The organism is Blautia intestinalis, assembly GCF_014297355.1.
GTDB classification, from domain to species: Bacteria; Bacillota; Clostridia; order Lachnospirales; family Lachnospiraceae; genus Blautia_A; species Blautia_A intestinalis.
In genome coordinates this window covers 1-57671 of the sequence record NZ_JACOQE010000012.1, presented here as the reverse complement: position 1 = coordinate 57671, position 57671 = coordinate 1, and the positions used below count along the sequence as shown (strand labels likewise).

At 41.3% G+C, this 57671-nt stretch carries 53 protein-coding genes, 1 tRNA gene and 1 pseudogene (1 of these 55 running past the window's edge); 10 read left to right on the top strand and 45 right to left on the bottom strand.

All coding sequences use genetic code 11. From position 1 onward, the window contains the following. On the bottom strand, positions 1–510 hold the 5' portion of the coding sequence (gene pduB / locus H8Z79_RS14330) for a microcompartment protein PduB (RefSeq protein WP_015540801.1). The gene continues 207 nt to the left of window position 1, outside the view; the window shows 510 of its 717 coding nt (coding positions 1–510); its start codon is at positions 508–510; its stop codon lies off the left edge, out of view. A 224-nt stretch (positions 511–734) separates the two neighbouring features. On the opposite strand from pduB, the gene H8Z79_RS14325 reads away from it, so the two are divergent. Continuing rightward, a tRNA-Pro gene (locus H8Z79_RS14325) sits at positions 735–808 on the top strand. A 238-nt stretch (positions 809–1046) separates the two neighbouring features. Here the strand turns inward: H8Z79_RS14325 and spoVG are convergent. From spoVG to H8Z79_RS14310, 3 genes are read right to left on the bottom strand one after another with little or no spacing between them, the layout of a single operon-like run. Then, positions 1047–1337: a septation regulator SpoVG gene (gene spoVG, locus H8Z79_RS14320; RefSeq protein ID WP_118041105.1), complete on the bottom strand. Its 291-nt coding sequence runs from the start codon at positions 1335–1337 to the stop codon at positions 1047–1049. 43 nt (positions 1338–1380) lie between these two features. Next, positions 1381–2499, bottom strand: coding sequence for a glucose-1-phosphate adenylyltransferase subunit GlgD (gene glgD, locus H8Z79_RS14315; protein ID WP_118041093.1), 1119 nt, complete (start codon positions 2497–2499; stop codon positions 1381–1383). Further along, positions 2496–3773: a glucose-1-phosphate adenylyltransferase gene (locus H8Z79_RS14310; RefSeq protein ID WP_015540798.1), complete on the bottom strand. Its 1278-nt coding sequence runs from the start codon at positions 3771–3773 to the stop codon at positions 2496–2498. The genes glgD and H8Z79_RS14310 overlap by 4 nt, the downstream gene beginning before the upstream one ends. A gap of 281 nt (positions 3774–4054) precedes the next feature. Between H8Z79_RS14310 and murC the strand changes: the two genes are divergently transcribed. The 4 genes from murC (at position 4055) to H8Z79_RS14290 (ending at position 9038) form a co-directional block, all read left to right on the top strand. After that, complete coding sequence (murC, locus tag H8Z79_RS14305; RefSeq protein ID WP_015540797.1) at positions 4055–5434, top strand: UDP-N-acetylmuramate--L-alanine ligase; 1380 nt, start codon at positions 4055–4057, stop codon at positions 5432–5434. Positions 5435–5783: 349 nt separating this feature from the next. Continuing rightward, complete coding sequence (locus H8Z79_RS14300) at positions 5784–6848, top strand: DnaD domain protein (protein WP_118041095.1); 1065 nt, start codon at positions 5784–5786, stop codon at positions 6846–6848. Positions 6849–6860: 12 nt separating this feature from the next. Next, positions 6861–7850 carry an ATP-binding protein gene (locus H8Z79_RS14295; protein WP_118041097.1) on the top strand — a complete coding sequence of 330 codons (990 nt, stop codon included), beginning with the start codon at positions 6861–6863 and terminating at the stop codon, positions 7848–7850. A gap of 3 nt (positions 7851–7853) precedes the next feature. Then, positions 7854–9038, top strand: coding sequence for a ribose-phosphate pyrophosphokinase (locus tag H8Z79_RS14290; protein WP_015540795.1), 1185 nt, complete (start codon positions 7854–7856; stop codon positions 9036–9038). Positions 9039–9093: 55 nt separating this feature from the next. Here the strand turns inward: H8Z79_RS14290 and H8Z79_RS14285 are convergent, their stop codons facing one another. The 17 genes from H8Z79_RS14285 to H8Z79_RS14205 all read right to left on the bottom strand — a co-directional run bounded on the left by H8Z79_RS14285 (position 9094) and on the right by H8Z79_RS14205 (position 32477). Next, the gene (locus tag H8Z79_RS14285) at positions 9094–10578 is read right to left on the bottom strand and encodes an AAA family ATPase (protein ID WP_015540794.1); all 1485 of its coding nucleotides are present in this window, start codon (positions 10576–10578) and stop codon (positions 9094–9096) included. Continuing rightward, positions 10575–11654, bottom strand: a complete 1080-nt coding sequence (locus H8Z79_RS14280; protein ID WP_015540793.1) for a metallophosphoesterase family protein — start codon at positions 11652–11654, stop codon at positions 10575–10577. The genes H8Z79_RS14285 and H8Z79_RS14280 overlap by 4 nt, the downstream gene beginning before the upstream one ends. A gap of 13 nt (positions 11655–11667) precedes the next feature. Beyond that, positions 11668–13059: an asparagine--tRNA ligase gene (gene asnS / locus H8Z79_RS14275; RefSeq protein ID WP_015540792.1), complete on the bottom strand. Its 1392-nt coding sequence runs from the start codon at positions 13057–13059 to the stop codon at positions 11668–11670. A gap of 101 nt (positions 13060–13160) precedes the next feature. Further along, positions 13161–15404 (bottom strand): beta-propeller domain-containing protein, encoded by a 2244-nt coding sequence (locus tag H8Z79_RS14270; protein WP_118041099.1) that lies wholly within the window; start codon positions 15402–15404, stop codon positions 13161–13163. A 15-nt stretch (positions 15405–15419) separates the two neighbouring features. After that, entirely contained in the window at positions 15420–15890 is a 471-nt protein-coding gene (locus H8Z79_RS14265; RefSeq protein WP_015540790.1) for an RNA polymerase sigma factor, read from the bottom strand. Positions 15891–16039: 149 nt separating this feature from the next. After that, a complete protein-coding gene (locus H8Z79_RS14260) occupies positions 16040–16879 on the bottom strand; it encodes a site-specific integrase (RefSeq protein ID WP_330607601.1) in 840 nt (279 codons plus the stop codon). 169 nt (positions 16880–17048) lie between these two features. Continuing rightward, complete coding sequence (locus tag H8Z79_RS14255) at positions 17049–20183, bottom strand: type I restriction endonuclease subunit R, EcoR124 family (protein WP_118041101.1); 3135 nt, start codon at positions 20181–20183, stop codon at positions 17049–17051. Positions 20184–20205: 22 nt separating this feature from the next. After that, positions 20206–20652 (bottom strand): hypothetical protein, encoded by a 447-nt coding sequence (locus tag H8Z79_RS14250; protein WP_015540787.1) that lies wholly within the window; start codon positions 20650–20652, stop codon positions 20206–20208. Beyond that, the gene (locus tag H8Z79_RS14245) at positions 20636–21118 is read right to left on the bottom strand and encodes a DUF3990 domain-containing protein (RefSeq protein WP_015540786.1); all 483 of its coding nucleotides are present in this window, start codon (positions 21116–21118) and stop codon (positions 20636–20638) included. The genes H8Z79_RS14250 and H8Z79_RS14245 overlap by 17 nt, the downstream gene beginning before the upstream one ends. A 67-nt stretch (positions 21119–21185) precedes the next feature. After that, positions 21186–21812, bottom strand: coding sequence for a restriction endonuclease subunit S (locus H8Z79_RS14240; protein ID WP_270497685.1), 627 nt, complete (start codon positions 21810–21812; stop codon positions 21186–21188). A gap of 254 nt (positions 21813–22066) precedes the next feature. Beyond that, positions 22067–23341 carry a restriction endonuclease subunit S gene (locus H8Z79_RS14235; protein WP_187002910.1) on the bottom strand — a complete coding sequence of 425 codons (1275 nt, stop codon included), beginning with the start codon at positions 23339–23341 and terminating at the stop codon, positions 22067–22069. 2 nt (positions 23342–23343) lie between these two features. Then, entirely contained in the window at positions 23344–25902 is a 2559-nt protein-coding gene (locus H8Z79_RS14230; RefSeq protein ID WP_118041058.1) for a type I restriction-modification system subunit M, read from the bottom strand. Between the two features lie 239 nt (positions 25903–26141). Further along, the gene (gene galT, locus H8Z79_RS14225) at positions 26142–27632 is read right to left on the bottom strand and encodes a UDP-glucose--hexose-1-phosphate uridylyltransferase (RefSeq protein ID WP_015540784.1); all 1491 of its coding nucleotides are present in this window, start codon (positions 27630–27632) and stop codon (positions 26142–26144) included. Positions 27633–27652: 20 nt separating this feature from the next. Continuing rightward, the gene (locus H8Z79_RS14220; RefSeq protein WP_015540783.1) at positions 27653–30106 is read right to left on the bottom strand and encodes a hypothetical protein; all 2454 of its coding nucleotides are present in this window, start codon (positions 30104–30106) and stop codon (positions 27653–27655) included. A gap of 4 nt (positions 30107–30110) precedes the next feature. Next, on the bottom strand, positions 30111–31286 hold the full coding sequence (locus H8Z79_RS14215) for a class I SAM-dependent methyltransferase (RefSeq protein WP_118041056.1): 1176 nt from the start codon (positions 31284–31286) through the stop codon (positions 30111–30113). Between the two features lie 55 nt (positions 31287–31341). Further along, the gene (locus H8Z79_RS14210) at positions 31342–31707 is read right to left on the bottom strand and encodes a hypothetical protein (protein ID WP_118041054.1); all 366 of its coding nucleotides are present in this window, start codon (positions 31705–31707) and stop codon (positions 31342–31344) included. Positions 31708–31772: 65 nt separating this feature from the next. Beyond that, on the bottom strand, positions 31773–32477 hold the full coding sequence (locus H8Z79_RS14205; RefSeq protein ID WP_118041052.1) for a 5'-methylthioadenosine/adenosylhomocysteine nucleosidase: 705 nt from the start codon (positions 32475–32477) through the stop codon (positions 31773–31775). Positions 32478–32617: 140 nt separating this feature from the next. Here H8Z79_RS14205 and H8Z79_RS14200 point away from each other — a divergent pair, with 140 nt between their 5' ends. Next, the gene (locus H8Z79_RS14200; RefSeq protein ID WP_118041050.1) at positions 32618–32860 is read left to right on the top strand and encodes a TIGR03905 family TSCPD domain-containing protein; all 243 of its coding nucleotides are present in this window, start codon (positions 32618–32620) and stop codon (positions 32858–32860) included. A 115-nt stretch (positions 32861–32975) separates the two neighbouring features. On the opposite strand, the gene H8Z79_RS14195 is transcribed toward H8Z79_RS14200, so the two are convergent. Further along, positions 32976–34595: an MBL fold metallo-hydrolase RNA specificity domain-containing protein gene (locus H8Z79_RS14195; RefSeq protein ID WP_118041048.1), complete on the bottom strand. Its 1620-nt coding sequence runs from the start codon at positions 34593–34595 to the stop codon at positions 32976–32978. A 220-nt stretch (positions 34596–34815) separates the two neighbouring features. Between H8Z79_RS14195 and H8Z79_RS14190 the strand changes: the two genes are divergently transcribed. Next, the gene (locus H8Z79_RS14190) at positions 34816–34983 is read left to right on the top strand and encodes a hypothetical protein (protein ID WP_182279263.1); all 168 of its coding nucleotides are present in this window, start codon (positions 34816–34818) and stop codon (positions 34981–34983) included. A 566-nt stretch (positions 34984–35549) separates the two neighbouring features. On the opposite strand, the gene H8Z79_RS14185 is transcribed toward H8Z79_RS14190, so the two are convergent. Together H8Z79_RS14185 and H8Z79_RS14180 are read right to left on the bottom strand one after the other, a co-directional pair. Then, positions 35550–36047 (bottom strand): DUF6147 family protein, encoded by a 498-nt coding sequence (locus H8Z79_RS14185; protein ID WP_118041046.1) that lies wholly within the window; start codon positions 36045–36047, stop codon positions 35550–35552. Between the two features lie 69 nt (positions 36048–36116). After that, a complete protein-coding gene (locus H8Z79_RS14180; protein WP_147349003.1) occupies positions 36117–37295 on the bottom strand; it encodes a DUF4367 domain-containing protein in 1179 nt (392 codons plus the stop codon). Between the two features lie 180 nt (positions 37296–37475). Here H8Z79_RS14180 and H8Z79_RS14175 point away from each other — a divergent pair, with 180 nt between their 5' ends. After that, the gene (locus tag H8Z79_RS14175) at positions 37476–38546 is read left to right on the top strand and encodes an undecaprenyldiphospho-muramoylpentapeptide beta-N-acetylglucosaminyltransferase (protein ID WP_118041042.1); all 1071 of its coding nucleotides are present in this window, start codon (positions 37476–37478) and stop codon (positions 38544–38546) included. Between the two features lie 14 nt (positions 38547–38560). Here the strand turns inward: H8Z79_RS14175 and H8Z79_RS14170 are convergent, their stop codons facing one another. Then, positions 38561–39100 (bottom strand): RNA polymerase sigma factor, encoded by a 540-nt coding sequence (locus H8Z79_RS14170; protein WP_118041040.1) that lies wholly within the window; start codon positions 39098–39100, stop codon positions 38561–38563. Positions 39101–39155: 55 nt separating this feature from the next. Continuing rightward, a complete protein-coding gene (locus H8Z79_RS14165; RefSeq protein WP_118041038.1) occupies positions 39156–39560 on the bottom strand; it encodes an HIT family protein in 405 nt (134 codons plus the stop codon). A gap of 137 nt (positions 39561–39697) precedes the next feature. Between H8Z79_RS14165 and H8Z79_RS14160 the strand changes: the two genes are divergently transcribed. Beyond that, positions 39698–40378, top strand: a complete 681-nt coding sequence (locus tag H8Z79_RS14160) for a two-component system sensor histidine kinase NtrB (protein WP_118041036.1) — start codon at positions 39698–39700, stop codon at positions 40376–40378. Here H8Z79_RS14160 and H8Z79_RS14155 read toward each other — a convergent pair. The 17 genes and pseudogenes from H8Z79_RS14155 to H8Z79_RS14075 all read right to left on the bottom strand — a co-directional run bounded on the left by H8Z79_RS14155 (position 40354) and on the right by H8Z79_RS14075 (position 55452). Beyond that, a complete protein-coding gene (locus tag H8Z79_RS14155) occupies positions 40354–40956 on the bottom strand; it encodes a rhomboid family intramembrane serine protease (protein ID WP_182279262.1) in 603 nt (200 codons plus the stop codon). The two genes, H8Z79_RS14160 and H8Z79_RS14155, sit on opposite strands and share 25 nt — an antisense overlap. Next, complete coding sequence (locus H8Z79_RS14150) at positions 40956–42437, bottom strand: DUF6056 family protein (protein ID WP_118041034.1); 1482 nt, start codon at positions 42435–42437, stop codon at positions 40956–40958. The genes H8Z79_RS14155 and H8Z79_RS14150 overlap by 1 nt, the downstream gene beginning before the upstream one ends. Positions 42438–42542: 105 nt before the next feature. Further along, positions 42543–44003, bottom strand: a complete 1461-nt coding sequence (locus H8Z79_RS14145; protein ID WP_118041032.1) for a DUF6382 domain-containing protein — start codon at positions 44001–44003, stop codon at positions 42543–42545. A gap of 3 nt (positions 44004–44006) precedes the next feature. Next, complete coding sequence (locus H8Z79_RS14140; protein WP_118041030.1) at positions 44007–44504, bottom strand: TadE family protein; 498 nt, start codon at positions 44502–44504, stop codon at positions 44007–44009. Next, positions 44501–44911, bottom strand: a complete 411-nt coding sequence (locus tag H8Z79_RS14135) for a prepilin peptidase (RefSeq protein ID WP_015540765.1) — start codon at positions 44909–44911, stop codon at positions 44501–44503. The genes H8Z79_RS14140 and H8Z79_RS14135 overlap by 4 nt, the downstream gene beginning before the upstream one ends. 81 nt (positions 44912–44992) lie before the next feature. Further along, positions 44993–45796, bottom strand: coding sequence for a hypothetical protein (locus H8Z79_RS14130; protein WP_118041028.1), 804 nt, complete (start codon positions 45794–45796; stop codon positions 44993–44995). A gap of 49 nt (positions 45797–45845) precedes the next feature. After that, a complete protein-coding gene (locus tag H8Z79_RS14125) occupies positions 45846–47363 on the bottom strand; it encodes a DUF5702 domain-containing protein (RefSeq protein ID WP_118041026.1) in 1518 nt (505 codons plus the stop codon). Between the two features lie 19 nt (positions 47364–47382). Further along, complete coding sequence (locus H8Z79_RS14120) at positions 47383–47562, bottom strand: Flp1 family type IVb pilin (RefSeq protein ID WP_015540762.1); 180 nt, start codon at positions 47560–47562, stop codon at positions 47383–47385. A gap of 41 nt (positions 47563–47603) precedes the next feature. Then, complete coding sequence (locus tag H8Z79_RS14115; RefSeq protein WP_118041024.1) at positions 47604–48629, bottom strand: type II secretion system F family protein; 1026 nt, start codon at positions 48627–48629, stop codon at positions 47604–47606. Positions 48630–48663: 34 nt separating this feature from the next. Then, positions 48664–49407 carry a type II secretion system F family protein gene (locus tag H8Z79_RS14110; protein ID WP_118041022.1) on the bottom strand — a complete coding sequence of 248 codons (744 nt, stop codon included), beginning with the start codon at positions 49405–49407 and terminating at the stop codon, positions 48664–48666. Beyond that, positions 49404–49745, bottom strand: a pseudogene (locus H8Z79_RS14105) (ATPase, T2SS/T4P/T4SS family); the annotation flags it as partial. The pseudogene H8Z79_RS14105 and the gene H8Z79_RS14110, both read right to left, overlap by 4 nt. A 139-nt stretch (positions 49746–49884) precedes the next feature. Further along, a complete protein-coding gene (locus H8Z79_RS14100; RefSeq protein ID WP_117698104.1) occupies positions 49885–50181 on the bottom strand; it encodes a hypothetical protein in 297 nt (98 codons plus the stop codon). 131 nt (positions 50182–50312) lie between these two features. Then, positions 50313–50693, bottom strand: coding sequence for a TnpV protein (locus H8Z79_RS14095; RefSeq protein WP_117592879.1), 381 nt, complete (start codon positions 50691–50693; stop codon positions 50313–50315). Positions 50694–50713: 20 nt separating this feature from the next. Continuing rightward, complete coding sequence (locus H8Z79_RS14090) at positions 50714–51121, bottom strand: DUF6262 family protein (protein ID WP_117592877.1); 408 nt, start codon at positions 51119–51121, stop codon at positions 50714–50716. Continuing rightward, the gene (locus tag H8Z79_RS14085; protein WP_225877012.1) at positions 51105–52613 is read right to left on the bottom strand and encodes a tyrosine-type recombinase/integrase; all 1509 of its coding nucleotides are present in this window, start codon (positions 52611–52613) and stop codon (positions 51105–51107) included. The genes H8Z79_RS14090 and H8Z79_RS14085 overlap by 17 nt, the downstream gene beginning before the upstream one ends. Further along, positions 52600–54330: a tyrosine-type recombinase/integrase gene (locus H8Z79_RS14080; protein ID WP_118213164.1), complete on the bottom strand. Its 1731-nt coding sequence runs from the start codon at positions 54328–54330 to the stop codon at positions 52600–52602. Before H8Z79_RS14080 ends, H8Z79_RS14085 begins: the two co-directional genes overlap by 14 nt. Positions 54331–54348: 18 nt before the next feature. Continuing rightward, positions 54349–55452: a tyrosine-type recombinase/integrase gene (locus H8Z79_RS14075; RefSeq protein WP_117699384.1), complete on the bottom strand. Its 1104-nt coding sequence runs from the start codon at positions 55450–55452 to the stop codon at positions 54349–54351. A 240-nt stretch (positions 55453–55692) separates the two neighbouring features. Here H8Z79_RS14075 and H8Z79_RS14070 point away from each other — a divergent pair, with 240 nt between their 5' ends. Next, complete coding sequence (locus H8Z79_RS14070) at positions 55693–56490, top strand: helix-turn-helix domain-containing protein (RefSeq protein WP_055219104.1); 798 nt, start codon at positions 55693–55695, stop codon at positions 56488–56490. A 424-nt stretch (positions 56491–56914) separates the two neighbouring features. Here the strand turns inward: H8Z79_RS14070 and H8Z79_RS14065 are convergent, their stop codons facing one another. Both H8Z79_RS14065 and H8Z79_RS14060 read right to left on the bottom strand, forming a co-directional pair. Further along, entirely contained in the window at positions 56915–57433 is a 519-nt protein-coding gene (locus H8Z79_RS14065) for a ClbS/DfsB family four-helix bundle protein (RefSeq protein WP_033126079.1), read from the bottom strand. Between the two features lie 55 nt (positions 57434–57488). Then, on the bottom strand, positions 57489–57671 hold a 183-nt coding region (locus tag H8Z79_RS14060; RefSeq protein ID WP_187002909.1), incomplete at its 5' end, for a Type 1 glutamine amidotransferase-like domain-containing protein.

The window sequence follows — 57671 nt, the reverse complement described above, 5'->3', positions numbered from 1 at the left end:
CGCCATCACAAGACCGATTGCAGCCGGGGAGCCTGCCATGAATCCGAATGCTTCGCCGGGTACTGCATGAAATGCTTCCTGTAATGCAGCGCCTGCACTTGCGGAGTAAGTAAATTCCAGATGCCCTGATTCGCTGATATAAAGTTCGCCTGCATTTTTCTTTGTAAGTTCCAACGCAAGTTCAATCGCATGGCGCACATCTGAAACATCATTTCCGCCAATCACAATATAGTTTCCGTGACCGCCCCAGCCTTTGGTATCACGCGGGAATTCAATGGAAAGCACATCTGTGTTGGTTGCTTTTACTGCATCATCGATCGCTGTGATCTGTCCTGCAGCTCCCGTCCTTGAGCTAAACAGTCCGAGCGCATGATATTTGGTACCCACATTCATTTCTTTTAATAATGTATCATCAATTCCGGAAATCACCAGTCCAATCGTATCAAGGACGGTGGTTCCCACAAATTCTGTCCGTGTACAATGTGTACTGATACTTTTTACATCAATCATGAAAAAACTCCTTTCTGTTCTGATATTCATATTGAATCATCAGGAACAGATCTTTGATATAAATATAACGTATTATGTACTCGTTTGCAAGAAAGAACACCATTAAAACCTGCATTGAATATACTTTTAAATTTTTTTAAAAAAATTCAAAAAAAGTTGTTGACATTTGTATTTCACTATAATATAATATGTCTTGCGTCAAGCGACAAAGCAAAATCAAATAACGAAGTGTGGCTCAGTTTGGTAGAGCGCTGCGTTCGGGACGCAGAGGCCGCAGGTTCAAATCCTGTCACTTCGACTACTTGGCAGGGGCGCCGAAATTCTTGAGAAATCAAGGGTTTCGGTGTTTTTTATGCTCAAAAAAGAGATTCCAAAAAACGGGTGAAAATCATCGGTCACGAATTTAGTCACGAATAAAACGCCCGGGTATGAACCATCTCTTACTTCAAACATAAGCGATCTTCTTCACCCGGGCATACCTTCTCTTTATTTTGTTATTATTTCTTTATTTAACCCTTATCGCAAAACCTTCCGGTTTACTCTGCAGCTTCCACTGCTTCAGCAGGCTCTGCATCCAGCATCTCCTGGTATTTGCCGAGGATCAGTTTCTGGATCATGTCTCTCGTACCGGAATTGATCGGATGTGCAATGTCTCTGTACTCTCCGTCTGTAGCCTTGCGGCTCGGCATAGCGATAAACAGTCCTTTTTCGCCTTCGATCACTTTGATGTCATGAACTACAAATTCCTCATCAATCGTGATAGAAACAACTGCTTTCATCTTTCCCTCTTTTGCTACTTTTCTTACACGTACGTCTGTAATATTCATCGTGTCTGCCCCTTTCATTTTCATACGCATTTATGAGTTCGCATTATAATGCGTATCTCTCATTTTTCTCAACGACGATTTTAATCCCATCTTCGCCGCAGTAGCAGGAATTTGCACGAATGGTATCCCTGCTCTCAACAATACAATTCTCGATACGTGTATTGTCCCCAATATAAACATTATTCAGAATCACAGAATTCCTGATCACACAGTTGTTGCCTACATAGACTTCCTTAAACAAAACAGAATTCTCGACGGTTCCGTTGATGATCGAGCCACTTGAAACAAGACTGTTTTTAACAACTGCCTCCGGATTGTATTTAGCCGGTGGAAGATCGTCGATCTTGGTCTTGATCGACGGCTCCTGTCTGAAGAAATAGTTGCGGATATCCGGACGCAGGAAATCCATGTTGGTACGATAATATGCTTCCACGGTAGAAATATTGCTCCAGTAAGCATCTGTCCTGTATCCATAGATTCTCTTGAGATTTTTGTAACGGATCAGAATATCGTTTACAAAATCATGTCTGCCCTCAAGTGCCGCACGCTCCAGAAGCTCGATCAGCTGTCTTCTTCTTACTACGTAGATACCTGTAGAGATTGTATTATAAGAAGAAACAATCGGTTTTTCTTCAAATTCTACGATCCTGCCGTCATCATTCATACGTACCACGCCAAAACGCTCGACTTCTGTCTGATCTTCACAGGTAGTGCAGACTACCGTGATATCCGCACGCTTTGCGATATGATACTCAAGCACTTTATTATAATCCATCCGGTATATACAGTCACCGGATGCGATAACTACATATGGTTCATGACTTTGTTTCAGGAAATCAATGTTCTGATAGATGGCATCTGCCGTTCCCTGATACCACAGGCTGTTGTCCTTCGTAATCGTAGGTGTAAATACAAACATACCTCCCTGTTTACGTCCGAAATCCCACCATTTCGAGGAACTTAAATGTTCATTCAAAGAACGGGCATTGTACTGTGTCAGTACAGCGACCTTCTGAATATGAGAATTCGCCATATTACTCAGTGCAAAATCAATGCTGCGGTAGCTTCCCGCTACAGGCATTGCCGCGATAGCTCTCTTGTCCGACAGTTCTCTCATGCGGCTGTTGTTTCCGCCAGCCAGAATAATACCTATTGCTCTCATGCCTGCTCACCATCCTTTGCTTTGATCACCTGTCCGCTCTCCAGGATTCCTCCCGGATAATCTTCTGCTGTAGTCACTCCGGATATGGCAGTGTTTCTGCCTATTTGTACATTATCAGGAATTACACTCCGTTCTCCGACTGTCGCCAGACCAAATGCATAAACTGCCGGTTTCAGTACGTTTGCAGCTTCTTCTCCGAAGCCCAGTGTAACTTTATTTCCGATTACAACATCCTCTGCTACGATTGCCTTATCAAGGACGGTATCTTCTCCGATCTGTGAATTACGCATGATGATCGAATCCCTCACGACGGTGCCCCTGCCGATCACTACGTTCGGTCCGATCACGGAATGGTGTACTTCACCATAGATCTCGGCGCCTTCTCCGATCAGGCACTGGTCCGTCACTGCATCCCCTGCAATATACTGCGGCGGAATGATGTCTCCCTTTGTATAGATTTTCCAGAATTCTTCGTACAGATTGAATTCCGGAATGATATCGATCAGTTCCATATTTGCTTCCCAGTAAGATCCCAGTGTACCGACATCTTTCCAGTAGCCATTATATTCGTAGGCAAACAGCCTCTGTCCTTTATCTTTACAATAAGGAAGGATATGCTTGCCAAAATCGCAATTACTCTGGTCTTTCAGTGCGATCAGTGCTTCTTTGAGCACCGGCCAGCTGAATATGTAGATACCCATGGAAGCAAGGTTGCTGCTTGGTTTCTCCGGTTTCTCCTCGAACTCCGCCACACGCCCTGTCTCATCTGTAACCATAATCCCGAAGCGGCTTGCTTCTTCTATCGGAACCGGCATACAGGCGATCGTTACATCTGCCTTATTTGCCTTGTGATAATTCAGCATGACTTCGTAATCCATTTTATAAATATGATCTCCCGAGAGAATCAGTACATAATCCGGATTGTACTGCTGCATATAATCCAGATTCTGAAAAATCGCATTGGCTGTTCCGGTATACCATTCGCTGTTGGTACTCTTTTCATATGGAGGAAGTACGGTCACACCGCCTTCGTTTCTGTCCAGATCCCACGGAATACCAATGCCGATATGGGTGTTCAGCCGTAGTGGCTGATACTGTGTCAGAACACCGACTGTATCGATTCCTGAATTAATACAGTTACTCAACGGAAAATCAATAATACGATATTTCCCTCCAAAAGCGACTGCTGGTTTTGCTACTTTTTGTGTCAATACGCCCAGTCTGCTGCCCTGACCGCCAGCCAAAAGCATGGCAATCATTTCTTTCTTCATCATCACGCAATCACCTCTTGTATATTATGATGTTTCATTATACCATACTTCCCAATATTAGTGAACATTTTTTACAAATAATTTGTCAGTATTTTATTTTTTTTATATCTATTGCACACTTTTTTATTTCATACTGTTTCTATATGTTTATTTTTATGTGCATTTTCGACAATTTTTGTCATTTTGTTTCTAAACAAATGCACAGTAATACCCCCAAAAGTAACACTTTTCATTTTTAGCCGGCCGCGTTATAATAGAAATATTAAAGATAAGGAGATTATATTATGTATCAGATAGACTTCCATAAACCGCTCTCTATCCATTTTATCGGTATTGGAGGTATCAGTATGAGCGGACTTGCTGAAATACTTCTGGAAGAGGGTTTCACAATTTCCGGTTCTGACTCCAAGAAAAGCCCCCTGACCAGTCTTCTGGAAAGCAAAGGTGCAAAGATCTTCTACGGTCAGCGCGCTTCCAACATTTCCGATTCTGTTCAGGTTGTTGTTTATACAGCTGCCATCCATCCGGACAACCCGGAATTTGCATGTGCGAAGGAAAAAGGTCTCCCGATGCTGACAAGAGCCCAGCTTCTCGGACAGATCATGCGCAACTATGACACTTCTATTGCAGTTGCCGGTACGCATGGAAAGACCACAACTACTTCCATGTTGTCACACATTCTTCTGAAGGGCGAATGCGACCCGACGATCAGCGTCGGCGGTATCCTTCCGGCGATCGGCGGCAATATCCGCGTCGGACAGTCCGAGACTTTCCTGACAGAAGCATGTGAATACACCAACAGCTTCCTCAGCTTTTTCCCGACGCTTGGAATCATTTTAAATATGGATGCTGACCATCTGGATTTCTTTAAGGATATTGATGACATCCGTCATTCTTTCCGTAAATTTGCCGAGCTTCTTCCGGCCGATGGTGCACTCATCATCAACGCAGACACACCAAAATACGAAATGGTTGCCGAAAATCTTCCATGCAAAGTGATCACCTACGGTCTTGAGCACGATGCTGAATACACCGCTTCGGATATCACTTATGACGAATTCGGACATCCGACGTTCCACGTTCTTCATAATGGTGAGGATATCGGTATCTGTTCTCTGAAAGTACCGGGCATCCACAACGTATCCAATGCCCTTGCTTCTATCGCAGCAGGAAGACTTCTTGATCTCGACAATGAAGTGATCTTTGCCGGACTGAAAGATTTCGGCGGTACAGACCGTCGTTTCCAGTACAAAGGCAAAGTCGGTGAAGTCACCATCATCGATGACTATGCACATCATCCGACCGAGATTGAAGCTACACTTCATGCAGCACATAATTATCCACACAAAAAAATCTGGTGTGTTTTCCAGCCTCACACTTATACACGTACGAAAGCTCTGCTTCCGGAATTTGCAAAGGCTCTGACACTTGCAGACCACGTAGTTCTTGCAGATATTTATGCAGCTCGTGAGACCGATAACCTCGGCATCTCCTCTGCTGATCTTCAGAAACAGATCCGGGAACTCGGCACTCCGTGCGAATATTTCCCGACTTTCGATGAGATTGAAAACTTTTTACTCGAGAATTGTACACAGGGTGACCTGTTGATAACTATGGGTGCCGGAGACGTTGTAAACATTGGCGAACAGCTCCTTGGCAAATAAGTTATCCACATTATCCACATGTTTATACACATTTTTCACCGTGTATGGCATGTGGATTTTTTCTGCCATTTTACTTTACATAATATCCTGTCGAGTTATTGCAATTTTCGCGGAAATACAACAAATTTCGTCATTTTATGAGGTTACAAATAATTTACGACAAAAATCGATTTCCACATTATCCACATTATCCACATTTCTTTGTGGAAATCTCCTGCAGGAAAATACCCTATTCTCATTTCAAAAATCTTGTGCTATAATCCTAGTGTTCCAGATATACCGCAGTTTGCGCGGTATCCGTAATGTCTGTTCACGCAGATATTTTCGTTTAGAAAGCGAGCGATCTATCATGTCAATGATCACATTACATAACACCTCCCACCCGGAGGTAACAATATTATCCAATACATTTATCGACAATTATATGCCGGAGGCCAATGGAGAATTTGTAAAAGTTTATATCTATCTTTTACGTGCCCTTTCCAGTGCTCCGGTTTCTTTCAGTCTGGAGCAGATGGCTGACCGGCTTCTCTGTACAGAGCGCGACATTCTCCGCGCACTGAAATACTGGGCAAAGCAAGAGCTTCTGACTCTTGATTTTACAGACAATAATAAATTATGCGGGATTGCCCTGCTCTCCCCCTCCGGTGCGTCTTCTGACACCGCTGCCGCGGAGATCAGCGGTACTTCTGAACCGCTTTCGGCCGAAGCATCTGCAAATCCGTCTTCTGCCCGCCCGGAAGCACTTACTCCGGAGCGTGTAAGCGAACTCAAACAAAACGAAGACATTATCCAGCTTCTCTATGTCGCTGAGCAGTATCTCGGGAAGACCCTCTCTCCTACAGAGGTTCAGAAGCTTTTGTTTTTCTATGATGGTCTCGGTATGTCCGTAGACCTGATCGACTATCTGATCGAGTACTGCGTCGGCCACAATCACAAGAGCATCCGCTACATCGAAAAGGTTGCCCTTGCATGGGCCGAGGAGGGCATCACCTCCGTCGAAGAAGCAAAGCAGTCCGGTTCCAGATATAATAAGGATTATTTTTCTATCCTGAAAGCACTGGGCATCACCAACCGTAATCCGGTCGAAACAGAGATCACATTGATGGACACCTGGCTCAAGACCTATGGTTTTTCCATGGAGATCATTCAGGAGGCATGTAACCGCACCGTCCTCCAGACCGGTCAGGCAAGTTTCCAGTACACTGACAAGATTCTCGAAGGCTGGAAGCAGAAGGAAGTCCGCACGATGGACGACATTCGTTCTCTGGACAGTGCCCACAAAAAAAAGCGTCAGGAAAAAAAGTCCGCACGCAACACCCGTCCGGCACCGGCATCCAACAACCGATTCAACAATTTCCAGCAGCGTGAATATAACTTCGACGAATACGAAAAGCACCTGCTGAACCAGTAAAAGGAGAAAACCGTGGCACTGCAGAATTTTCAGTATGATATTATCATGAGAGAGTATAACCGCCGCCAGTCACAGGTACAGCATGACCTGGAAGAACGCCGTGCAGAGGCTTTTGCACGTGTTCCGAGACTTCTGGAGATTGACGGGGAAGTCGCAGCCTTAAGCGCGCAGAAAGCACGTTCTCTGCTTCAGGGTGAGCCCGGATCTGTTGACGACCTCAAGAAAGATGTGGCTGCGCTCTCTGCTGAACGCCGTTCCCTTCTTAAGAAAAACGGTTTTTCCGAAGATTATCTTGAACCGCATTACTTCTGTCCGCTCTGTCAGGACACGGGATATACTGGTGGTCAGAAATGCACCTGTTTTAAGAAAGCTGAGATCGAATTGCTCTATACACAGTCCAATCTCACCGAGATTCTCAAAAAAGAGAACTTTGAACACTTTTCTTTTGACTGGTATTCTGATACAATAAAAAATGAAGCTACCGGACTGACTGCCCGCGAGACCGCCAAACGCGCTTACGATGCCGCAGTAAACTTTGTCCGGGATTTTGATACACGCTCACAAAATCTGTTTCTGTACGGCAGCACCGGAGTCGGAAAGACCTTCCTCTCCCACTGCATAGCCAATGCACTTCTCAAAAGCGCACATTGTGTTCTTTACTTTTCTGCGTTTGACCTGTTTGACCGTCTGGCGCAGACAGCTTTCTCGAAGAAGCCCGAGACAGATATGGGCGATGATTTTATTTTTAACTGCGATCTTCTTATTATAGATGATCTCGGGACTGAACTGACCAACAGTTTTGTTTCGTCGCAGCTGTTCCTGTGTATTAACGAGCGTATCGCACGCCGCAAATCCACGATCATTTCGACGAACCTGAAACTGGAAGACTTTTCAGCCACCTATTCCGAGAGAACTTTTTCCCGGATAGCAAGCAATTATCAGATGTTGAAACTTATTGGCAAAGATATCCGAATCCAGAAAATATTTTTAGGAGGAAAATAAACGATGGCACAGCTTAACAGCAAAGAACTGACAACACTTCCGGTAGGCAGACTCGGACTGATTCCCCTCCAGAGTTGCCGCCCACTTGGCGAGAAAGTCGACGAGTGGCTTGTACAATGGAGAAAAGAACGCAACAGCCCTGAATTAAATTCTTTTGCATTTGAAGGGTACAGACGTGATTCTTATATCGTTGATGTCAAAACACCGCGTTTTGGTTCCGGTGAAGGTAAAGGTGAAATCGGTGAATCCGTCCGTGGCGACGATATTTACCTTATGGTGGATGTATGCAACCACAGTCTTTCCTACAGAATCAGCGGTTTCACAAACCTGATGTCCCCGGATGATCACTTCCAGGATCTGAAGCGTGCCATTGCTGCAATCGGCGGCAAAGCCCGCAGAATCAATGTCATCATGCCGTATCTCTATGAAAGCCGCCAGAGCAAACGTGTCGGCCGCGAATCTCTCGACTGTGCTTCCGCACTTCAGGAGCTCACCGGCATGGGTGTAGAGAATATCATTACATTTGATGCACACGATGCCCGTGTACAGAACGCAACTCCTCTTCACGGATTCGAGACGATCCAGCCGTCATATCAGTTTATAAAAGCCCTTCTCCACAATGTGGAAGGTCTTCATATTGACAATGACCATTTCATGATCATCAGCCCGGACGAGGGAAGCATGCGCAGAGCCATCTATCTTGCCAACGTCCTTGGTGTGGACATGGGTATGTACTACCGCCGTCTTGACTACAGCAAAATGGTCAAAGGCCGTCATCCGATCGCAGCTTACGAGTTCCTCGGACCAAAGCTTGAAGGCAAAGATGTCATCCTGATCGATGATATGATTTCTTCCGGTAAGAGCATCCTTGAGATCGCATCTCTTCTTAAGAAACGCGGCGCCGGCAAGATCTTTATCTGCACCACCTTCGGTCTCTTCACCGAAGGAATGGAAAAATTTGACGAAGCTTACCAGAACGGTATCTTTGATAAACTTCTTACTACAAACCTTGTTTATCAGACACCGGAGCTTCTCTCCAAACCGTATTACATTACATGCGATATGAGCAAATATATCGCACTGATCATTGATACGCTGAATCATGATATGTCTGTCAGCCATCTTCTGAATCCTGCTGACAGAATCAAACGTTGCGTCAGCAACTATATGGCTCAGTACGAGAAATAATATGCGAACGACAAAACCCCCGCGGAATCAATTTTGTTTCCACAGGGGTTTTTTATCATATCGTTATTGTATTGCAGGCAATGCCTGTATTCTTCAATATTTCTAATTCTTTTTTCTTACCGGTACTTACGATTACCTGTCTCTGATCTCCGGTAAGCCATGTAACAGTCTGAGCAGCATTTTCAAGATCATATGCTCCAAACATTTCTTCCAGCAGTACAGGAAGTTTCTCAGCACCGCACAGGATTTCACCCATAGCAAGGCGAAGAGAAAGATATATCTGTCCTACTGTGATCAGCCGGAGATTCTCTATCGATACAAGATCACTTCCCGTATCTACGCGGATATGGAAGTCTTCATCAATCAAAAGTTCCCTGCACTCTCCACCTGTGATTCCGCGTAGAATCTCTGACATGGTCTCAACCAGACGGTTTCCTGTCTTCTCGTAGATTCTGGCAGATAATTTCTCGATCGTATCCATTGCATAATTAATAGAATCGATCTCTATCTCATCTATCAGAGGAAGATATGCATATTCTTCCATCTCCTGAAGTTCCTCTGTCAGATTGGCAAGTGCCGTATTCTTTTCGTGAAGCTCATCATCCAGTTCATTCCTGCCGTCCTGAAGCTTATCCTGCTTCGCCATCCATCGGTTCTTCATCCGTTTACGTTTTTCCAACTCGCGCACAGTACGCATCTCACAATTTGTTTCTATCATAAACACAAGCGCTCCCGCAATTCCCGCCAGAATTGCCGGAACCACTGTCTGCATGTTCATTCCCATATAAATTGCTGCTGAAAAAGCCGCAATAACGGTAGCACACATTATAATAATCTGTGTACGGTTCTTTTTTTCCAGTTCGCTGATACGTCCGTCCAGCATCTGGAAACCATTGCTGTCTCCACCCGTCCGCAGTGCGCTCTGCTGCTCTCCGATCTGCTGTTTCTGGTCCTCCAGATCGCTGATTTCTGCTCGCAGACGGCAGATTGTCGTGCTTACTTTGCCTTTTTCAAGCTGATCTGCCTTTTTGCGTCGTTCTACCTGTACCTGATATCCTTTGCGAGTCATCTTAAGCCTCTGGGAAGTGCAGCGAAGATCCACTGTCCGGTCCGCACTCCACTGGAATCCGGCAATCTGACGCTGCACCTCACGTACGATCTCCGATCCGGTATTTCCTTTCAGTGGTGCAATGCAGATCGCATTCTCAAAAACGGATTCGCTGATGCCCAGAGTCACCTTTGAATCACTGATCCTGTCTGCATCTATCAGCTCTCCGCTTGTTTCGCAGAGAAGTTCGCTGTACGGAGTCTCCCGGTGCAGATCGCGCGTCAGACGGTAATTTCTTCCCCCGCTTTCAAACCAGAGTATGCCGGCATACGGAAATTCTGCGTTACCAAAAAGCATTTTTTCTATGAAGGATCGTACAGCCTCCCGCACCTGCCCATTTTCATCGTACAGCACATTCAGACCGGACGTAAATTTTAGTGTTTTATTTTTTATTGCTCCGAAATCCTTGATTTCTATCTGTCTGATTTTCATAATCGTTTCCTGTCATCTGCCAGAACCTGTGTACTTAAAAGGGCCTGCAATCCGTAATACAGCGCCTTCTTTTCTACAACGGTCAGATCTTTGTTCAGAAATTTGTTTATATAATCACCGATCAGCGTTCCTCGATACTGTCGGTAAAGTTCCTCTATATTGTATGCCGGTCTGGATTCGTCCATAATCTCAACAATATTGCCCAGTCCATGCAACCGTTCGGTCAGCAGTACATTGTCCGGAGAAACCCTGCCTTTCAGAATAAGGCGGTATATGTTTCTGCCGCCACGGCGCATCACTTCACTGCGCAGCATTTCTTCAAGCTTATACTGCGTCGTATCTCTGTCTACGTTCAGAACAAGATTCTGATAGGAGCGGTTCGCACACGGCACAAGACGTACTTTCACATTGCCGTCCTCATATTCTCCCTGAATATAGCCATGTTTGCCAAGATCATTGCGGTCCAGTGGCTCCAGCGAGCCGGAATAGGCGATCTTGTCACGGCAGACTGTATGCGGCTTATGAGAATGTCCAAGCGCGACATAATCAAAACCGGCCGCTGCAAGTCCGGTAAAATCCATCGGACAGCAGCTTAAATCTCCGCCATGTGCAAGAAGCACATGGAATCCCGGTTTGTTAACCGGCTTCCACTCATCATACAGTGGTGTTCGCACTTCTTTGTGTTCGAAGCTCAGACCGTAGACAAATATATTTTTTTCCGGAATCTCCACGCAGCGCTGTTCTTCCGTGTCAAAAAATGTGACATTCGGTGCCCAGCGGAATGTCCTGTAAAAAGAGTCCTCTTTTATGTAATCATGGTCTCCTGCCATGAGAAAGATTCTGGTTTCCGGAATCGCGGCAAACCATTCATTGACCTGTCGAAGCTGGCCAAGCAGTGGCTGCCGGTGAAAAAGATCTCCGGCTATAAACAACAAATCCACCGGATTCTTGCGGATACCCGCAATAACCCGGCGGAATGTTTCCCAGATTTCTTCTTCTCTCTCGTGGCTCCAGGGGCAGCCCCGGTCAGGAACTGCGCCCAAATGCACATCAGAAAGATGAATAAATCTTATCATGCAAAACTACTCCTTATAAATCGCAGTTGTTTACTGTTCTCGGGAATGGAATGACGTCACGGATGTTGCCCATACCTGTCAGGTACATTACGCAGCGCTCGAATCCAAGTCCGAATCCGGAATGACGGGTAGAACCGTATTTACGCAGATCCATGTAGAACTGATACTCCTCAGCCTTCAGCCCCATCTCATCCATACGGGCTTTCAGCTTGTCATAATCATCCTCTCTCTGGCTTCCGCCGATAATCTCGCCGATTCCAGGAACAAGGCAGTCCATAGCGGCAACGGTCTTGCCGTCTTCGTTCTGTTTCATATAGAATGCCTTGATTTCCTTCGGATAATCGGTAACAAATACCGGTTTCTTAAAGATCTGCTCTGTCAGATAACGCTCATGCTCTGTCTGAAGGTCACAACCCCAGAATACTTTGTAATCGAATTTGTCGTTGTTTTTCTCCAGAAGTTCAATTGCTTCTGTGTAAGTTACATGACCGAATTCAGAATTTACTACATGGTTCAGACGATCCAGAAGTCCCTTGTCGATGAAGGAATTAAAGAAGTTCATTTCCTCCGGAGCATTCTCAAGGACATAACGGATCACGTATTTCAGCATCTCTTCTGCAAGGTCCATGTTGTCATCCAGATCTGCAAATGCACATTCCGGCTCGATCATCCAGAACTCTGCTGCATGGCGTGTCGTGTTGGAGTTCTCAGCACGGAAAGTCGGTCCGAATGTGTAGATATTACGGAATGCCTGTGCATAAGTCTCACCGTTGAGCTGTCCGCTTACAGTAAGGTTGGTCTCTTTGCCAAAGAAATCCTGGCTGTAGTCTACAGTACCATCCTCATTCATCGGAGGATTTTTCATGTCAAGTGTGGTAACCTGGAACATCTCTCCTGCACCCTCACAGTCACTTCCTGTGATCAGTGGAGTGTGTACATATACAAATCCCTTCTCCTGGAAGAATTTGTGGATCGCATATGCACAAAGAGAACGTACACGGAACACTGCCTGGAAAGTGTTGGTTCTCGGTCTTAAATGTGTCATGGTTCTTAAGTATTCCAGTGTATGGCGTTTTTTCTGAAGCGGATAGTCCGGAGCAGATGCACCCTCTACCTGTACTTCTTCTGCCTGAATTTCAAATGGCTGTTTTGCTTCCGGTGTCGGAACCAGTGTACCTTTGACAATGATCGCAGCACCAACATTTAATTTGCTGATCTCTGCAAAGTTTGGCATGTTGTCATGATATACGACCTGCAGAGTCTCAAAAAAAGTACCGTCATGAAGTACGATAAATCCAAATGCCTTGGATCCACGTACACTTCGTACCCATCCTCCTACGGATACCTCTTTGTTCAGGTATTCTTCTCTGTTTTTATAAATTTCTTTTACCGTTGTGAGCTTCATAATCTATACCTCTCTGTTTATTCATTTCTCATCCAATTGCTTTCTAGTATAGACTATTCAACAGATTCCTGCAAGGAGTAAATCAGGGAGAACCGCTGTTTTTATTCATTCCACTTAAGGATTCCGGTGGCTGAATACTCATCCGCCATATTATAGGAAGCAATTCCTTTCTCGGTCACAAGGTAAAACGTATCTTTGATATAAATTCCGCGTGCAGTACGGTAGTCCTGCCATTCCATCCCGTCGTCAAAAAGACCACAGTCGTTCATCTTCACATAGGCATTCGGAACAAAACCGTCCTCTTCATCAAAGGAGAATACACTGTAATAGAAGTTTTCACTCGAATCATAGACATCCGAATTGCTTCCGTACATACCGTAAGCAAAACCAAACAGGCCTTTCTTCGGCGCAGCCAGGATCGCACGATAATTTGTAAGTGCATCGCAGAAAGAAACATCCTTCAGTACAAAACGGTCGGTTTCTTTTACATCGGACGGATCACTGATGTCAAACATTGAGCATTTCATTCCAATCGTATTTCCGGTATCCGGATCTGTCTCCCATCCGATTCCGAGCAGCCTGTTTTCGCCATAGAAGTGCAGGTAAGAGGAAAATCCGGTAATTTTCAGCTCACCGAGCACCTTCGGATTTTCCGGGTCTGAAAGATCGACGGAGAAAAGCGGGTCTGTATTTTTGTATGTGACAAAATACCCGGTCTCCCCCATAAATCGGGCAGATTTGATTTCTTCTCCTTTTGCAAGATTCTCGATCTTACCAACTGTTTTCATTGAAGGATCCAGCACATACAGGCTGTTGCTCCGTGAAAAATCACTATAATCGGAGCTCCAGGATTCCACAGTTGTTACCACACGGAGATGATCTGCATATTCGTCTAATGAAAAATTGTCATTAAGTTCTCCTGCGACGGAACCAGTGCTTCCGTCCGTGAATTTGCCGTCTGCATAACCGATGCGTACAAGTTCTGTACGGGTCTCTTTTTCGTTCCAGGTCGATACTGCGGAATAAATATTGTTTTCACTCACGTAGAAGGTTTCTGCACCGCTGACAACTGCCATGACGTCAGAAGCCTGATCCGGTGTCCCGACTGAAACTGCGCCGGAAACCAGATATGCCTTTCCATTGTAGGAAAAATCATCCGCACCCTCCTGCTCCGGCAGGTAAATATGATCATATGCGATATATTCCTGTCCGCTTCTCGGGACATAATACTCAAGCTGATCTGCATTGTTTCCCGTATCCGGCGTGTAGGAAGTAAAAAGATACAGATAACCGTTGCTTCGTCTGGATGAGAGATAGGAACCGTCCTGCTGATAAGTTCCTGTCAGTTTCGGAGCAGTTCTGTCCGATATATCGTATGTCAAAACAGAAACGGTCGTCACCGGCATGCTGTAGCTTGACCGTACTGACTGCGTACTGTCGTTGTCTGAGTCCTCATCACTCGCTGACGGAAGGTTCAGTTCTCCTTTGTAAGTGACGTATTCTACCTGCTGGCGGATTAACTGCAGGCAGCTTCCCTCCACATACATTTCTTTGTAATCGGCACTGTTTTCGCCGTTAATCGTTCCAATCAGCTTCATGGACGCCGCGTCTACGATCCTGACTGTGCCCTTGCTGTCCATCGCATAAATGTAGGTTCCGTCTGTCTTTACGATATCTGCTTCGTCAACCATTTCTTCCTGTGTGTTGGTTGATGAATAATCACCCGAATCCGATTTTTCATCATAGCTGAAAGCAGAATCGATTTCGCCCTCAGGATACGCAGCAATTACGCTGTCCGGGGAAGCTGCATCCGATGACGCCATATCTGATGCTGCCGCTGTATTTGCGCTTCCAGTGTCGGCCGATTCTTCGATTGTCATTACGCGGGCATAGTTACTGGTAGTCGGGTTTTCATTCCATTCTTTAAGCATGTTGTACAAATCATCATAGCTGTCCATATGGGCAATGCCTGAGACCGGATCTGTCGCCTGTGCAACTTTGACAGGTTCGGCTGCTTCCGGTGAAACTGTGTCAAATTCTGTTGTGTCTCCCTGCTTTGCCCCGGTATGCGTCTTGAGCAGCCCCGGAGTAATCCCCAATGCCGCAATTACAACAACTGCCGCCGCTGCGACGCCGATATAGTGGGAAGTTCTGGCATTCCAGAATCTGTGTGTGGTGGTGCCTTTGGGCTGATCGTCTTTCTCCGTCCGAGCTGCTTCATTTGGCTGTTGGTTTTCGCTCTGCTCTTCGAGCATTTTCTGTATGTTCTCCGGTTTCAGGGACTCTGGAACCGGAGTGTCTTCCATTGATTTCCTGATCTTATCCATCAATTCTCTATCATCCATATTGCTGCCTCCTTTCTATGCAAGAAATTCTTTCATCTTATTCAGTCCGCGGCTGATCCGCGAGCGGACAGTATTGTGGTTCATCTGCATCATTTCTCCAATCTCATGGCTCTTGAATCCGCCAATGACATTGAGGCAGATGATCCGGCGCTCTGTTTCGTCCAGACGATCCAGTGCCTCCCGTACCTGCAACGATTCTTCCGTCGCGTCGCCTGTCGGCAGGTCATCCGGCAGTTCAACCGTCTTTTGGGTATATTCTTTTAGTTTGCGCTTGCATTTGTTGGACAGTATCTGAAAAATCCATACTCGGAATTTTTCCTGGTCACGCAGTTTCTCCACTGTTGCAAACGCATCTGCCACTGCCTCACTCACGGTATCCTCCGCATCCTGCGGATTCTTCAGTGTGTGGAGTGCAAAATAATACAGCTCCCTGTACACCTTTTCATAATATGCGGCAAATACTTCAGGCCTTTTTAAATCGTCCATGTTTCACCTCTGTTTCTGCCCGGCCCCCGCCGGTTCTGTGTTCTGTTTGATGCATCTGTATATTAGTGTCATTTTAGCATGGTTTTGTTGCATGGCTGTAAAATTTTTTCTGCATATATGTTTATCAGCACAGACTTTATCTTTATTTCCTAACTTAATCCTGATAAAGATCTCATAACAAGATCTATATCTTTATTTTCAAGTTCCTGAATAATATGTAAATATGTTTTCTGCGTAGTCGTCATACTGGCATGTCCAAGTCTTCTTGCAACACTTGCAATAGAAACACCTGCAAACAGTAACAGAGAAGCATGCGTATGTCTCAATCCATGAACCGTAATTTCTGGTACTTTTGCTTTATGACAACATCGACTCAGTACAGTATTCACTGTAGAATTATAAACTTGACCCTTTACAAAAATCGGTTCGTTTTCCGGCAGTCCTTTTATCAATTCAGAAAACCGAATAACTGTCTGCCAGTCTATCTGAATTTTTCGCACTGACGACTTATTTTTTGTTGGCAAAAATCCCCCTTTTCCTTTATAATCCCAGGTTTTATTAACAGAGAGCACCTGATGTGCAAAATCAAAATCTTTAGGTGTCAGTGCCAATGCCTCAGAAAATCGCATTCCTGTTTTTGCAACTAATAAAATGAACCATTCCCAACTTATTTCTGTTCCTAAATTTAAGTTTGTCAATAATAAATGTAACTCAAATTGATTTAAATATTTTATCTTTTTAGGTGCCGGAGTCTTTCCTTTTATAATTATTTTTCTCGTTGGATCCCGGTCAATAAGCCCTTCATCTACTGCATCCAGAATAGCTCCTTTTAACTGATGATGAAAGTCCATCGTCGTCTGTCGTTCATGATATATCGCATAATCATTTATAATCTGTTGATACACTATACGAGTCATTTCATATATTTGCAAATCAGGAATTAATTTTTCCAGCCATTTTTGTGTCATCAGATATTTGTCTAACGTCACTTTTCTAATTGCCCCTGACTTGTAAACAGCTACCCATTTTTTTTAATATTCACAAAACAAATCTGTCCTTTTCACTTCCTGTAACATAGCGGCTTCCTCCTGAATGTCATCTGCAAATCTGCGCTGATAAACGAAAAGAAGCAGGATTTTTCCTGCTCCTTTTTAACAATTACATGTTTCTCATTTCCATTCCACCATTCAAGATAAAATTCCGCAAAATGCGATCAAGTTTAATATTAATTATTGGAGGACTAAGTTTTTTATGTTCAACTGATTCAAAATACTTCTTCGCTTTATTTTTATCAATTGTCCGTTTTAATTCATCAAACCTTCCAAATTCATTTATGTTTGCTTCTGTGAGTTTCAATCCCATCATATCTCGAAGCTTATCTTCATCTACTCCTATATACGTTGAAAAACGATGTATTAAATCTTCCTTATCCCTACACTGATATTCAATAATATATTCCCGAAATGTTTTTCCCTGTTCTATCTGGATATCCCCTCGTTCAACATCATGGAGAAATATATTCGCATATTTTTGTTCCTCCTGCGTCAATGTAGCAAACGTTTTGTGCAAATCATTTAATGCCATCTCCAATAAGTCCGGTGAAATTTCCTTTTGTTTTAGTAATTTTAAATATTTAACAAAACGACTATTCATATACTGAGCATCAATAACTCCCGTATCAATTTCAACTAAATATCCGTTCAGATCATATGGAACCTCCTCACTTTCTCCTGTCCCCCCTCCTCTGCTCAATTCTTTATATCTCTGCAATAAAACCAAATATATCTTTTTATCAAAGCATACTTTTACTTCTACTTTTTCATTTTCTTCTTCAAATTCATAAATACTCTTCGACCAGTCAAAGCCCTGAATTTTTGCAGCTTCTAAATAGGAATTAAGTTGATTAAAAAGCCGAACAAATTGTCCTCTTTCCGAAGCATCATCAGGTAATTTTGAAAATGATGTGATTTCTGCATGTATAAACAACTCCTCTATATCTTTGTAAATAGTATTTATTTTCTGGATATTGTATTTCAACTTTGGAACAAACAGTTCAAGCGGTTTATCCCCAGAATATAGCTTTACTGCTTCATTTATATTATATTCCATTGTATGTGGTTTTCGATAATAGCGAATCGTTCCAAATGGCTTATCTGGACCGGCCAAACGATTTGTTCTGGAAAAAGCCTGAATAATATTTTCATATTCCAGTTTTTTATCCAAATAAAGCGTATTTACCCACTTTGAATCAAATCCCGTCAACATCTGGTCTACAACAATCAGTAAATCCAGCTGTTGTTCAGGTTTTCTTTCAATTAGTTTATAAGCTTCTTTATGAGCCATTCTTAATGCTATATCTTTTTTAAAAGAAGCATGTGTCGAAACTTTAAATTCTGTTTGATACCTTTCATTATAGTCTAAAATAATCTCTTCCAAGCCATCTTCTTTAAAAAGCACCCCGTCATTATTATCAATATTCGGATCAAACAAACATGTACACTTTAACTCTGGCATTTCCTTTTTTATTTTTCTGTAATACTGAATTGCCTCAGCAATACTACTGGTTGCAAAAATTCCATGAAATTTTTTATTATGACTCAGGCACTTCCAATTAACTTTTATATCTTCTACAACTTTATCCTTATGTTCTTCAGTTTTATATTGTATCTTTGGAATATAATCTTCTATACCTTTTACATAGTTTCCGGCTGTGTCTTTAAAACCTGCCATCTTAATCTGCGAGCTATCCATATATTTATAATATATGGAGGCTTTTCGAGGGTCAGAAATTGCCTCTTCTTCACTTTTACTTTTCGCTTTATCCAGCGCCACTGCCTTTCTGATATCTCTGTCTTTAAATGTGAGAATTTTGTATGTATCAAAACCAAGCACATTTTTATCACGAATTCCATCTGCAATACTATATTCGTGCAACTCGTTTCCAAAAACGGTTGCCGTAGTATTCATCTTTTTTTCGTTTTCCTTTTTTATTGGAGTCCCGGTAAATCCAAAAAAAATAGCATTTGTAAATGTACGTTTTATGGCAATCAACATATCACCAAAAGTGGATCTATGTGCTTCATCAACAATAAAAACAAGTCGTTTTTTACTGATCAGTTCAATATCTCTACTATTAAATCCTTCTTCTTTGATATTGCTCATCTTTTGAATAGACGTTACAATTAAAGTATCTCCGGTATCTGGACTTTTAAGCTTTGCAATTAACACATTAGTATTTTCTGTTGCCTGTACGGATTCTGTTTCATCTGCAAACGCTCTGTACTCTTTAAGTGACTGTGTTCCCAATTCAATTCTATCCGTAAGAAAAACAACCTTGTCAGCATCATTTGAATTTGCAATAAGCTGTGCAGACTTAAAACTTGTCATAGTTTTTCCAGATCCTGTTGTATGCCACACATAGCCTCCAAGCTGATTTCCCTCATTCCATCGTGTTCGAGACACTTTATCAGATATTGCATTTGCTGCATAGTATTGATAACTTCTCATCACCTTAAGAATTCCATCAGAATTATCTGCTACTGTATAGAATCCAATTAACTGATGTGCCATCGGAATTGATAACAGTGACGAAGCAATGTCTTTCCAACTATTAATTGGTTCATTGTTAAAGTCGGCCCAATGGAAATAATAATCTGAATTAAACTTTCCGTCCGGACCCGGATTTGCAAAATATACGGTCTCATCCGGATTCATTGCCACAAATACCTGTATAAGTGAAAATAAACCTGAAAAGATCCCCTCATGTGCATACTTTTCTATTTGATTACATGCCTGGCTTACCGGAATACCACTGCGTTTTAATTCAATATGTATTACCGGCATCCCATTAATCAGTAACATCAGATCGCCTCGACGACCATTAAAAATCGACGATCTACCAGTAAATATCGGTTGCTGAACTATTTGGTAATAACTTTGTCCTGCCGCAATTTCTCTTCTGTCATAAATCTTTAAACTTATTTCTTTTCCAAAATGTAATTTATCTTTCTGGTTATCGCGAATAATAGATATATTTTTTCCGTTAATAAAACCATTCAATTTAAGTGGTGTACGAAGAAATGTAATCTGTTCAATAATCTGCTGCATCTCTCCATTGGTCAGTCGTTCTCCATTAAGCCGATCTATGGAATTATTGTTCTTAAATAAAATTTCCGCCCAGTTTTGTATTAGTTCTTTTTCTGTTGGATATTTTATAACCTTTCTTTCCCAGCCTTTATCAAACAATACTTTTATAAGTGCCTCTTCAAAATCTGCTTCTTTTGTAAAACACATATCCCTTCCTCCTCAAATAGTTTTAATCCAAAAGCTTTCCTGCTTCATACGAACATCTGAGATAATCCGGGTTACTATAATATACGCTTGAATTGAAATCTGAAATTTCATTGCTTATAAATGAAAAATACACTGCCTTTATTGCTTCAATAATATTTTTATAACTTTTTTCAACGTCCATAATCAAAGTCTGGTATACGCGTCCAATATCCATTACCGTTGGTACTTTATATTTGCAGGATGAAACGTTGTCAAATTGTCCATTTTCAATTCCATAATCTTCAATCCACTCATCGCATACCTGTTCAAAAGAAAGACAATGATTTACCTCTGCTGCTCTTAATTGATGCGCTAATGCCTGATCTGATAATCTGGCAACTATATCTCCTCTTCTATTGTTTGTTTTGCGGCCTATAAATTCTATCAAAGAACAAAGGTAAAACAGTTCTTCTTTATAATTCCTGTTCATGTATTTCTTCACTCCTCTCAAATTCCAGACATGCCAATGCTTTTATACTGTGAAAACTAATCTGATGTGTCGGATGTTTAAATTTAGCATATTCCCAAAAAACTGATCGACTTATATTTCCATTCAAAAAATCATTCACGAAATTCCAGATAGTATCATCTGCCATAGGACCTTCTACAATATCATAGTCATGTATTTTTCCTGATCGGCATTCCGCAATAAAGTCCAGCCACTCGTCTGTCATTTTTGGAAATTTTTTGATTCTGAGTTCCGGATTTTCATGATAAATATACACATTAACAACCCCATGTGTATGTCTTCTCTCTGCCCATCGGTGTGCCTGCTCATAACTTTGTGTACAATAAAACCCCCATGAAAAATCTTTTGTATATCTTGTTTTTCTTATTTCTGGAAATTCAACAATATCACCGCTTCCATGGTACAATTCCATCTTAACATCTGACATTATATCCACTTCTTTCCTTAATATATTTGCACAATTTTTTCTGTTATCTCTGTTTACTGTATTATTTCTACACGAGCATCTTTTCCAACAATAATTTTTTAATGAATTTCAGTATTTTCACCTTACGCTGGTGAAGAGTGATGAGACGGTCGAGACTTCTAAAATAATCACCAATCTTGCCCTGTTCTTCCACAGATTTAGGATAAACAATGTCTGTATCCTGCATAGCCGATTTTGAAATTGATGTAACCTTGATTCCCTGCATCAAAGGTATCAACTGATTATGATAAACACTGGAATTTAGATAATATCCCAAATACCCAGAAGCAAATTTTTCTATAGGTCTGTATGGAATAGTATGTAGTCCAGACAGTACAACTTCATCAAGCAATCCATCTATTTCACTGCATTTTCCGACAGTTGAGTCTTCTGCTGTATCGGCAACAATTACATCTCCGTTCTGCAAAAATGAAGCCTTATATTTCATCAAAACACTTTCATCTGAAATCATTGGAAGAGTCTCTTTATTTACATCTAAAACCTCTCCAAATTTGATAAGCACATCACCATAATGAACATTCTTTGCAACTCCTGCCTCATTCGACAAATCAACTCTGGAAAGTGTATTATTCTGCAAGTTAACCAGTATATCCTTCAACTTACGCTGTTCCCAAGAATATTTTAATTTGTATATTATTTAAAAGTTATTTTTCAGAACTATTCTCTGACAATATCTGTATTTATTTTTATATCTGGAAACATTTTATGTTTTATGACGAAGCCTTTCTTTATGCTCTGACATTGAATAGAAATTTTTATGTTTAATATTGTTCAGAATAGCGGCTTTTGTTTGCTTTATAATTAGACTTCTTATTCATTAAAAAGACATTTCGAATAATTCTATTTTTTTCTACATCATATATTAACATCCAACAATTTGAAACTTCATTAAAACATCTTTTCCAACAATGTCTTCTTTATATTTTTCAATTTTTCCAACTCACGCTGGTAAAGAGTGATGAGGTGGTCAAGACTTCTAAAATAATCACCAATCTTGCCCTGTTCTTCCACAGATTTAGGATAAACAATGTCTGTATCCTGCATAGCCGATTTTGAAATTGATGTAACCTTAATTCCCTGCATCAAAGGTATCAACTGATTATGATAAACACTGGAATTTAGATAATATCCCAAATACCCAGAAGCAAATTTTTCTATAGGTCTGTATGGAATAGTATGTAGTCCAGACAGTACAACTTCATCAAGCAATCCATCTATTTCACTGCATTTTCCGACAGTTGAGTCTTCTGCTGTATCGGCAACAATTACATCTCCATTCTGCAAAAATGAAGCCTTATATTTCATCAAAACACTTTCATCTGAAATCATTGGAAGAGTCTCTTTATTTATATCTAAAACCTCTCCAAATTTGATAAGCACATCACCATAATGAACATTCTTTGCAACTCCCGCCTCATTCAACAAATCAGCTCTGGAAAGTGTATTATTCTGCAAGTTAACCAGTATATCCTTCAACTTACGCTGTTCCCAATCGTCCGTGAATCCGGAAAATCGAATTTCCGGCACTTTGCATCCTTTTGACGGAAACATTTTTTCTAACATGGATTTTTTTACATTTTTCAACTTTTTATACTTACGCTGGTGAAGGGTGATGAGGTGGTCGAATTTGCAAAAATAACTAGCAATCACTTTCTGTTCTTTACATTTTGGAACATCAACTTCAAATTCTTGCATATCTGATGCAAGGATATGTTTTATGGTATTACCAGTAGTAATATTCTCTATTTTCTTCTTGGCTTTATCAGTCTGATACTCATAATTTAAAAAGTAAGGTTCAATTTTCTCTTTTGGATTTTTAAACATGATTAAGGCATGAGCCGCTGTATTGTCCAATTCTTCAGGGATTACAGCTGCATGTCCAACATGACCAGACTGAACCATAACTATATCTCCGGTATGTAACCATTTCTCTTTTTGCTTTTCATAGAATTCATCATTTATGAAAATTTCAGAGTTATGATTTATTTTCCCATCTTTTATATTGTTAGATTCCAGATAAAAATGTCCGTGTTCTACATAGTATGGAGTAGCAGTTCCTACAAATGCATTACCAATCGAACCATATACATCCTTCAACTTACGCTGTTCCCAATCATCCGTGAATCCTTCAAATCTTATCTCCGGTTTTTTCTTTTTTTCCATAATCACTCACCAGTCAGAAGCTTTTTAAATTCACCAAGCCCTTTCATATCAAACTCATCTCCTACAAGTTCATCAATCATTAACGCCAGTTTCTGCTCTGTTTCTCTTATTTCACGTTCAACATCAAAAAAGGTTATCTCATATTTTTTTTGTAATGCTTTTATATCCCCTACCAAAGTATTTATGACATTTTCCGGAAGCTTATTAAGATTATCTATCAGACTGTCAATCCATTTTTTCTCCAGTAACATCTTTACCTGACTATCTGATAAACTTTCAATTGTTTCCTTAGTTTTATTTTGTAATGCAACTGTCTCTTTTTTTATTTCAGACTTCAGTTTCTTTTCTTCCTGCATCAACATTTCAACCTTGCTGAGCTTTTCTGCCAGAACAATACTTTCCTCCAAAGCATCTTTCTTTAACTCTTTCAATTTCTTATTTACTTCTTTTGCTACAAAAGATCCGTCATTAAAATAATCCTCTTCTTTTTCTTCTTCGCTCAATGATTCTGCCATTTCCTCATACAATGCCGGAAGCTCTGACAGACGCTTTTCTTTTAGCTTTAGTTCTTTTGTTTCTTCAATAAGTAATGTTTCCTGTACACTTTCAAATGGTATTACGTGACCTGCCCAGCCATCCTGAACTTCTTCATCTTTTCCATTTTTCTTTTTTATCACCATATTAGGATCTACTTTTCTGGTTGCTTCAAATCCCTCGGTCTGTACAATTTCCAGATCCACTGCTATTTTCTCCCAATCTTCATGAAGAAGTTGGTAGGCTTCATATTTATCTATGAGAGGTATCATTTTTAAACGTTGAAAAATATCATCAGACAGATTGCTTTCTCCCTGTGATATTATCATGTTCTCCATCTGATCCAGCAATATATCTTTTAAATATAATTTGAAATTAGAAAATTGCTTTTGAAAAGTCTCCCTGAATTGCTGAATATCGGTATGATTTTCCACATAATTTTTTATATCTTTTATTGCAAGTTCTGTATAAGGACTATCAGTTTCAACGAACAGTTCTTTTTTCAATTGTGGAAATGCACTCCAATATTCCTCCAGTTCATTAATTTCTCTCTTCGGAATGCCTCCAAGCATTGTAGCATAAATATCCCAGTTTTCGGCTTTCTCTGAGGAATCAACATAGCGTGAAATATTCAGATTATAATCATTTCTTCGTATTTCATCTTTCGTTATCACTCTGGAATAGCGCTCTATTTTTTTTCGTGCTTTTACAACATCTACTATTTTTTTAATGTCGCATGCACGCAACTTATTATTTTTCCCATCCTTCACAAAACCTTTTGATGCATCTATGATTAAAATATCTGTGTTATCCCTTTTCTGTTTTAACACCATGACAATCGTCGGAATACCAGTACCATAAAAAATATTTGCCGGTAAACCAATAATAGTATCAATATGATTGTTCTCAATCAGTTTTTTTCGAATCTCGCCTTCTTCTCCTCCACGAAAAAGAACACCGTGCGGAAGAACAATTGTCATAACTCCATCTGGTTTCATATGAAATAAATCGTGAAGTAAAAAAGCATAATCAGCTTTTCCCTTAGGTGCCAGACCGAATCTCGAATAACGTGGATCATGTTCTTTATTTGCCGGATCCCATACCTGAGAATACGGCGGATTAGATACTACTGCATCCACATAAACGGGATCATACGTATTCACCGGATCATTATCATCAAAAAATGGCCAGTCTTCTTCCAGGGTATCGCCATTTCTGGTTACTATGTTATCAGGCTTTATCCCCCTCATTATCAGATTCATTCTCGTTAAATTATACGTATTTTCCTTAAGTTCCTGCGCATAATATTTTATGTTATTGTCGCTGCCAACATATTTTGCAACGCTTCGTCCAATATTGATAAGTAATGAACCAGATCCACTTGTAGGATCATAAATCTTTATCTCATTTCTGTCTCTCAAATGGTGTGCAACTATCTCCGACATTAAAAAAGAAACTTCATGAGGTGTGTAAAACTCTCCGGCCTTTTTTCCTGCATTTGAAGCAAATTTTTCAATCAGATATTCATATATAAAGCCTAAAACATCGTAATCTTGCCTTCCATCCATAGGAATATCTCTAATAAGCTGTAGTAACCCTCTGATGGCTTTTGTTCTCGCACCTGATGTATCTCCTAATTTACTAAGCCCCGTTTCAAGTGTTCGAAAAATGTTTTCAAAAACCGGTTTATGCGTCGGACTGATCAACCTGCTAAATGCTGATAATGCATCTGTTACATTCGAAACAGAAAAATCATTTCCCATGTTAATCCATGTAGAATATAAATTTTCATATGAAATAAAATATCCTAAATTATCCTGTACATATTTAACTGTTTCAAAATCAGCTAATGTTCTGATATCTTCATCCGTAAAATCATTTTCTTTTAACCATTCCACTTCTGTATCTGACAGATATTTATAAAAAATAAATCCTAAAATGTAATCTTTATATTCGTTAGCTTCTATTTTTGAACGCATTCTATTGGCAGACTCCCAAATTCTGTTTGCCAGCTGCTGTTTATTCATTTCACCGGTCTCCTCCTGCTTGTCCTTATATATAATTTAAACAAATTTAAAATATCTATATTTATTTACATAATACCATATCCACTTTTAGCTTTAAACAAAAATCTCTTACTCTCTGAATTAGCGTAAGTCACAACTTTTTCTTTAATAAACAAGCAAAGAACCCGGAATTTCTTCCGGGCTCTCCTGTTCTCTGTATTATGTAGCTCATATTGTTGAAGCTTTTGCTTCCAGGCTCATTATAATGTCTCGATGAATCTCATAAATGCTTCTCTTCCTTCTGGTGTGCATTTGTATACACCGGCATCTTCGAGTACATGTACAAACACAATGCCGACCTCTTTCCGGAGGATCTCATGGATGTTGTCTTTGTTGATGTCCTTGTATTTCGGGAGCACTTCTGCCGCCCATGCCGCATGTTTCTCGATCTTTTCGTTGGAAGTGATGTCTTTGCCTTCCAGAATGTATTCTTCGAGAAGTTCCAATTCTTCTTTCAGTCGTGCCGGAAGTACCGCAAGTCCCATAACCTCGATGAGGCCGATATTTTCTTTTTTGATGTGATGATACTGTGCATGCGGATGATACACACCGAGCGGATTTTCCTCAGTCGTGATGTTGTTTCGAAGCGTCAGATCCAGTTCATATATATCACCGACTTTACGCGCGATCGGAGTGATCGTGTTGTGCGGTTCACCGTCTGTCTCTGCAAAAATAAATGCTGCTTCATCGGTATAGCCTCTCCACACTTCCAGTACATGTGTCGCAAGGTCAACCAGACGGTCAGAGTCTTTATGGCGGATACGAAGCACAGACAGCGGCCACTTAACGATGCCGGCCTCTACATCCTCATAACCCGGGATTGTCACATGTTTCTCGATCGGAGCTTTTGCCATTGCAAATGTATAATGACCTCCCTGAAAATGATCATGGCTCAGAATGGAGCCGCCAACGATCGGAAGATCCGCATTGGAACCAAGGAAATAATGCGGGAACAGTTTAACAAAATCAAACAGCTTGATAAATGCATTTCTCTCGATCTTCATCGGGGTATGCTTGCTGTTAAACACAATACAGTGTTCATTGTAATATACATATGGAGAATACTGGAATCCCCATGGTGTATCATTGATCGTAATCGGAATGATTCTGTGGTTCTGTCTCGCCGGATGATTGACACGGCCTGCGTATCCCTCGTTTTCCGGGCAGAGGAGACATTTCGGATAACTGCTTGCTTTGGCATTCTTTGCTGCCGCGATCGCTTTCGGATCTTTTTCCGGTTTGGAAAGGTTGATCGTGATATCGATTTCTCCATACGGGCTGTCCACTTTCCATTTCTGGTCTTTCTTTACACGATAACGGCGGATATAATTGCTGTCCTGGCTCAGTTTGTAAAAATAATCCGTTGCATTCTGCGGATCATCCTGATATCTGTCCCAGAACTCTTTCTGAACCTGTGCCGGACGGGGCATCAGGCAATTCATCAGTCTGGTGTCAAAGAGATCACGGTAAACCACACTGTCTTCGATCAGTCCCCTCTTTACTGCTTCATCCAGAAGTTCATTCAGAGTTTCTTCCAGATCCACACCGGAAAATTCCTCCTCCGGCTCGGTGTATTCATCTTCGTGAAATACATCCAGAAGAAGGTTCGTTGTGTAATTTTTCTCACACTCCGGAACCAGTCCTGACTCAACTCCATACTGTACAAGTTTTGCGATGCCTTTGCTTAACATAAGCCTGTCCCCCTGTAAAATTATTTTTGGTTATCAAGATAAGAAATAAACACATTACCCGCCTGCTGGAAAAGAGCGGTACTGTCGTTCATTCCATACGGGCTGACTTCGCCTGTCGCAGGATCCAGAAGCCATGTATTGTATGCGTCATATCCGACGATCACGACACTGGTATCTGCACCGGTTTTTGCTATAACTGCACGCTGTGCGCTGATCTCATAAAGGACATTTTCCAGACTGCATCCGGTAAGGTCGATCACGGTTCCGGAATCACCCAGCCCTTCCTGCAACTTGTCTTTATCCCATGAACCACTTCGGATGATCTCAGGAACATCCTCCGTATTCAGCGTAAGCTGTGTTTTTATATTTCCACGTTCCCAGACATATTGCTGTGCCCGGTTCAAAACCACGCCGGTCCGGCTGTCTGCCTGCAGTACTGCCTGTGCCGGATCAGTCCACACACTGTCCAGTCCACCACGGGCATATACATAATAAACGTTTCCAAGCTGGCTCTTGTCCACTTCGACCTGAACAATGTTCTCGCTGCCGTTTTTTATTTTGGCGGTAAGAATCAGCGGTTCATCTGCCTCCGGTTTGTCAGTGAATACCAGCTTGACGATAACACCCTGACGTGTCGTGCTTGTCTGCTCCACAGAAACCAGATCTGCCGAAGTTTTCTTATTATTCATGATATTGTCTTTATTCTTTACGGTGTACACATTTCCATTCTTTTCTGACAGATTAAATTCCATCATAGAACTTCCGACCGTCACCTCTGTAATATAATATCCATCCTGATGATACTCTTTTTTGATATTTCCGTCAAAGTCCTCAATCTTTATAGATGTGATTCCGTCGACCGTATGCCCGTTTTCATCGGTAAGACTGTCCCCGTCAAGTACATTTCCGTAAATCAGGTCTTCATTCATAAAGCCAAGCACACGGAGCTGCTGCGAGGCATCCGGTGTATCATTTCTCGTCTTCAGTGAATCAAAATCAATGTATTCGATCTGTCCTGTCTGCTCACCGTCCACAATGCGCCATGCCGCGTGCGCATTTGTCTCAGACACGGCGAACTGATTGCTGTCGATATTTTCCGCCAGAACTTTATAATCACTGTCATCAATATTGATCTGGTAAAGACTTCCGGAAAGAAGCAGGAACAGCTGGTTTTTCTTGTTTACATAACTCAATGTACCGAGATCGGATTTCAAAAACTCAAACGACTCTGTCGTCGGAATAAAGACTTTCTCCTCAACTACATTCTGATCATGATTGTAATGATAGATTCCGGCTCCGCAGTAACCTTCGTGGCTTCCGCGGTTCATGTAACCATAGACCATAAAATTGACATCGCCGTCGTCTTCCACACTCAGAAGCTTAATGTCATGTTCCGTGCGTGAATCGCGGAAATCTCCTTTTGCCGCCTTACGGAAATCAAACACCTGCGCAAACTTGCCGTTATTCTGCGTGTAAGTCCAGAGCGCCCCTTCCTGCACAAAAGCCGTCACACTTCCCTCTGTATTTGTAAGATATGTCACATTTTTGTTTCGGACTCCGAGCAGCAGCCCGTCATCCGTGATCACCGACTGTTTCGGGTCAAATACCTGTCCTGCAGACCTCTCAAAATCGAGCAGACGGATACGGTCCTCCGAATAACGCAGACGGTAGAAATCTGTTACATTATAGTATTCCGCACCACCGTTTTCATTTGCGGCACAGATTTCATATTCCAGTGAAATACTGGCGGTTGTTTCATTGATTTCTTTGATGACCGGTATCCCTTTCTTTGTGATCTGTGGATTTAAATTACCCCAGCTTATCACAGAAAGTGGTGATTTAATGGAAACGGATGCAAAATTTGTTGTCGCTGACTCTGCGGATTCCAGATATGCGGCAAGATTATCTGCCGAAGTTTTGTCCATACACATCTGTGCAAAATCAGATGCAAATTTCACATAAGCCTGCGTATTTGTAGAGGATCTGGATACAACTCGCGTATAATAATAGGCTTCCCCATCATTGGTATCGACCGTCAGCTGCATGGAATACTCCTGATTCATCAGAAGACCGGAGTTAATTTCAATCTGTGCCCGGATATAACCGTCCGATCCCGACGAATCCAGATCTTTGATCTTGCGGTTTTCGACAATCTTGGTTCCATCAGAAGTACGTACCTCATAAGAAAGACTCTTTACCTTTTCGTCATAAGGATTAATCGCAAGCGTCAGTTTCTTCGTTGTATCCAGTGGTGTCACACTGTCACGGACAAAATCTGCTTCCATCGGCTGCCGGTAACCATACATACGGTTCGCCAGTGTTCCGCTAAAATCCACCATCACTTCCGGAAGTGTTGGATTATTCATATCCGAACGGTCATCGGTCGTTTCATTGTTCATCAGAAACACTGTGCCGGCCACTCCCAGTATAAAAATTATCAGAAGAATCAAAAACCTTTTCAGTACTTTTAACATGGTTTCAGACTCCCTTCTCAGAGTGCAGTCCGTCCGGATAAAGCAGTTTTTCCAGCGTCAGATGGCTGTTCAGCGCATCATTCATCGCAGGAAGCCCCTTCGGGAAATGAGCTTTTTCATTTTTGACCGCACGGATCAGAAGATTCTTCGGGGTATGTTCCATATCAATAAATTCAAGGATCTGTGTACTATATCCTTGCGATTCAAGCAATTCCGCACGGATGCCATCTGTAAGAAGCGCCGAAATACGTTCTTTCAGGATACCATATTTCAGTACCGGCTCCAGAAGTTCGTTGTGAATCTGACTGTTCAGCTCATGCTGACAGCACGGTACAGACAGAATCACCTGTGCATCCCACTCGACAGCTTTTGCAAGTGCATAGTCTGTCGCTTTGTCACAGGCATGGAGCGTCACGACCATATCGACTTTTTGTACACCTTCATAATCTGCGATATCACCATGCAGAAAATGCAGCTTGTCATAGCCGTATTTTCCGGCAAGGCTGTTACATTTCTTAATAACGTCTTCTTTCAGATCAAGTCCGATGATATTGACATCGTATCCTTTGAGTTCTTTCAGATAGTAATACATGGCAAATGTCAGATAAGATTTGCCACATCCGAAATCCAGAATCGTGATCTCCCGTTCTCTGGACAGCGCCGGAAGAATATCCTCAATAAATTCCAGAAAACGGTTGATCTGCTTAAATTTGTCATAAGAAGTATTGTGGATTTTGCCCTCGCGGTTCATCACACCGAGATCCACAAGAAACGGAACCACCGTCCCCTCTTTCAGAATGTATTGTTTTACCCGGTTGTGCGCCTGAATCCTGACCGGTTCCAGCACCGAATGCTTTTTGACTTTGATTGTCTGCCTGCCTTTTTTGCTGACCAGAACCGTGCCATCCACGCATCTTCCCTGTGTCTGAAGCTGCGAGAAACAGCCTTCGCCAAGGTTCGCCGTCACATAGGAAATGATTTCTTCCTTTGTATGATTCGAGTGAAGTACCTTCGTTCCCACCGTCGAGGATGCCTGATAACAGACACTGCCTTTCAGTTCGATCGGGCGTATCCGCACACGGGACGGAGCATCTTTGTCCTTGCTTCTCTGACCGCTTAAAACTGCAAGCATCAGCTCTTCATCAAATTGTTTTTCCAAAAATTCCTGTAATGTCATCATATAAAATAAGTCTTTCTTTCTGTCACACTGTACGTCTGTAATGCAAAGCTTCCTGTCAGAATCCCCGGCATCTGCGCCGTCTGCAGCGTCTTCTGGAAATCTCCTGATATAAAAGCACTTCGATCAGATCATCCAGAAAACGATCCGCAATCTCCTGCATCTCAAGTTCCCCAGCAACCTGCTCGCGGATCTGTCTGCAAAGACCACGCATCATCAGTCTGTCGGGATATTCATCATAAAGTCTACTTCCTTCATAATCCAGAAGCTCACATTCTTCTTCTACTTTTTCCTGCACTTTAAGTGCTGTATCGGGAAAATAAGATTTCATCAAAGCAAATTCTCTTTCCTGCATGCGCTCACCACTATAAAGCACCGGACTGGCATAGGTCAGATAAAATGGTAAAAACTTGTCATAATACATGGACAGGCTCCTGCTTTACCATCGTCCCTAACATTTTATGCAGGAATATGCAAAGTGTGCCGCGATCAGCCCTGAATGTCTTTCAGAATACGAAGTGTCAGTTTGAAGCTGTGCTCTGCTGCCATTGCCTCAAATGTCGGATAATCCATTTCTGCACTTCCGTCTGCTTTGTCGGAAATCGCACGGATCACAAGGAACGGAACATTGTTAAGGTATGCTGCCTGAGCAATTGCTGCTCCTTCCATTTCAACTGCATATGCACCGAATTCTTTTACAACGAAATCCTTGACACCCTGATCTGCAACGAACTGATCACCGGACGCAATGCGTCCTTCGAATACTTCAATATCCGGATTAACTTCCTTGCATGCCTGTACTGCCAGCTTGCGAAGTGCGTCATCGCTGTGGAATGAAAAAGCTTCCATCTGCGGAATCTGACCTACCGGATAGCCAAACGCTACGGCGTTCATGTCATGATGGATGAGATCTGTAGAAATTACAATATCACCGATATTGATATCTGCATTCAGACTTCCTGCGATACCTGTATTGATCACAACCTCTGCATGGAAATCGTCGATCAGGATCTGTGTGCAGACTGCTGCATTTACCTTACCGATTCCGGAACGGACAACAACCACTTTTTTGCCCTCCAAAACACCTGCATAAAATTCCATGGAAGCTTTGTGTGTGATCTCCACGTTCTGCATGCGCTCTTTCAGACTTGCGACCTCAACTTCCATCGCTCCTATGATACCAATACATCTCATAATAAAATTCTCCCGTCTTTTTTCTGTATTTTAAATTGTCTATTTCAAAATTTCTACATTCTTTTTTATTATACCAAATGTTGCGTTTATATGGAAACTTTTTTTATTTTCTGCTATACTGTGCAAAGGAGGTTGAGATTATGGTATATAAAACATCCGGCGTCTGTTCAAGCGCCATCTCATTTGAAATTGACGAACAGGGAAAAGTTCATGATGTAAAATTTCAGGGCGGATGCTCCGGCAACACACAGGGTGTAGCCAGACTGATCGAAGGTATGGATGCCAAAGAAGCTATCAGCAGACTCGAAGGAATCCGCTGCGGCTTCAGACCGACATCCTGTCCGGATCAGCTTTCCAAAGCTCTGAAAGAAGCTTTAAACTAATTTTTTTCCTGTACAGCTACATGCTGTATATAAGTACATCAACTGCAAAACCGGAGAACCACATCGGCTCTCCGGTTTTTTGCATCTTTTTATATTGATTTTTATTTGCAATTCTTTATGACAGATCATCTCGGTCCCATTTATCACACAATGACTGCACTTCTCTTGTAAAGCGGTCGAGATCTTTGTTCGGAATACCTTCGCTCTTACGGATAACAGACATAAGACGCTGTCCCATAGCAACCAGTTTCTGGAATGCACGTGCAGCTTTCGAAGTCTTCGGTGAAACGGCAGCCTTCGTGATCTTGATGCCCTGTGCTTCATAGATGCAGACATTTTCTGCGAGGTCAAAAACGGTGCCGCTGAACGGCGCCATTGCATCCAGTCCAAGTTCTTCTTCAAGACGTCTTGCAAAAATTTCCGTCACTTCATCATCACCATGTGTAACAAAAACTTTTGTCGGTTTCTGACTGAAAGATTTGATCCAGGTCATAAGTCCGTTTACATCGGCATGACCGCTGATGCCCGGCATCTGGCAGATTTCTGCGCCAACATAAACAGTCTCACCAAAAAGTTTTACCTCTGTAGCACCTTCGAGAAGTGATCTTCCGAGGGTACCGATTGCCTGATAACCGACAAACAGAATCGTGTTGTTCGGATTCCACAGATTGTGTTTCAGGTGATGTTTGATTCGTCCGGCATCGCACATACCACTCGCGGAAATGATTACTTTGCAATCCTCGTCAAAGTTGATGGCTTTGGAATCGTCACTTGTGATCGAAGTTTTCAGTCCCGGGAACATTAACGGGTTGATGCCCTTATTTACAAGTGCCAGTGCTTCTTCATCAAAACAGTCATAAATATGTTCATTAAAAATGGTTGTCGCTTCATTTGCAAGCGGACTGTCCACATAAACTTTGAAATTATCGTGTCCGTGAACGCGTCCTTCTTCTTTGATCTGACGGATGAAATAAAGCATCTCCTGCGTACGTCCTACCGCAAAGGATGGAATCACAACACTTCCCCCGCGATCAAAGGTTCTCTGGATCACCTCACTCAGAAGTCCCACATAATCCGGACGGTCACCATGGCTTCTGTCACCGTAGGTCGACTCCATCACGACATAATCCGCATCGTGAAGGTATACCGGATCTTTGATCAGCGGCTGATTGAGATTTCCGATATCGCCGGAAAAAACAATCTTTTTCTCTTTACCATCCTCGTTGATGATCACTTCAATGCTTGCAGATCCAAGCAGGTGTCCGGCATCGACAAACCGTACACGGATACCTTCCGCCGGTGTGACCGTCTTTTCATATGGACACGGAACAAAATTCTTCAGGACACCCATTGCATCTTCCATCGTATATGCCGGTACAAACTCCGGCTTGCCCTGACGACGTCCCTTACGGTTACGCCATTCTGCCTCGAACATCTGGATATGGGCGCTGTCTCGAAGCATAATGTCACAGAGATGGCAGGTCGCCTGTGTCGCATAAACCGGTCCCTGAAAACCTTTTGCATAGATTGCCGGCAGATTTCCGGAATGATCCATATGTGCGTGGGTCAAAAGCACAAAATCAAGGTCACTTCCCTTAACCGGTATTTCCTGATTTTCATAATAATCGGGTCCCTGTTCCATACCACAGTCTACAAGAAACTTCTTACCGGCAGCTTCCAGATAATAACAGCTTCCGGTTACTTCATGTGTCGCCCCAATAAAGGTTATCTTCATGTGCGAGCCCCCTTTGTCTGAAAAATCACGCAAATATATATTGTTGTAACCATTATACACGATTTAATTATTTTTTAACAGTATTTTTGTATAAAATCACAAGATAAATGCAGGAGAAGATTTACTGTTCACACGTAATGTCCCGCGAGGTGTTTTGTCATGAATATGGCAAAAGCCCGAGACATACGGGGCAAAATCCCATCACCGAAGGTGATTTGGAATGGATTTTGACCAAGTTGCTGTGAACGGAGTGAACAGCAACGGAGAAGATTTTGGGATGCCTGCAATTACAGAAACAGGAAAGATTGGTAAAATAGAATTACCTGCTGGATTGACCTTACATATACTTAGTTCTTATGTAGTCCACCGTTTACAGGCACTAAGATGACTTGTTTAGTACTAACTTCTTACATAGTCTACCGATTTCTGATGCATAATTGACTTGCATGACACTTAGTCTTCTCATAGTCCACAAATTTCCTAAAATTGAATGACTCCTGCATAGGTAAGTTCTAGGCAGGTCAATTATTTCAGGTAAATCAGTTGGTTTCCACATCAGTAAGTTCTAGACAGGTCAATCATGTACGGATATTGGGATGACTTCAGAAATAGTATCTGCCTCTCCGACCAATGAAAGCTGGATATGTATGGAAAAATCAAGAAAAGGAACAGGGCGGGATCTGAAATCCCGCCCTGCCTTACATGGTTTTGGTTTGGTTTTTTAAGTCTGCTGGCAGCACGTCCCTTCGAAAGGTAACGGATGTTTACACGGTTTATTCTGCATTCTCCGATGTCCGCGATGCCCGCAGTAGTTTGGTTTAAAGATTTTGTCTTAGGTTTTTAAAGTTATAATTTGTTAATTGGTTTTACATGGTTTAAAAAGTTTGGTTTTTGGTTGATTTTTGGTTTTCTCTTTAATGTTGTTTTTGGTTAATAGTTACATTGAGTGATTAATTACTTAATCATGATACCACTTGTAAGTGTGGAAGCTGATTCCTTTAAGCCATCATTACTGGCCGCATGGTATCCGCGCACACGGTAGTAGGTGCCGCTTGGAACAAGAATATTCAATCCCTTTTCAAGACTCGTTACATTTTTGGCAGTATACTCAAAAACCTTATATGTGCTGTAGCTTCCATTCACTTTTCTTTCCAGAAAAAGTGATAAAAATACTTTACTGCATTTCTTATGGCACTGTGTCAATCCATATATTGATAATTCATGATCTGAAACTTTCTGAATTTTCACATTTCCACAATTGAGATTTGTACTTCTTGCAGGATAATATTGCGTATCCTCTGCGAAATCTTCTGTTGTTTCCTCATCTGTAAGCTTTTCCTCTGCAACTGCATCCAGAATGCTGGTAGTTTCAGCCAGTACAGGGGTTACACTCATTCCCACGGACAGACCAACTGCCACAAGAAGACCAAGTAATTTCTTCCCTCTGCTCATTTTTCACTCCTTTCGCTATGTAAACATACCCTTACATAATATATACGTAAGAAATCGCGAAAAATCACTCTAAAATTTCATATATTCTACAATTTTTTTCAAATCATCCAATTCAATCTTTCCAACAAGGCTGTACGACACATCATCTTTTGACCACACTGCTTTATACGTTGGTACTTCTTCCACATCCTGTATCTCTTTGATAATTATTTCAACTCCATTTTCTATAATTGTATCTATCGTATATTCTTCTCCCTTAACAAGGTTTATATTACTGGCAGTATTCTCATTCTGTTTATCTATTAAAAACAAAATCATAGTGTCTGCATATTTATATTCTATTCTGGCTAATGAAGCAGGCTTATCAACCGTATAATCATAAAATTCCATTCCCTGCGGTCTGTAATAAAACTCTGGTACTGTAACACTGATTTTATTTTCTATATCCTCTATCGCCTCATATTCATCTGTATTTGCAAATTCATTATTCTCATCATTATCTACGACTACTCTCGTGTCATCCCCTGCCAGATATCGAATCCCTTCGATAAAATGATTTCTGTTTGCTTCACCCGTCATGCTTACCGCAAACACGCACAGCAGACATACGCCTGCCACACCTGCGACTTTACCCAGCCGCAAATAACTCCGCTTCTTTCTGACCGGACGGTCATTCTTTGAACTTTTCTCTGACGATATCTCCATATCAGCCACTGCTACTGTCTCTGTCTTCACAGCCGAATCGAAATCTTCTGTTGCCCTTGCTGCGGTACCAGCCTCTTTCGAACTTCTTGTCTCCATGTCAATAATTTTGTCTCTGGTTGCTTTTTCCGCGCCGCCAGCCTCCTTCGAAGTTCTCGCCTCCATAGAAATAATTTTCTCCCCGGCTGTCCTTGACACAGAAGCATTATTCTTCTTCGCCACAGCATCTCCGGCGATTTCTGTACCAGCACATCTGACTGCTTTCTTTGAAACCTCCGAAGTGTCATCCGTCTCATCCTCATACAGCCCTTCTTCTTTCAGGCGCTGATAGAATTTTTCTCTGGGGACACTCAACTCTTCTGCGATATCGAGGTTTTTCTCATACTCCTGTCCGGCAAGCAAAGACTTCTCGATCAGCTCTGCCTCATCAATGTATGTCTCCTCCAGCCACTGCCGGAACTTTTCGTCATCCTCCATATCCGGCATGTCCAACATCGGATCTTCTATATAATTGTCTTTCTGTTCCTTTTCAAACTTTTCTTTCATTACATAATCTCCTGCTGCCGCTATTTCCCACTGTAGACTTTTCTGCGAATTACCGTTTCCCACATTCCGGATGATTTTCACAGCATCTCAGACAGCGGACAGCTCTATCTCTCCTTGACAATTCTGTCCCGGTGGTTCATAGTTATGGTTAATAAAAAGATTTTTCAGGAGGAATTCCCTATGAAACATATTGTTCTTACCGGCGGTGGTACTGCCGGCCACGTTACCCCAAATATCGCCCTGATCCCGACACTCAAAGCTGCCGGATATCAGATTTCCTATATTGGTTCCTATGAAGGTATTGAGCGTAAGCTCATCGAAGAAATGGGAATTCCTTATTACGGAATCTCCTCAGGCAAACTCAGACGTTACTTTGATCCTAAGAACTTTTCCGATCCGTTCAGGGTTCTCAAAGGTTTCCACGAAGCAAAAAAACTTCTTAAGAAACTGAAACCTGACGTTGTATTTTCCAAGGGCGGTTTCGTCACCGTCCCGGTTGTGATCGCTGCAAAAAAATGCAAGATTCCAGCAATTATTCATGAATCAGATATGACTCCGGGCCTCGCCAACAAGCTCTGTATCCCTTCCGCAGTCAAAGTATGCTGCAACTTCCCAGAGACCGTCAGCAGTCTTCCGGCAGACAAAGCAGTCCTTACCGGTACTCCAATCCGTCAGGAGCTTCTGAAAGGTGACAAAGAAGCCGGCAGACAGTTCTGCGGATTCACTTCCGACAAACCGGTCCTTATGGTAATCGGCGGAAGCCTCGGTGCAGCCTCGGTCAACGACCATGTCCGCAAGATTCTTCCGGAACTTCTGAAAGAATTCCAGATTATCCATCTCTGCGGCAAAGGCAAAATGGACGAGTCCCTCAAGGGTACCGAAGGGTATGTACAGTACGAATACATCAAGGAAGAGCTTCCGGATCTCTTCGCGCTGTCCGATGTCGTGATCTCCCGTGCAGGCGCGAATGCAATCTGCGAGATCAGTGCTCTTCACAAGCCGAACCTTCTGATTCCGCTCTCTGCAAATGCAAGCCGCGGTGACCAGATCCTGAATGCCCGTTCTTTCGAAAAGCAGGGATTCAGCATGGTACTTGAAGAGGAAGAAATCACCGATGAAAAGCTCCTCGATACCATCCATCAGTTATACAAGAACCGTCATACTTTGGAAGAAGCCATGGCAGGTGGCAAACAGATGGATTCCATTCATCATATCTTTTCTCTTATTGAGGAATGTGTATTATCCAGGTAAGCAACAGAAGGCAGTTACAAATGTGACTGCCTTCTTAGTTTCTCCAGTTCTTCTATAATCCACGCCTTTGAACGCAGATTACGGTTGTTTACATTGTTCGTTGTGATCCCGTATTCCTCAGCAACTTCCGAGGTCGGAATCCTGTGCATCTTAGTTTTTATCAAAATATCGTAGTTCTGTGGATTTCTCATTCTGAGTTTCCGAAGAACAAGTCTCTGATAAGTTTCTTCTTCCATACGCAGAAGCTGTGCTTCCGGATCTCCACTTTCGTCGGGAGTCTCTTCCACACCCTCTTCGTCGAATGTACACATTTCCTGTTTGGTGGAGGGTTTTCTGAAATAATCGTTGCATCTGTTTGTAGTTGCGCGAAGAACCAGTGCCTTCAGTTTCTTACGATCTGAATAGTCCAGATTTTCTTTCATCTTATAAAACGTGATGAAGATCTCCTGACTGATGTCTTCTGCCAGAAGTTTATCCTTCGTGATACAATATGCAACATATGCTGAGAATCTTTGGTATTCATCATAGAACTGATTAAAATTCTCAATCGTCATTCGTATTTACGCTTTCGTTTTATTTTGTTGTTTTTTCTTACGTGTTCTGTATGACTCATGCTTTTACTTTATTCAGAATCTCTTCTTTCATTTCATCGGTCAGCTCGCCCGGTTTCCATGTCAGAGCGACCTGGTCTCCCTCGTAACGCGGAATCAGATGCATATGGAAATGAAATACGGTCTGTCCTGCAATCTCGCCATTGTTCTGCACGATATTAAATCCATCACAGTTCAGTCCATCTCTGAGTTTTGTTGCCATTTTTTTTGCAAGAACCATTGCTTTCGCTGCGGTTTCATCCGGAAGTTCATAAATATTGGCAGCATGTGATTTCGGAAGAATCAGGGAATGTCCCTTAGAAGCCGGTCCCAGATCCAGGATCACGCGGAAGTCTTCGTCCTCATATAATGTAGCGGATGGAATTTCTCCATTCGCGATTTTACAAAAAATACAATTTTCCATGATAAATTCCTCCTTCAGAATTCTGTAAAAATAACTGTTTAATAACTATATTGTCTCGTATTTGTGCGAATTTTTCAATACGAAATTTGTTGATTGTGGTATTTTATGATGATACACTTCCCATGAGGTGACAGATTATGCAGGAAAATAACAAATTTGAACAGCAGAAAAAAGAATTTCAGTCGACACTCTCGATGTTCTCACATGAGATACGCAACCCCCTCGCTCTTATCACAAGTGAGTTACAAATGTTGTCCGACCATCATCCACAACTTTGTCTGGATGAACACTGGGACAACATTATGGAAAATTTGAATTACATCCGTGAGCTTCTTGATGAAATTTCCCGGTATCAGAATGCAGGACATCTCTCTCTCGTATCAACGGATACAAGCCTGTGGCTTGATCGAATTGCCAATACCTTTCGACCTGCACTGGATTATCTGGGCATTGTACTTGAGACTGACATCCCTAAGGATCTTCCCCATCTTGAATTGGATCAGACAAAAATCCGTCAGGCTCTTTTTAATCTTCTCCGCAATGCACAGGAGGCTATTCAGCACGCACACGGCAAAATTCGAATCATCGCTTCTGCTGTTTCAGATGGAATCCAGATCACCGTCCATGACAATGGCTGTGGCATGACCGCGGAACAGCTGGAACAGATCTTTTTTCCTTTCGTAACGTACAAGCCCGGCGGCACAGGTCTCGGGCTTGCTGTCACCCGGCAGATTATCGAAGCACACCATGGGACGCTCCGCGTCGAAAGTGTACCCGGTGAAGGAACAACCTTTTATATTCTTCTGCCTCTCGGATGATACAGAAGAATGGAAATCATCATTCCACAAACCAGTCCTGCAACGTGGGCTGTATTGTCCACTCCTGTACTGGTAAATCCATAATAAAGAGAAAAAAATGCCATGACAAGAATCTGTCTCGCAGACAGATCTCCGAGCCATCCTTTGTTGCGGACCACAATATAAATCATCGCTCCCATAACAGCAAAAACTGCACCGGAAGCGCCTGCTGATACGGCAAAATCCATAGATTTCAACTCAACAAGCACTGAGATCACATTGCCGAGAAGTCCGCCCACAAGATAGATGATCAGAAATTTTATCTTGCCGATCACACGTTCAAGACGGCTTCCCAGAACAAACAGAACCAGCATATTATTCAAAAGGTGTTCGATTCCAAAATGCAGGAACATACAGGTAAACAGTCGGTAATATTCCCCGCCTTCTATGATCATCGGTGTGTAGGCTGCGCCACAGTCCAGCATATGAATCGTGTTCTGTGAACTTCCGCTGAATTCCACCGCGAGAAACACGATAATATTGATCAGGATCAGGCCGACCGTCACCGGCTCTTTTTTTATTTCTTCCATATAGATCATTACTCCAGAATTTGTTCAAATCTCACTGTCACATCCTCCGGGATATGATAGAATTTCTTGAAACGTTTTGCCCATCGCTCATTTGGCGGTATAGTCTGATAGAAATATTCCGAATACGGCAGAACAGGCAGCACAATTTCCCTCTGTTCCTGCTCTATTCCCGTCTGTATCAATTGTGCTCTGTAATCGTTTACCTGACCGATTGCCAAAAACATTCTTACATATATCACACACAGAACACAGACCGCCATTCCTGTTATCAGTATAGGATAGAACAACTCCGTCCTGTATCTGCCTGTCAGATATCTGATCAGCTTCAACAGCACCAGTGCCTGAAAAATATAAGATACGTAAAAACATCTCGCACCAATAGGATTCGCTGCCAGAAGCGGCGCCGCCACAGCTCCCGATGACAGATAGAGAATGCACATGGAAATTCCCTCTTTCCTGTCTACATTTTTCCAGATGCACAAAAGCACATTTGCAAAAAACAAAATCGCAAGCATGGTATTGATCGCATTATTCAGATTTTGATCACTGTCAAATACCCATTGTGGATAAATTTTATGAAAGACACTATATACACTGTACCCACAAAATACTATCGTCATTTCTATTGTGGCAAAAGTTTTTCGCCCACTTTTCTGAATCAAAATCAACAAGACAATAATCAAAAGTATATTTAACACCCAGTTATTTATTGATAAATGATACCAGATATTGCTAATAAACTGTCTTGCCAATCCACTGACAGTTATGTGAATTTCTTTATATCCGTCTGATCCGTCAGCAGCTCTTGAATAGGCACCGTTAGAAAACATAATCAGCGCCCCCGCTATAGAAGCCCATAAAAAATTTAATTCTATAAGCGGAATATTTTTATAACGAATCAGTGTATACACAACAATCCATACCGCATAAAAAGCCACAAACACTGTAATATTCTCAGAAAACAACTGTACAGAAATACCAAGTGGAATTACCATAATTGTTTCCCAGACAGGAATAGCAGACTGCTTCTGCTTCGTATACACCCATTCCGTCCAGTTATAATAAATCAAAAACAGAAAAACCGGTGGAACAAAATTTACAAATGCTGCCGGCCAGCCATAGCTCTGCTGAAACAACGTTGATGGAATTGAGATTAAAAGAAAAAAAGCTCCCAATAGTAAAAATGTATTTTCTTTTGTCCAGCTTTCTTCTTCGAAACGTATATTTTTATACATGACATCCAAAAGCCACACAACACCTGCTGCAAGTACCACAGCCTTTGCAAGTACGCTTCTGGTAATCAAAAGTGCCAGAAGATTTCCCAGATAACGGCCATTATAATCTTTAAAACCGTTTTTCATAAGTTCTATCCGTTCATCCAGACCCCACTGCCATTCATCATGGCAGTATGGTACCTTATATCCGATATATAAAAATACAACAAATGCCGCTATATATATCAACCAGCATACCTTACTTTTCTTTTTCATGGGTTATATTTCTCTTTCATTTTTCTTTCAGAAAGTATAGCATACCGTATTATAAAAGTCTATATAACCGCTTTTCCTTCAACCGTATTTTCAGGCGTTCTCCGTCTATTTTAAAAATATGTACCGGGCCTGTGCAAATTCCACCTGATCCTCGTCCTGCAGCTGATATTCCTCTCCTGTCTTCAGCAGTCTTCCATTTACTGAAGTTCCATTTCTCGAGTTGAGATCTGACAGATAATATTCGTCATCTGCCTTACGGATTTTTGCATGAATACGGCTGACTGTCGGGAGGGAGATCACAGCATCGGCGGCATTTTCCATCTTACCGATCACCATAAGGTCACGATCCAGATAGATTGTCGCAAGTTCTCCCGGTTCGCGGCTTACAAGACTGGCAGGGCCTTCAGTCTGTCCGGCGGACAGAACGACGGTTTCACCGTAGTTTTCTGTTTCCCCGGTCTGTTCCGGCATTTTATACTTTCCGTCTCCCCATTCCGGCATTTTTTCCTGTACTGAATCTGCTTCATACAAATCCTCTGAATTTCTCTCCTTCCTCCTTTTCTCACTGCTGCTTTCATATGTATCATCAAGTTCCCTCTTCACCTTTTTTCTCCACTCTGCACTCATCTGCTTTTTCTGCTTCTTCTTTTCGGCTGTCCAGGACAAGAATGCAGCGAGAGCCAAAAGGATGATGGCTCCTCCGAAGATAGCTTCCGCCGGGATTCCCGGAAGGTACCCCAGATAGCGAAGTATAAGAAGAATGATCAAAACTGCTGCTGTGAAAACACAAAGTAAAGCACCCGTCCATTCGTTGGAGGACTTTTGAAAATCAGACTCCTCTTTCTTTTTGTCTTTTTTCCTTTTTGAAGTTTTATTTTCCACGTCTGTCTCCAGTAAATGTGAAACATCTGCCTTTTCCTGTATTTTTTCTCCAAAATTATCCGCACCATCCAGATTGTTTTCCGGGGGCTTCTGCCCCTGTTTCTGTGCAGAGTCTTTATTGTCATTTTTCCCTATAACTTCTCTGTTCTGATAAATTGCCTCTTTTATATGTTCAAGCTGAAATCCTGTCTCCATTGCTTTCCGGTAGACTCCATAGCCCATACTCACTGCCTGAGGATCTTCATGGTCAAGTCGCGGGAGAAGGTATTCTGTCAGTTCCCGGAACTGTTCCTGTATCGGATGATGATAATCCGGAAGACAGCAGAATTTCACTTCTCGCTTCTCTATATCCAGAAAGATATACTCCGGACATAAAAGGAGCTGGTCTGTATTCATAAGAAACTCCGCCATCTCTTCCATCACACGAATGAATCCGCCAAAAAGCATGTGCAGATCTTTTCTGTGAAATTTCCGCTGTTCATAAAAAGACGCCAGTGACTGCCTGGATGTGATGTCATAATAAAACAGCAGATTCCCGTCCAGTCCCTGCAATCTGCACTTTAATATAGAGGGAATCACATTTCCCGTCAGCATTCGTACCTGATAGGATGCTGTATTTACCTTTTCTTCTTCTCGTAGGATCAAATAATTGTGACTTACATCTCTTTTATATTCTGCATACATATTTTAATCTCCTGTTATACCAATCACTTCCTTTGCAGCCTTGAGCCTGCGGATCCATTTTACCGGCCGAATGACTTTTGAGTTTCCTTCTGTTTTTAATGTCCATTTAAATCCACCAAAACCTGCAATCGTATCTGCTTCATAAGTTACACTGACTTTCTTTTTTCCTGCATTTACATGACATCGCAGATTTTCCGCCCCGAAGAATCCTACATTTCCAAGCTCCTCACCACGGATTTCTGCTGCTGCCTGCGCCTGTCCGTCCTGACGCACTGCCTCCATACTTCCACTCAATGATGCTTCGCAGGCTGCCGCCGTCAGCCATGCCCGGTTATGTACAAAAAATGACAGATAAATGACTCCCATAACTGTCAGAAGCACGATAGACATGACACATGCAGCCTCTATCGTAAAACTACCCTTGCACAGATTACTTCTATATTTCTTATGTCTTGAGTTTACAATCCTGTATCTGTAATTTTTGAGGATTCTTTTCTTCATATAACCATCCCTCCTACATATCCCAGCAATAAAAAAGGTACCAGTGGAATCTCCGTCTTTTTATTCTTTCGAAACACCAGCAACAGGATACCGGAACATGCCGCCGCAAGCAGCATTCCAATGCAGGCCGTCTGAATGTAGCTTTCCATTCGCATCATACATCCCAGCGCCATAAGAAGCCATCCGTCTCCCATACCTACCTGTCCCCGTGTCAGGATACTGCATGCAAAAATAAAAATGCCTATGGCCGCCGGAATCAGATAGTCCGTCATTGTTCTTCCGGTTTTGATACTGTATGCCACTCCTGCCAGTCCGAACAGCAATGTGACCGGTATTGAGATTTCTCTTTTTCGGATATCCAAAAAACTGCTGAAAAGCAGAAAGATCAGTGTGCCGTATTTTTCCATTTTCCTTTTCCTTCTTTCTTCTGATCATTTCATTCTTTCTGAGATTTTTATTGCTGCTTCTGTAATGTCTCCGCCGAATCTCTATCCGCATTTGCTGCATACATGCATGTCTCCGAGCTGTGATTTCTTGACCAGCCGAACGGTACGCTTCAGTCCACTGCAGGAAGCATCATTGTGATAACGGTTCCCGGAACCCGTAATATAAACAGTCCCCGAGGGGTTCTGATGTCGGCTGCAGGTCTCACATGGGCTGTATTTCTCCCCATTATCATTTCGCCTCTGTGATACACTGCTTCCGGACACCTGTGTAATAGACAGGTTCAGATAACGGCAACCCGCTTTTGTGTGATATACCGACCCACTTTCTGTCACAAAAACCATTTCTTCAGGTTCTGTGCTGTTACCGGAGCCTTTCCCACTTTCTTCTGCGCCTGTCCATGCATGGACTTTCACGGTATTGTGCATCCAGACCTTCGGAAGTGGTATCAGCGCACCGACCGGACTGTATGAATATACATCGGGCAGTGTGATTTCATCCGGGCCATTTCCGTCCGCCACATACGCATACATCCCGGCTTCCTTCGTCTTTTCACATAACGCCTGCAAATGTGTCGTCTGCAGACTGTAAATGTCCATAAAGGAAATCATTGTCACCATACCCAGAAAAAACAGCGGAAGTACAAGTGCTGTCTCTACTGACAGTCCTGCCTTTTTTATCTTTGCACATGAGGTACACAAAGATACCTTTTCAGAAAGCGTCAGGAGGATTCTGCCTATCGGGGACGACAGATACCATCTGTTCAGAGAGCGTGTCCTTTCTTTATTCTTTCTGCCTATCTTGTTTTGATTCCCATTGAGCTTTTTTTGTGCCTTCTGAAAAAGCATCTTTCTGCACCTCCTTTTAGCGGGCGGCGAGAACGCCGCCCTTCAGCCCTCAGATATAGCTGTATTGTTTTGTTACGGTATATGTTCTGCTTCTGTTTGCCCGCACATCCACAGACACCTCAATTGCTTCAATACAACAGTCCAACCGGAACTGTTCTCTGCCTTTTGTCGCACGTATCTCCGCTTCAATCATATCCATTCCCCGCTTAAGTTTCTGCGAACGTGAAGTGGATAAAAGAAGTACCTGCAGATAATCTTCATATGACATGCCGCCCTCCACATCTTTGCGCTCACTGTCCATTTCCTGCAGGAAATTCGAAAGATTTTCCAGTGACAACTGCCAGTCTGCCGGTGATTTCACAAGCGGTACTTTTCCTCCATGAAACAGTTCCCGCAGATCTACAATGCTCTCCGCAAATGACCAGCACAGTATCAGCGCAGTCTCAATCACCACTGCTGCCGGAGGAATCAGAAAACCAGATGCAACTGCCAGCGCAAGTGCCTGTATCTGTGCTCTCTTTGATGCATCGGTCATCAATGCCGATACATTGATTCCTTCGCGGATCAGAAGGAGCCGCCTTGCAACTGTCTGGAGATTTTCCCGGTCACTGGATTTTCCACCCAGAAGATATTCAATCTGATATTTAAGTCCTGCGGTGGACGGTTCCCGGTAATTTCCCAGATGTTCCATCAGATACTGCTGGTAGAGAATCTGCGAAGTCGCAGAAGACGTCTGGATATTCTCCGTTGGAAGATTGATTCCTTCCTGCAGCTGTCGGTGTGACACAAGATTCGAAAGGGAGATCTGATTCTCGGAAATACCCCGGTCAGCCGGAATAACCAGATCAAGCAGCCCCATTTTTCGAATCTGTTTTATGATCGGAATCGGATTCGTGACTGCAGGAGGTTTTGGTGCTTCCACTATCTCATTGCCGCCGGCATTTCCGCCTGATTCTTCACCACTTCCGAAGATATCTTCGGCACCTGAACCGGTTTCTGACTTCGAGGCAGCTTCGGCTTCCTGACTTTTTTGTGCTGCTGAATCCATCTCTGCATCATAATTTTCGAGGCTGTTGCCATCCTCACTCTGACGTCCGGCTTCTTCCGCCTGTCTGATCTTTTCTTCTTTTTTGTGATAACGGTCAAGAAGTAGTCCCACGCCCTGGCTTCCAAGTGTGTCTCTCATAAATGTCACTGCCTGCCGAAAAAAAATTTCTCCGCCTTCATCAGTTGCCAGACGATAGCCTGTAAATCCGCCCTGTTTCAAAGCAAGCTTCTGACTGTTCTGTTTCAGTACAGGTTTCATATAGGATTCAAGGTTATCATATACCGCAGCCAGATTTAAATCTGAGTTTCCCTGTGCTCCGTCAATGAAAAACAGGTCATATTCCTTCATAAGGAAACGGTCATACTGTCCAAACAGAGAATAGAGTCCGATATCCATACTGTTCAGAATCTGCGTTCTTGCCGCCGCAGCCTGCACCGACTGGATTCCTGTCGTAACAAGTGACAGCAGCAAGCTCAGAATCAGCGCCAGAAAAACAGTGATACTTCCTTTTTTCTCCATTGGCATACTCCTTTCCTTTTCAGATAGAATTACTCTGCTTCGTAATCTTGCTCAAAATACTTCTCACCAGATTCGTCAGCTGTTCCTTAAAAATGATTACCAGACTGATCAGCACGACCAGTATCAAAATGATTTCAACGACACCTACTGCATCTTCTTCACGCATAAACTCTCTCGCTGTCCGCATACATGCACTCATATTCTGCCTCCTTATTCTATCTGCTCTTTCCTGCTGCTCCATCATCCATAGAAAGATAAAAATGCCGGTATCATAATGATCGCCATCACCACCGCGAGCATCATGACCATCGGTACGAGCAGCTTTGTAGCCGCTGTCTCACCCAGCACTCTTGCCTTTCGCTTCCTTTCATCCCACGCTTCCAGTGCCTCTTTTTCCAGAAGATCCGCCATCCGGTGGCTGCCTTTTTGAAGATTCTGTATCAGAATCGTGGAAAAGGTCTTATACTTCATCTGACCGCACCTTTCTCCGAATCTGCGATATGCTTCCATCTCTGCAACACCACTGTCCATCTCATGACACATGATCGTGATTGCCTCATACGCATATCGTCCGGTCTTTGAACGGTTTCTCATATAATCTGCACTCATTTTCTGAAACACCTTACGTGCCGTCATGCCTGCCTGAATCAGAAGAGTAAATTTCATGATCAGCGACGGATAATCCATCAAAAGCTGTTCTGCGCGTTTTGCCATTTCTTCCTGCTGCTCTTTTGCTTTTTTCAGCATCACAACAAACGCTGCAAAAAACGCGAGCGATGCCAGAAGTGATCCTGTCTGATCACCGGACTTCTGCCAGATAAGTTTCTGACCGTCCCATTGATCCGGCAGATAATAATAATCCGGATCCTGTTTCTGCTGATTATATTCTTCAATGATTTCTCTTAATTCTTTTTGTCTCTGTTCTGTCTCATTTACTTCCTGCTCCGGTTCGACTTCTGTCTCCTCCGTCTCTTTTTCCGGAATCTCCACATCAAACTTCTGCGGTTTCTGACCATTCACAGACACCAGTAGTTCTTCCGTGTATGCACCATCCGGAGTCTTCTCCATGCGGTGTCCTTCCTGATAGACTACAACTTTGCCGTCTGTCATGGTCAGTGCCATTCCCAGAAGGTTTCCGCAGACCGCAACAAGCAGAAACAGCCGCATGCTCTGTCGGTCTGCGATTCCGTCCAATCGGATCCAGCCTGCCTTCCATACAAGCATGATTCCAAAAGTCAGCACAAAGAGTATTATATGTACCCACATATTTTATTCTGTGCGGCTCTCCCGCATTTCCTTTCTAAACTTCAATATCTACAATCCGTCTTCCAAGCCAGTAAGACAGCCCGTAAATTCCAAGGCACAGGGACATTGCCAGAATTCCGAACGGATTTCCATAGAGTACTTCAAGGAATCCCGGTGAAGTCAGCTTAAGATACAGAATGATTCCGGCCGGCATCAGACTCATGATCATCTGTTCCGCCTTTTTTGCCGCCAGTGTCGTCTCAATTTCTCTGCGCACGTCAATCTTGTCACCCAGCATCCTCGAAGAAGTCTGTATGATCCGGTTCATGTCACCACCGGTTCTTTTGGCGGTATAAAAAACTGCTGCAAAATTTTCGATATCTTCGATCCCACTTCTGTCGCCGAAACTCATTAAAAGCTCTTCCACCGGCACACTTACCTTCAGCTGTGTTTCCATATAATGAAATTCCCGCACAATATCTGTTTCCTGCGGATACAGCCGTTCCAAGTCTCTGGAACATGCCATAACTGCATTTTCTACAGAATATCCTGCCTGAACAGCAACACTCAGCGCATTTAGCGCATCTTTAAACTGATAATTCAGGTTCTTTTTCCGTTCACGGATCAGCCCTTTCTTTTTCCATTTCAGAAAAAATACCGTAACCGGCAATGCAAGAAACATCAGCCATGGATTCTGATAGAAAAGATAATCCACCGCACCACACAGCAGAAGTCCCTGCACCAGATACTTCAAAATCTCTGTCACGGAAAAACGATACTCTTCATAACTCTGCTTCATATGGTCACTCCTGCCCGTATCAGCTTTTCCCTGTTCAGAAGTTCGGCGGTCTGTACCAGTCCCTTTCCCTCCTGCCAACGATAAAGCGTACGTGTCTTTATTTCATGATTTTCAAATCCGCATATTTCTGTTATCTCAAGTACCTTACGGCTTTTGTCACGCATTCTTCCCAGATGAATAAGAATATCAACACCGGAAGCAATCTGCCTTCGAATGGCCTCAAGCGGAAGGTCCACTCCCATCAGGGTCATGGTTTCAAGTCTTGACAGCATGTCCGAAGCCGAATTGGCATGGGCAGTGCTTAAGCTTCCGTCATGTCCGGTATTCAAGGCCTTTATATGGACTCCCTATGTTCCCATCATGCAGAAATACAATATCTGTACTTAATACACAATGTATATAACGTTATTATCTTGCCATTTCACAGTTGCAAAAAGAAAAGAGAACCTTTCACAGCCCTCTTTCATATCGACTTTCTCATTCATTTATCATACTCAACAGTTTGTCAACCAATGTCTCTAAACTTTTTCCCAAAAATGGGACAAAGTCTGGTATTGCACCAAATGCCATCCCAATTATTATCATTCGACCACATTCTCTTGCAGATTCCAATGCAAATCCATAGCTCAAAACACCTGTCAGAATAAATATAATTGATAAAAAGTAAAGAAAAATATTTCCCAACATCATAGGAATTTTTAATAACCAGCAAATCAATGTCATTACTACAAGAATCAAACACAAAAACACTTTTATTATGTACTTAACCAACATTTTTAATCCCTCACTTTTTTATCTTTCCGGACAGCAAGAATCCTGCCATCCGGACTTCCATTTTTTTGCTATCCGGACTTCCACTTTTTTGCTATCCGGGCTGCAAAATTCTTGCTATCCAATACAGTTCATTATCCTTTCGTGTATATCATTTCCGTCAAAATCATCTCTTCTGCATCATGACAAATGGTATTCATCCTCCTAGTCCATTCCATGTTGTCCTGTCTTTTTAATTTCTCTGTAATTCCTTGTTTCTCCATCATCTGTTTTACTAATTGTTCTTCCCTATCCCTTGCTTCTGCATCAATCTGATTCAAATGCTCAACAAGTTTTCCTTGTAACAACAATATTTGATATTTTGCCCTTCTGTGTTCCTGTAAATAGCTTTTACGAAGCATCCCATATTTCCCATATGTTGGTTCAATATCTTTAAGTGCCAATTCCGGCAAATAATAATCACCACATAACATATAAGTAAGTCCATTTTTCTCATCGTAAATTTCGTTCTGCATAAAATATTCTCCTTTTCTTCCTATAATTGGTCGTACATCTTCAACAGTGTTCCCTTTTTCATTTGACTATATTTCACTTGTAATTCTTCATATTTTTTCTGTAGATTCTCATATTCGTTTTTCGGAACACTATCGGATAATTTCTGTTCTAAACTCTTAATCCGTGCTTCCTGTGCTTTTGCAATAGCATCGCTTTTAGGATTTCGCAATATCATTCCCTGTTGTTTTTCCTTCAATTCCATCATGACCTGTTTCACATTCGGATTATTATAGAAAAAACCTCTGGAAAGTCCTGTTAATTTTGTAAGTTCAGCAACTGAAATTTTTATATTTTTTCTATACATTGTTTCAATAGCTGTTATTGCTGTTTCCGTCATTTCCGCACTTTTTTCTTTTGCCAGTGCTACCATTTTATCGTGTTTCTGCATTTTCCTTTTCCCTCCTGTATTGTGCTAATAATTCATTCATTTCATCTCGTACAGCCTTTGTATCCTCCGCTAATGCTTCGTTTCTTAACCGCCGATAATGTGGTATGGTTCGTGTATCCTTATGCCCCAACAGCCTTGCAATGCTATCATCATCTAATTTCATTTCTGTAAGTTTTACTCCAAAAGTGTGTCTAAAACGATGTGTACGAAACTCAAAATAATTTCCATTATCATCCCTGATATCATTTTCATAAATCATGATATTTACATGATATTTCAGCATTGAATCTGTATATAATTTCCCATTATCTTGCAAAAAAATATATTCTGAATCTGGATGGTCCTTTTCTGAAACTTCTATTGCTTTTCTAATCACTTCTGCCAGCTGATCGCTGACTGGTCTTTTGTATTTCCTTGTTTTATGCTGGAGAATAGTTATAAAATAATGCCCAGATTTCTCAGATAAGCAATCCCTTCGCAAAGTCAACGTATCCTCTATTCTTGTACCGAGCATCTGATGTATTATTAGACATCTTCCTAACTGGGGCTTTAATTTTGTTAATGCACTATTAAATCTCCTGATTTCTGCATCTGAATACGCTTCTGGCAAAGCGTTGTCATATGCTCTGCAATCACTGGACAGAAAAAGATTGCATAAATTTTCTATTTCCAGTTCCCGCCCAATTTCATCCAGCAGATTATCCAAAACCGACAGTTCTGTTGTGTAACTGACTGATGTAAGACCGGTATCCGTTTTTATATAAACCAGATAATCTTCTATCATATCCCTGCTAATTTCTGTAAAATGCTTTACTTCTGGAAACCGATCATACATAAATCTAGCAAACCGACGGAATCCACACAATTCGCCTTTTATACTACCCATTGCTTTTGTCTGGCAGTGGCTATACAATATTCTCTTTATTATCTCTTTAAATTCTCTCTGCCTAATCTCACGAAAATCTAATCTATATCTTCCACGAATCGGATTACTCCTTGGCACAATATCCAGCTTTCTCATATCCCATACATCTTTTTCATTTTCTGGAATATCTGCTGTTTTACACTTCACAACATACTCATAATACATTTTCAGAAAAGAAACCTGAGCGCTATTTTGTTGCTCAACATTCCGCCTATCCGGTCTATTTCTTCTAACGTACAGCGCCAATCCTTTTTTATATAAAAATGCTTTATAGCTTCTCTCCAGTTCTTCCCATTTTTTATCAGTAATGCTGCTACAGCTTGTACACTTCTCATTCAGAAATTCTTTCAACAGATCAAATCTGTAAATATCATTTACGGCTGTTGATAATGATAAACGTCTACATCTATCATCGATATACCCATAAATCTCATCCTGTATCTTTTCATTACGAATCTCTGATATGTAGTACACCCTGTTTTCCTTCCATTTCAGCCCAGCCAACTGTTTTTCTGTAGCTTGTTGATAACAGTCATAAGAAATCAAATTAATATTACCTTTCATCATCTTCTACTCCTTTCAATTTAAATGACTGATTTCTTGAAAAATATTTATCTTCAGCCGATACAATACGTTCCGGCATGAAATCAATGTACTGTTTTGTCATATTCTCACTTGAATGTCCCAGATAATCTCGTACCCCTTGTATAGAAACTCCATTTCCGTACATTGAAGTTGCAAGGTTATGTCTGTAATCGTGTGCTCTAAAGATATAATCTCCACAGGCAATCCCACGAGCCTTACACTCCCGAATCATCTGATTTGAAAATGTCTGTCCATTAAATGCACCACCTTTTTTATTTTTGAATAAATACTCCCCATTTTTTATTCCGTACTTTTTTTCATAATCGTTCACCAGTCCAACCAATAAACTCGGAACAGGAATGACTTTTTCCCTCCGCATTTTGCTTTGATATATGCGCATCCAATTCTCATTGCCTTGTGAATAAAAGGCTCCCGATTTTATTGTACAAACCTCGCTTTTCCTAATTCCTGTGCAAAACAAAATCAAATACATCAACTGTAAATGCTCTGGGAATGCCGGCAACTCCTTAATCAGATGAGCAATTGTTTTTTCTGGAACACTTCTTTCGTTGTGTTCTGGAAAACCTTTTTTTAAAAATCGTTCCGGATAAAACTTCAACACTTCAATATTTTTCATTTTCAAAAACTGTAGAAATGTATGTATATGAGTTATATATCGGTTAAACGTGGAATATTTAATATCGGACACATCCAAAATAGATACATAATCCGCTATATCTTGTATCTCCAGTTCAGTTACTTTCTTACTCTGTCCATCCAGATATTTTAAAAATTGTGAAATAAAACTTATTGTATTTCGGATATTTGATAAAGACAGATCAGATATCCCAACTAAATATTTTGCGTATAATTGTAAATACCAACGATTTTCTTTTTCGTAAATATTAATAAATGAAAGACTTTTAACAGGTGAACTGGCATTGATTCTTGATTTATCAAACTGAAACCTATCCATATACCAGATACATGCTTGCCAATTTATCTCTGAATCTGTTAGAAATAACGTTCTTCTCGCAAACTCAACAATCTTAGAAGCCTGTTTTTTTATAATTTCTGACTCCTTGTTTAAATACAGATAAAATCTGTTTTCATCTGCCTGTTCCATTTCTTCAATATCATCTATTCCGTACTTATCGCAAAACCGTACAAGTGCTTTTAATGGTTCTAAAAAATATCTTCGATGTCTTTGTACCTTATCCATATTCAGAATTTCACACAGCAATATTTTTGTCTGTCGCACCAACTGTGATGAATGTATCCTCGTTAAGTCCCATAACAAATCATTCTTATCGACCACCTGACGGAAAGATTGTGCTTTCTTCTTATTGGGGACATACAGCAAAAACAATTTGTCTTGCTTAAAAAACTCCTGTTCTACAGAGAAGGGCTTTCCTTGTGAATAGACATCCGGCATATTTTCTATTTTTAAACGATCAAATAAGCTCAGTAATTCCGCTTTATATTTTTCTGAAATATCCTCTTTTTCAAGAGAATCCATATACATTTTTCTCGTTTCATAGTTAATATCTGCAGTACACTGTATATCTGTATACTGAAAAAATTTGTATAACCGGTTATAGTATTTTGCTTCTCCAGTCGTAACTAAAGATATTTCTTCCTTTAATTTTTCAGATATTTTTTCCTGATATAACTTCGGAACAATTTTTAATACTGCCAAGGTAATCCCTCCTTCCTTTTACAGAAAATCTGCAATTTGGTATAAATCTTCATTATTTAAGTAGTATTGATCTGTCGCTTCTATCAATCGTTCATTATTTTCACCCAAGTATTTAATGGTAGTTTCAACTTTCTTATGCCCCAAGGCAAAACGAATGTCATTCAAATCCCATCCTTCTTTTCTTCTTTCCTCCGCAAAATAGTGTCGGAGCTGATGCGGATGGGAATTGATATCCGTTTTTTTGGATAGCCTTTTCAACATGCTATACACAGAATCCGCATCTAATGGCTCTCCTTTGTTTTTTCCAGTTAATTTTGTAAATAGATACTCCGAGTTCATCAGACTTTTTCGATTATCAGAAATGTACTTAACCAAGAACTCAAAAGTTGTATTACTTAACAAAGCCATTCTATATTCTGCATTTTTTGCTCTTGCCAAGTTGGTATTAGATTCACGATACCTTACCCAAACCGTCCTTCTTTCAAAATCAATATCTTCGGTATAATGGATTCCTAGAATTTCCCCTAATCTAAGACCGGTTTCTGCCATCATTGCTATCAGCAATAGATCTCTATCATTCGTACAGGCATTTATCAGCTCCTGTATTTCTTCGGATGTTATTTCTTCCAGATTAGATTCTTCTTCTTTGAAGAAACCTTTAAACGAATTCACTGCATTTTGATGATTTACTCCCATACTGTCAAAATATGATACTTTTTTTACTCGTAAGACTTTAAGCATTGGCAAGACATCTTCCAGTGCCAAAAACTGGTAGTATCTGAAGACTGCACCAAGATACATATTGCAGGTCTTATTGCTCGTCTGTGTTTTATGCTCAGTATGCTTTCCACTCTTAACCCAATACAAGAAATCAATAAAATGTTTATTCTGCTCTGAATAGGATAGCAATGTAATCTCATCCAATCCTATCGTTTGCTCCTGCAGATAATTGTAATAATATGAAAGTGCGAAGGCTGCGGATTTTACAGTATTCGGAGAAGCATTAATCTGATCCAGATGCTTCAAATACTTTGATGGAAGGATTTCAATTTCTTCAATATCAGAAATAATCAAAAAACGTGGTCTATTATCTTTCAAAACCGAAACAACCCTATATTTCAATCCACAGCCCTCCTTCCTTTCTTTTCGATTTGTTTGACTTCTTTGACTTCTTGATTTACATTATACACAAAGATATCAAAATGTCAATTACGTTTTTGACTTCTTTGACTTTTAAAGGAATATCAATAAAGCATTTTTTGATTTCTTTATGTTTTAAATTGATTTTTAGGGATATAATTGATAAGATAAACTACAAGAAGTCAATTTATACAAAGTCAAAGAAGTCAAGAGGAGATTTGAATGAACGAATTTATATCAAATTCAGGCACACTAATAAATCCTGACAGCGTTTACGATCAGGAAAGATTCATCAATATACTTCAAATCATTTTACAGAAAAAAACACAAAAAGAATTATCTGAACAAACAGGCTTAAATAATGCAACCATTTCACGAATGCTCAACGGTGCCCGATCTGGAAGACCATATAAAAGCACTATTGATAAAATTGCAAAAGCCATTGATGATCCAGAACTTATCCAAGAATTATATGATGCAACGGGATATTCTTCTAAGAAAATACGGGAACGGAAAAAGATAATTGCAGACAATGGATTTTCTCTGGATCTCTCTACTGTTCAGGTGCATGAAAAATTTTTTTCTACCTTAATGCGTGGACTTTCCATGATGACAAGTCTGCATAAAGTTGAATGGACAATAAAATCCGGAACACCCAGATCATACGATTATTTAATTGAATTAAAAGAGGGAAATATAGATTATTGGTATATTAGATATGTAGATAGAATTACTTCTGATGAAGAAAGAAAAAAAGCCTTAACTGCCATTTATGGAGAATTTGCAAAATTGAAATTGGGCGGAAAAATCAAAGTTTCTTGCGCCACTCCTTCTTACGAAGATTATGATTATTTTGTTACAATTCCACCATACCAATTAAATACAAATGCTTCAATTATATATTTTGATTCTGAACTCGAAAGATTTGCAGACGAAACCTTTTTAGAGACAGCTTTACCACTTAAAGAAAATATTCCTGTTAAGGATTTTTGTAATCTTACCGAATCACTGATACTATAACTTTTTGATTTTATCACAGAGAGAGTTGCTTATGGCTCTCTCTTTTTTTAACGCTTCCTCCTCCCATATTCTAACTCATTATGGCAAATCATTTTCTAAAGCAAGTATCGCCTAGAGTAACTCAAAATCCCATTTCTGGATTATAATTCTCTGACGAACTTAATGGAGATTACGATTCCCCATACCCTCAATATCACAAAATATCAAATTTTGCTATTAGCTCATAATAAATTTTCGCAGCTATCTGTTTTTGCACTCATAGTTACCAAAAGCTTTTTATAACCATCTGCTTCTACCAGTAACAAAATGTCAATAGTTTTTTAATCACTTTTTCAAAAAAGGCAAAAAAATAGAACGTATAGATTATTTCCATACGCTCTATCTCACATTTCATATTAAATTTTTGAATTCTACAAACTGGAAGTTATAGTGCAATCTTTTTCCATTTTCTAATCTTGGTTCTAAAGGTTCCGAACGGAGCAACTGTATTAACATGTATGAATTTGTATACTTCCCAGACAGCTGTTTTAGTTGCTTCGTCAGCCCATTTTCTCATATGTGGTTTAAATAATTCTTCATCACTCAGAGAATCAATCATTGCATAAATAGAGTTGATATTCTCATTCAATCTGTCTTTCAATTCTTGCAGTGACAGCTGAGCATATGTATCTGTGAACCATTGATATAATTCGCCAAGCTGATTCCACTTAAAATTATCCGAAGGAGTTTTGACAGGAATACCCTTTCTTTCGTCTGATTCCCATTTAATAACAAGAGTTGTCCAGCCAACCTGATAAGCAAGATTTTCTGCCGGAGTTCGATCGACCTCATCAATTCTCTTATCTTTTAAATGCTCCGGAATATCATTAAATTCTGAAATATACTTTGCAAAGCTTTTATTTATCTCGTTTTTAAGCTCGTCTTTATTCTCATATGTTCTCAATAGTCTATCTCCTCAGTTTCCGATTTTCCAGTTTCAAAAAAAAGGATTTTTCAAATTAGTCTTTGCAAATAACCTTTGAACCTTCACCATCAATTACAATTCCCTGATGGTTGTTAATAGGGCATAGATTCAAATCCGAAAACTCAGTCATTATTTTCTCGGTAACTTTCTTAAATGGTGCTGTAAGATAATGCGGAAGAACATAGAAATCAATCAAATCAAGCCCTGCATCATCTTC

Bases quoted from the DNA above. Each gene is read 5' to 3' on its own strand.
- H8Z79_RS14200 (WP_118041050.1), top strand. From the start codon at position 32,618: ATGGTATATAAAACATCCGGCGTCTGTTCAAGCGCCATCTCATTTGAA.
- H8Z79_RS14085 (WP_225877012.1), bottom strand. From the start codon at position 52,613: ATGATGAAAGGTAATATTAATTTGATTTCTTATGACTGTTATCAACAA.
- galT (WP_015540784.1), bottom strand. From the start codon at position 27,632: ATGTTAAGCAAAGGCATCGCAAAACTTGTACAGTATGGAGTTGAGTCA.
- H8Z79_RS14190 (WP_182279263.1), top strand. From the start codon at position 34,816: ATGGATTTTGACCAAGTTGCTGTGAACGGAGTGAACAGCAACGGAGAA.
- H8Z79_RS14290 (WP_015540795.1), top strand. From the start codon at position 7,854: ATGGCACAGCTTAACAGCAAAGAACTGACAACACTTCCGGTAGGCAGA.
- H8Z79_RS14235 (WP_187002910.1), bottom strand. From the start codon at position 23,341: ATGGAAAAAAAGAAAAAACCGGAGATAAGATTTGAAGGATTCACGGAT.
- H8Z79_RS14130 (WP_118041028.1), bottom strand. From the start codon at position 45,796: ATGCTTTTTCAGAAGGCACAAAAAAAGCTCAATGGGAATCAAAACAAG.
- H8Z79_RS14160 (WP_118041036.1), top strand. From the start codon at position 39,698: ATGCAGGAAAATAACAAATTTGAACAGCAGAAAAAAGAATTTCAGTCG.
- H8Z79_RS14175 (WP_118041042.1), top strand. From the start codon at position 37,476: ATGAAACATATTGTTCTTACCGGCGGTGGTACTGCCGGCCACGTTACC.
- H8Z79_RS14265 (WP_015540790.1), bottom strand. From the start codon at position 15,890: ATGGACGATTTAAAAAGGCCTGAAGTATTTGCCGCATATTATGAAAAG.
- H8Z79_RS14180 (WP_147349003.1), bottom strand. From the start codon at position 37,295: ATGAAAGAAAAGTTTGAAAAGGAACAGAAAGACAATTATATAGAAGAT.
- H8Z79_RS14165 (WP_118041038.1), bottom strand. From the start codon at position 39,560: ATGGAAAATTGTATTTTTTGTAAAATCGCGAATGGAGAAATTCCATCC.
- H8Z79_RS14155 (WP_182279262.1), bottom strand. From the start codon at position 40,956: ATGATCTATATGGAAGAAATAAAAAAAGAGCCGGTGACGGTCGGCCTG.
- H8Z79_RS14230 (WP_118041058.1), bottom strand. From the start codon at position 25,902: ATGAATAAACAGCAGCTGGCAAACAGAATTTGGGAGTCTGCCAATAGA.
- H8Z79_RS14150 (WP_118041034.1), bottom strand. From the start codon at position 42,437: ATGAAAAAGAAAAGTAAGGTATGCTGGTTGATATATATAGCGGCATTT.
- H8Z79_RS14245 (WP_015540786.1), bottom strand. From the start codon at position 21,118: ATGTCAGATGTTAAGATGGAATTGTACCATGGAAGCGGTGATATTGTT.
- H8Z79_RS14280 (WP_015540793.1), bottom strand. From the start codon at position 11,654: ATGATAAGATTTATTCATCTTTCTGATGTGCATTTGGGCGCAGTTCCT.
- murC (WP_015540797.1), top strand. From the start codon at position 4,055: ATGTATCAGATAGACTTCCATAAACCGCTCTCTATCCATTTTATCGGT.
- H8Z79_RS14195 (WP_118041048.1), bottom strand. From the start codon at position 34,595: ATGAAGATAACCTTTATTGGGGCGACACATGAAGTAACCGGAAGCTGT.
- glgD (WP_118041093.1), bottom strand. From the start codon at position 2,499: ATGAGAGCAATAGGTATTATTCTGGCTGGCGGAAACAACAGCCGCATG.
- H8Z79_RS14205 (WP_118041052.1), bottom strand. From the start codon at position 32,477: ATGAGATGTATTGGTATCATAGGAGCGATGGAAGTTGAGGTCGCAAGT.
- H8Z79_RS14145 (WP_118041032.1), bottom strand. From the start codon at position 44,003: ATGTATGCAGAATATAAAAGAGATGTAAGTCACAATTATTTGATCCTA.
- H8Z79_RS14135 (WP_015540765.1), bottom strand. From the start codon at position 44,911: ATGGAAAAATACGGCACACTGATCTTTCTGCTTTTCAGCAGTTTTTTG.
- H8Z79_RS14185 (WP_118041046.1), bottom strand. From the start codon at position 36,047: ATGAGCAGAGGGAAGAAATTACTTGGTCTTCTTGTGGCAGTTGGTCTG.
- H8Z79_RS14090 (WP_117592877.1), bottom strand. From the start codon at position 51,121: ATGCAGAAACACGATAAAATGGTAGCACTGGCAAAAGAAAAAAGTGCG.
- H8Z79_RS14220 (WP_015540783.1), bottom strand. From the start codon at position 30,106: ATGTTAAAAGTACTGAAAAGGTTTTTGATTCTTCTGATAATTTTTATA.
- H8Z79_RS14255 (WP_118041101.1), bottom strand. From the start codon at position 20,183: ATGTGTTTTACAAAAGAAGCAGATTTTGAAGAGGCACTTATAAAAGTA.
- H8Z79_RS14120 (WP_015540762.1), bottom strand. From the start codon at position 47,562: ATGAGTGCATGTATGCGGACAGCGAGAGAGTTTATGCGTGAAGAAGAT.
- H8Z79_RS14070 (WP_055219104.1), top strand. From the start codon at position 55,693: ATGAACGAATTTATATCAAATTCAGGCACACTAATAAATCCTGACAGC.
- asnS (WP_015540792.1), bottom strand. From the start codon at position 13,059: ATGAAGCTCACAACGGTAAAAGAAATTTATAAAAACAGAGAAGAATAC.
- H8Z79_RS14140 (WP_118041030.1), bottom strand. From the start codon at position 44,504: ATGAAGAAAAGAATCCTCAAAAATTACAGATACAGGATTGTAAACTCA.
- H8Z79_RS14125 (WP_118041026.1), bottom strand. From the start codon at position 47,363: ATGGAGAAAAAAGGAAGTATCACTGTTTTTCTGGCGCTGATTCTGAGC.
- H8Z79_RS14285 (WP_015540794.1), bottom strand. From the start codon at position 10,578: ATGAAAATCAGACAGATAGAAATCAAGGATTTCGGAGCAATAAAAAAT.
- H8Z79_RS14110 (WP_118041022.1), bottom strand. From the start codon at position 49,407: ATGAAGCAGAGTTATGAAGAGTATCGTTTTTCCGTGACAGAGATTTTG.
- H8Z79_RS14300 (WP_118041095.1), top strand. From the start codon at position 5,784: ATGTCAATGATCACATTACATAACACCTCCCACCCGGAGGTAACAATA.
- spoVG (WP_118041105.1), bottom strand. From the start codon at position 1,337: ATGAATATTACAGACGTACGTGTAAGAAAAGTAGCAAAAGAGGGAAAG.
- H8Z79_RS14210 (WP_118041054.1), bottom strand. From the start codon at position 31,707: ATGTATTATGACAAGTTTTTACCATTTTATCTGACCTATGCCAGTCCG.
- H8Z79_RS14270 (WP_118041099.1), bottom strand. From the start codon at position 15,404: ATGGATGATAGAGAATTGATGGATAAGATCAGGAAATCAATGGAAGAC.
- H8Z79_RS14250 (WP_015540787.1), bottom strand. From the start codon at position 20,652: ATGAACAGGAATTATAAAGAAGAACTGTTTTACCTTTGTTCTTTGATA.
- H8Z79_RS14170 (WP_118041040.1), bottom strand. From the start codon at position 39,100: ATGACGATTGAGAATTTTAATCAGTTCTATGATGAATACCAAAGATTC.
- H8Z79_RS14115 (WP_118041024.1), bottom strand. From the start codon at position 48,629: ATGTGGGTACATATAATACTCTTTGTGCTGACTTTTGGAATCATGCTT.
- H8Z79_RS14215 (WP_118041056.1), bottom strand. From the start codon at position 31,286: ATGATGACATTACAGGAATTTTTGGAAAAACAATTTGATGAAGAGCTG.
- H8Z79_RS14095 (WP_117592879.1), bottom strand. From the start codon at position 50,693: ATGCAGAACGAAATTTACGATGAGAAAAATGGACTTACTTATATGTTA.
- H8Z79_RS14100 (WP_117698104.1), bottom strand. From the start codon at position 50,181: ATGTTGGTTAAGTACATAATAAAAGTGTTTTTGTGTTTGATTCTTGTA.
- H8Z79_RS14310 (WP_015540798.1), bottom strand. From the start codon at position 3,773: ATGATGAAGAAAGAAATGATTGCCATGCTTTTGGCTGGCGGTCAGGGC.